The following is a 51,057-nucleotide window of genomic DNA, read 5'->3' as shown; positions in this document are numbered from 1 at the left end:
CATCCTCGGCCGCCCACATAGGACCAGGTCAGCCAGCATCCCCGCGACTACGCAATCGCCCTGGGTGGCCAGCGCGCGCCAGCAGCGACCCGCCGGCACACGTGAGACGACCGGCATACCGCTCATAACCCAGAGGTCGCAGGTTCAAATCCTGTCCCCGCTACCAGCAAAAACGGCCCCTCCAGAGATTCTCTGGAGGTGGCCGTCTCTACCTCGCTGGGCTACTCTACTGGGCTGCCTGGGACCTTGAGGGGACGGACGACGCGACTCCGGAGAGGCTATTTACACGCTTCCTCCGGTGGAGCCTGCTCGTCTTGCCGGCGCTTTGACGGCGACGGCGGTAGGCGACCCGCGCCCGGCCTTCCGGGGCGCTAGCGGCAAGTGTCGGCGCGTACGACGGTGTCGCACCAAGCGGGAAGGGTCGACGCGCCAGATTCGCCAGCCGCGCCGATCCCGACGCGTCTCGAACGTCCAGGGATGTGCCGTGCCGTGTAGCGAGAGACCGGAGCCATCCTGGCTCCACCAGATCGGCTGTACGTACGCGGTCACCGTGGCGCGTTCGCTGTCCTGATCCTCGGTGACGTACTCGGTGATCTCGAACTTGCTGGGCACGTCGGAGCGCTCCGCTTCGACACGGTACGCACGCCACTGGTCGAGCAACTCGTCACGACGCTTCGCCGGGAGCACCCGCGATACGCCCAGCTCTTCATCGGCCGAGAGTCCCGCCACGTCGACGGTGATCGCGGCCTCAGGGTCGGCCTCGCCACGACCAGCGATGTACGTCTCATACGCGAACCAGCCGACCGGGACGACTGCCACATCCGCGCAGAGCATCAACGACACGGCGAGCAGAACCAAGAGCCAGATGCGGCGCTTGCGCGGCGTGGGCGCCATGCCTAGCGACGATGACGGCGTGGAGCGTTCCATGATCGGGCAAGATATCGAGATCAGCGCCTGGCCTGCTCGCCTTATCGCTTGGCGACGGCCACGCGGTCTCAGTTCTGGTCTCGTTCGCGACAGGCTGGCGAGACTGTCACCCAAGTCACCCGTGTCACTCAACCGCCTCTGATCTGGGGAAACTCTTCTGATCATGGGTGACAGCAGGTCAGAGCGCCTCTGTCATAGACAGAGGTGGATTGAAGCGCTGACATCGCGGGTCAAGGGCCAGTGTGGTGCCCTTTTGTGTCCCACATGTGGACGTGTTGACCCCGCTTCCGGGCAGGTTCTCGACCTTGCTCGTGATCGGCAGTCGTCGTTCCGGAGTCAACACTGGCAGGCGGGTGGTGTTGCTGACAGTGTTTCGGAAGACCAGACAGGTCGAGCGAGCAGTGACACCCGGAGAAGGGGTACAAGACATGGCGACACGGCATGTGCGATGGGAGCGCTCCGGAGCCGACGAGCACGCCGCCGCATACGAGGAGGCGCGAGCGTCGCTGATGCTTGGTCAGCTGGTGCATGACCGGCGTGTCGAGCTCGGTCTTACGCAGACTGAGCTGGCGGAGCGTGCGGGCATGACGCGGCCCCAGCTTTCTCGCTTGGAGTCCGGGGGAGCTACGCCGACTGTGCCGCTATTGGCCCGTCTGGCTGCGGCATTGAACGCCGATCTCGATGTCGCGTTCCGCCCGCACAACCGCATCGCGGCTTGATCGTCGTCGCTATCCCCCGCTGTCCCGACTGGCTGTCTCACATGTGCGGCAGGAACCTTTGTGTCATCCGCGTTCGCGAAGCGGAAGTCCCAGAAAGCGTCGATAGGGAGACACCGGCTCCTATGCGCCCTCATGCCCGAAAGGCCTACGCGCGCCTGTGTGGCCGTCGACATCTTCTACCTGAGTGCGACCTTTCTCACCGATCGTGATCGTCGCCTTGGATGTGGACCATACGCCGGTCCAATGTGGTCACGTGGACTGAGTTCGGCCCGTACTCGGCGACAGGCAAGGCCGAAGCGCCTCCGCAGCCGCAGGCCTCGCTCGCCCGGTCGGCCGCTATCAGCAGCATGACCAGCCGGTATGTTGCATCTCGGTACAGCGGGTCGTGGCTCGGCGTATCGAAGAGCTTGAGCTGGGCGGTGGCCGATTAGATGTCTTCGGTCTCGGACGGTGTCCGACCCGAGCGGGTGCTGAGCCCGACCCGGGATTTCGACCTAGACCTGTATGAGAACCGGATCGCGTCCCGGCTCGTCGACCACCTCTGGCGGTTTCTGAACCAGCGCATCGCCGAGGTGCGGCAGATGGATGCGATGGTCGAGGACGTCAAGCGGATCGTAGACGACATCGCACACCGGCCGTGGTGGGCGCACGGGCACCTCTTCGACCTCCTCACAGGCTTCGCCGTCGACGACACCTGGCACACCCGGATGATGGAACGTCTCGCCGAACTGGAACGGCTCAGCCACGGGGTGACGAGCCTGCTGGGATCGCCGGTCCGGCGGGGCGTCAAGAGGCGGTCGGGTCAGCCCGTGCGTTACACCCGGATCGCCTGCTCCGCACGTGACGAAAAATAGAGCCGGACCGTTCTGCTGGTGGTGATAACCGTGGTTACTTGTCGGGCATGCGACATTTCTGGACCCTGATCGCCGCCGTTGTGATCGCACCGCTCAGCTGGCTGTTGCTGGCGTACGGGCAGGACCGGTCGATCCAGGCGTTCGCCAACGAGGAGGACAGAACTGGCGCCTTCGACAACGGTGACTTCGTCCGGCCGGTGGTGTGCCTCGCCGCGGCCGGGCTGCTGCTCGGCCTGCTCGCAACCCTCCGGTTCTCTCCTCTCGGTGCCACCGCGGCCGGCCTCTTCTACTCGGCCAGCTATCTGGCCCTGCTGGTCCAACAAGACACGGTCATGGACCTGCTGCCGAACAACGTCTCGCTGGCCGGTCGAGACGCGGATCCGGCTGCGCCTCTGCGTACCGGGATGACGATGGTGCTTGGAGCTCTGCTGCTCGTGGCGGTCGTCAGCGTAGGGCGGTGGCGGCGCTGGCCGGTCCGTGAGGACGCCGCGCCCGAGTCCGCTCTCACGGCGTTGCTGGGGAACCGCCCGCTGGGCGCCGAAGGGCTGGGCGAGGAGCAGCCCGACCCCTACGGCCCCGCCGGCGACGACGACTACGTACGGGGTGGTGGCGACTACGCCGGTGGCCCGCACAGGAGTTGGGAGACGGGCCACATACCGCACACGTGGCCGAGCAACCGCCGATGACCTGGCCGCGTGGCAGAATGGGGCCCGACCCCGCCAGCGTCGAGGAGGTGAGACCCATTTCGCCATTACAGGCCAGGTGCTCCCACCTCACCGTCGGGCAGTCCATCGCAGCGAGGTGAAGCCGGGAGTGCCCGTCGGCGCTCCGGAAGGTACCCGTTGTCAACTTCGCACCGATCGGCCATCGTCGCTCGGCTCCGCGCCGCCGGCTGTGTCTTCGCCGAAGACGAGGCTCACCTGCTCATGTCCACAGCCACTACACCTGCCGACCTCGTCGTGATGGTCGACCGGCGAGTCGCTGGCCTGCCTCTCGAACACGTCCTGGGCTGGGTGGACTTCCACGGCCTGCGGATAGCTGTCGAACCTGGAGTGTTCGTGCCGCGGCGGCGCACCGGGTTCCTCGCCAGGCAGGCGATCGCCCGCTGCCCGTCGCCGGCGGTTGTCGTCGACATGTGCTGCGGCTCGGGCGCGCTGGGTGCCGCGGTAGCCGCCGCTCGGAACGGCGGCGTCGAGCTGCACGCCGTCGACATCGAGCCGGTGGCGGTGCGGTGCGCGCGCCGCAACCTCGCCGCGGTCGGCGGGCGGGTGTATGAGGGCGACCTCTTCGCGCCGCTCCCCACCGAGCTGAAGAGCCGCGTCGACCTCCTGGTCGCCAACGTGCCTTACGTGCCGACCGAGGCGGTCGCGCTGCTGCCACCCGAGGCCCGCGTACACGAACCGCGGGTGGCGCTGGACGGCGGCCCCGACGGGTTGGGTGTGTTGCGGCGGGTGGCTCGAGCCGCTGGGGAGTGGCTGGCGCCGGGCGGTCACCTGCTGGTCGAGACCAGCGAACGTCAGGCGGCGCAGGCCCTGGAGGCGTTCAGGCAGGCGGGGCTCGCTCCGGAGGTTGCCAGCGACCCGGGATTGAACGCCACCGTCGTCGTCGGCGAAATGTGGCAACGCTCCCGTTGAACTGGCCGGCCAGGCGGCCCGTACCACCACGCGGCTCTGAGCCTACGGCTCGGGGGCGATCACGCTGCCCGCCGCGTCTCGCACCGTGATCGCCTCGACCGGGCAGGACTCAGCGGCCGCGCGCACCGCGTCGTCGGCGTCGATCGTGTCGTGTATCGGTGTGGATACGCCATTCACGAGCCGGAACGCCGCTGGCGCGGTGCCGGCGCAGATGCCCGCACCGATGCACGTGCCGCCGTCGACGGAGATTCGCCAATCGTCGCCTACCACGCCACCGGCATCCGCTTCAGCCCTCGCACCAGCATGCCGCTCTTCCAATGCAACTCCTCCTCGGGGACGGCGAACCGCAGGTCGGGAAAGCGCCGCACCAGCACGTCGACGGCAACCTGCAACTCCATGCGGGCGAGCTGTGCACCGACGCAGTGGTGGGCACCGTGGCCGAAACCGATGTGCGGATTGGTCGATCGTCCAAAGTCGAGCGAGTCGGGGTTGGGGAACACCTCTTCGTCGCGGTTGGCCGACGACAGCGACCCGATGACCGGCTCACCGGCGCGGACCAAAACACCGCCCAGCTCGACGTCTTCGGTGGCGTACCGGGCGAACGACGACGCCACACCGAGCGGCACGTATCGCAGCAGCTCTTCGACGGCGGCCGGCACCAGCTCGGGGTCGGCGCGCAGCTCGGCCAGCTTGTCGGGGTTGGTGAGCAGTACGTACGCGAAGTTCGGGATCTGCGTGACGGTGGTCTCGTGCCCGGCGGCGAGCAGGCCGGTGAGGAGGCGCACCAGCTCGTCTTCGGTGAGCCGGTCGTTGTCTTCGTCGCGGACCCGCACCAGCGCGCTGATGAGGTCGTCGGTGGGTTCGCGGCGGCGTGCGGCGATGAGACCTCGCATGTACGCGAACAGGTTCTGGATGTATCCGGCGATCTGCTCGACGGACAGCGACGTGGTGGAGACGACCGCTTCCGACCACACGTGGAACCGGTCCTGGTCTTCGACCGGCACACCCAGCAGCTCGCAGATGACCGTGATCGGCAGCGGTGTGGCGAAGCGCTCCACCAGGTCGGCGGGCGGGCCGGCGGCGATCATCCGGTCGACGAGCTCGTTGGCGACCTCCTGGGCGCGCGGGCGGAGCTGCTCGACGCGGCGCGCGGTGAACGCCTTTGCCACGAGGCGACGCAGGCGGGTGTGCTCGGGCGGATCCATCAGCAGGAGGCCGGCTTCGAGCTTTCGCGGGGAGATGCGCGGCTCGTCGCGGTCTGCGCTCGCGGCCCGGCTGAACCGCGCGTCGCCAAGCACCGTGCGGACGTCGGCGTAGCGCGTGGCCAGCCAAGCCTCTTCGCCGTACGGCATCCGCACGCGGGTGAGCGGCTCGCGCCGGCGAAGCTCAGCGTAGAACGGATCGAGGTTGAACCGGTCGGGTGGACTGAACGGGTAGGCGTGAACTACACGCTGGGTATCAGTCATGGACACCCATCGTACTCAATATTCGAATAGCTGGATGACCTTCAGAAGCGTCCACCGCCGGTACGTCGCGCCCGGCTGCCGCTGCCACCGAACCCGCCACCCCGGAAGCCGCCACCCGGCCGGCCGCCTCCGCCGGACATGATGCCGCCCAGCAGGATGCCGGTGAGCAGGTCACTGGTGCTTCCCGACGACCAACTGTGCACATCGGACTGTGCGGACCGGCCGGCGTCGGCGGCCAGTTGCTGGGCGCGTTGCGCGTCGGTGACCGCGGCCGCCGGGTCGGTGGTAGCGAGCGCTTCCGCGCGCACCAGGAGCCGCTGCGCTTCGGCGAGCGAGGCGCGCGCCTGGCTGGCCACCGCGCCGCGCCGCGTCGCGATGAAGCTGCCGGCCGCGGAGACCTCTGCGCGCGCCGCCGGCAGGGCGTGGTCGAGCATGGTGCGGGCCCGTGCGGCACGTTCGACGGCGTCGCGCTGCTCCGCGAGCGCGCGGTCCAGCGCCGCGTCGGCCTGTTCCAGCGCCCGTACGGCGGACAGCGGATCCATCGTCGGCTGGGTGAGCGCGGTACGCGTCGACGCGACCGCCTGCTGAGCAGCCGTCACCGCGACACCGGCGTTCGGCGGGGCGGCGGCGAGTTCCGACTCCACCTCCGTCAACAGCGTGTCGATGCCCGCCCGCGCAGTGTCCAGATCGGACCGTGCCTGTTCGACCGAGTTGATCAGCGTCTCCGCTTGGGCGACCGCCTCTTCGGCCGCCCGCAACGTGAGCGCCGCGCGCGGTGGGTCGGCGGTCTGGATCTCCGTCAGCGTGGTCCCGGCGAACTCGAGCCGCTCGCGTGCCTGCTCCGCGTTGCCCGACAGGCCGGCCACCACCGGCCCGGTGTACTTGCCCCGCAGCGCCTCGATGGTCGCACCCGTCGCCGGCAGCTTCCCCTCCGCGGCGGCCCGGCGCTCCGACAGTTCCTGGCGTTCCGGCTCGATGCGGGACTCCAGGCCGCGCAGCTCGTCGAACGCCTCCGACTCCGCGTCCAGCCGTTGATCGGCGGCCTCGCACCGCCGGATGATCTCTTCGAGTGCCGCGCGTCGGGCCGGCTCGTCGGGCTCGGGTGTCTCGTCGAGCGTCAGCCGCAGCCGGAACGCCTCGGCCACGTCCTGACGCGCGCTCTCCAGCGCCGCGGTGAACGAGGCCGTCGCCTCCGCACCGTACCGGCCGGTGGCGAGCGACAGCTCCTGCTCGCTGGCGCGCAGGTCGTTGTCCAATTCGACGAGCAACGCGTTGGCGCGGGCGGTCAGCTCGGCAGTGCTAACGGGCGGCGGCCCTGCTGGGGTGGCCCGCGTGCGGCGCTGGCGCGAGCGGAGCGTCAGCCACACGACGAGCCCGACGAGCACAGCGAGGATGCCGAGGCACACGACGCCGCCGAGGATGAAGCCCGCTCGGCTGCCGCTGCTGCCGCCGTCGGGATCGGGGTCGCCCGGCCTGATCACCGGTGCGGGCACCGGCTGGCCGGCGAGCACCGCGCGGTATCCGTCGGCGGCGCCGATCGCCGCACCGGCCCAGTCGTTTTCGCGCAGCGCCGGCTCGATCGCGACGGCGGCCACGCCGTCGAGCTGCGCGTCGGTCAGCGGGTAGGCGGCGTCGAACGCGTACGCGTAGGCCCGGTCGCCGGTGGCGACGGCGAGCACCGCGTCACGCCGGCCGAGGTCGCTGCGGGTCGCGGTCTCGTCGGCCCACTCCTGCGCCGGCGTACCGTCGAACGACTTCACGTAGACCACGAAGAGCTGGAGCCCGCTCGCGTCGCGCAGCCGGTCGAGGGCGGCGGTCACCTCCGGCTCGCGGCCGTCGAGCGCGCCCACCTCGTCGGTGACCTGCCCGTCGAGGCGCATGGGCGAGTCTGCTCGGGCGGGCGCCGCGACCGAGGCGACACCGATCAGCGACGCGAGAAGGACCGGCGCCCAGCGCGAGATCATCGGCACTGGTACAGGCTAGGCCTATCCGGCCCCGCGGTCAGCGCTCTTCGGGGCCGCCGAGCAGAGACGGGTCTTGGCGGATCAGGTCGGCAAGGCGCGCGGCCGCGCCGGCCGCACTGGGAGTGGCGTCGGTCGCGAGCGGCCACGCGGGCGGGCCGGGCAGCGCGGGCGGCTGTGCCGGCACCGGCGCCGTGGCGGAAACCGGGCCCTCGGCGGCCACCACCGTGGCCTCCACCACACCGTTCCGGCGGGCGATCCGGATCTCGGCGCTGACCTCGCCCTCTTCGCCGTACACGGTCACCGACAGCCCTGGATGGCGCTCGACGATGCGCCGCACCGCCTCGACCACCTCACCGATCGCGCCCGAGGAGCCGATGCCGTTTCCGTCGGAGGAGGCGGCGCCGGTCGGCGCGACGCGCTTGCGCAACTGATCGCGCCTGGCCAGCCGCTCCAGCGCGTCGTCCAGTCCACCTCTCACCCCGACAACCTCCTAGACGTGTTGGCTGCGGACGGCGTCAGCCAACGCGCGATCGAGCAGGACGAGCAGTGCATCGCGGACGGAAAGCTTGTTGCGGGCGTCGAACGCGACGATCGGAATCCTCTCATCGATGGCGAGAGCCCACCGTACCGCGTCCAGGTCGTGGGCAAGGCGTCCGTCGAACGCGTTGACGGCCACCACGAACGGCAGCTTGAGCCGCTCGAAGTAGTCCACGGCCGGGTAGCAGTCGTCGAGGCGCCCGCTGTCGACGACGACCAGCGCGCCCAGCGCGCCGTGCGCGAGGTCGTCCCACATGAAGCCGAAGCGCGACTGGCCGGGCGTACCGAACAGGTACAACTTGAGGCTGCGGTCGATGGTGACGCAGCCGAAGTCCATGGCGACGGTCGTGGTGGTCTTGCCGGTGGCCGGTCCGGGGTCGTCGATGCCGACGCCGGCCGAGGTCATCTCGGCCTCGGTGGTCAGCGGCGAGATCTCACTGATCGAACCCACGGTGGTGGTCTTGCCCACGCCGAAGCCGCCGGCGACCACGATCTTCACCGGGATGGGCGCGGAACCGGCCGGCACCGCCGGCTCAGGAGATGGCACGTAGTCCACGGATCACTCGCATGATGGTTTCGGGGTCGTATGGGCGCGCGGTGTCCCGCGCGTGTACGTCGAGGTAGCCGGCGGCGCGCAGGTCGCCGACCAGGATGCGGGTCACGCCAAGGTGCAGGCGGGCGCGGGCGGAGATCTCGGCGACCGAGACCGGCTCGGCGCACAGCGCGATGATGGTGCGCAGTTCGGGTGCGAGGTTCAGCACGGCGATCCCACCGCGCGCCGGACCGTCCGGCCGCGCGGTCACCTGAGTCTCCAGGCCGATGTCCGGGTCGACGCCGTCGACCCGGCCCGAGGTGAGCACGAAGGGCCGCAGCCCGCTGGGCGCCGCCTCGGCTGCGGGACCCAACCCGGAGTGGCTCAGGTATGGGCGGATACGGGCCGGCGCCGGCCCGTCCTCGGGCGACGACGGTCTCACGACTGAGCGGCGTTCTTAAGTTCGGCGATAAGGCGGGGGGTGAGCGCGCCGCCGGCCCGGCTGGCGAAGAGCGTCATCTCGTACGCGACGGTGCCGAGGCTGGCGGTGCGGTCGGCGATCACGCCGAGCACGGAGCCCGCGCTGATCGAGGTCACCAGCAGGTACCCGCCGGTCATGTCGATCACCACCCGATTGAGCCCGCCCAGCGAGTACCAGGTGGCGGCGCCGCCGGCGAGGCTCGTCATACCGGAGACCACAGCGGCGAGCCGCTCGGCGTTCGCCCGGTCGGCGATGTTCGACTTGGCCATCAGCAGGCCGTCGGAGGAGACCGCGATCGCCTCTCGTACGCCAGCCGTGCTGGACGTGAACGAGTCCAGGAGCCAGTTGAACGTCTGTGCCTCGGGGCTGAGCTGGAGAGAGCTGCTCATGGGTGCTGTGGTCCTTCCTGGAGGGCGCGCGCGACGCCCGACTCGAACTCCTCGATCAGGTCTCTGGCCGCCTCGGGATCGGGCGACCACTGATCGGGTAGCGCTTGCGCGGATCGGCTCGGTGGGAGCGACGCGGGGAGCGTTGCCCCTGGTACTCGGCGGGTCAAGGAGGGGCGTGGCCCCGGCTCCGGCTGCTCGATCACGGCAGGCTTCTCTGTCGTGTCCACATTGGCCGCTTGCGCTCGGCGTACTCCCGCCTCGAACTCTTCGACCAGCGCGCGGGCCGACGCGGCGGCTTCACCCGACGGCGCCGGGGGCGCCGCCGCTGGCGGCGCGATCGACACGCCTTCGGGCAACTGCGCGCCGGGCACGCGCTGGCGCAGGCCGGCGGGCAGGGACGGCGGCGTGGGGGAGGCGGCGCGAGCCGGCGCCTGGGCCGCCGCCGGCCCGCCAGGCGCGGGTGGGGCCGGGACGATGCCCGGCACCACGGGCACTGGCGGGACCGTGACTGGCCGCGGGGGAGCGGCTCCGGGCACGGGCGCGAGCGGAACCGCGACGGGCGGTGGCACCGCGGGCGCATTCACGGCGGTCGCAGCCGCGGCCGGAGGGGCCACGGGCGGTGCGGGAGGAAGTGCCGGCGCCGGCGGGGGGACCGACGCCGGGGTACGGGACGGCGCGAACGCGTTCCAGGAACGCCCCGAGCCGATGGTGCGGGTAGCGCGGTTGAGCGCGACCACGTTGAACGCTGGATCCTGGTCGTTGGTGGTCGCGACGATCGCGCGCGCCACGGCGCGGTCGAGCGGGGGACCCGCGGCTGCGGCTACGGGTGTGGGCGGCGACTCGACGGGCGGTGCCGGCGCGTGCAGCTGCCGCACCGGTGCCAGGCCGCGCGCGGGCTGCGGCGGCTTCGGCGGTGCGGGTGCCGCCATCGCCGGCGCCGGACGGTGTACGACGAGGTCGGGCCGGATGTCGACGGTGACCGTCACGCCGCCACCGGGGGTGTTGGTGAGCGCCACGCCGAGCCGGTGCTTGCGGGCCAGGCGGCCGACCACGAAGAGGCCGAGGACCTCGGTCGGTGCCAGGTCGAGCCGTTCGCGGTGCGCCAGCCGGTCGTTCTCCTCCGCCATCCGTTCCGGCGTCAGGCCGAGGCCGTGGTCGACGACCTGGAGCCGCAGGCCGTGGCCGATGGTGACGGCGGAGACGGTGACCCGGGTGTGCGGCGGCGAGAACACGGTGGCGTTCTCCATCACCTCGGCGAGCAGCAGGATGAGGTCGGCGGTGACCACGGGCGCGATCGCCGGCCCGTCCGGTACCTGCACGTCGACCCGGGTGAACTCCTCGATCTCACCGAGGGCGAGCCGGACCACGTCACCGAGCGGCAGCGGGCTGGTGAACTCGTCGGCGCCGCCACCGACACCGCCGAGCGGCTCGGCTGTGCCGGAGAGCACCACGAGGCTGCCCGCGTTCCGCCGGAGGCGGCTGGACACGTGGTCGAGCCGGTACAGCTGCTGGAGCCGCTGCGGATCGGTCTCCTGCTGCTCCAGCCGGTCGATGAGAGCGAGCTGGCGGCCGACCAGGTTCTGCGTACGGCGGCCGACGTGCCCGAACATCTGCGCCACGTTCCGGCGGCTGGAGACCTGCCGTTCGACGAGCCGGGCGGCGGTGAGCTGTACCCGGTCGAATGCGCGCGCCAGGTCGCCGATCTCGTCGTTGGACTGCACCTCGACCGGTTCGAGATGCACCGGTTCGGCGTCGTCGTGCGCGTCCTCGTCGGCGACCCGCCGCAGTTCTGTCTCGGCGACGGCGGCCACCCGGTCGGCCGATACGGTCAGCCGGCTCAGTGGCCGGGCCACGGCGCGGGCCACCGCGATGCTCATCAGCACGACCGCGATGAGTACCAGGATCGCCAGCGAGATGACGCCGTACGCGGTCGCGAGGACGGTCTGCTGCTGGGTGTTGACCAGGTTGGTTACGTCGGTGGCGATCTTTCGTTCGACGAACTGGCCCAGGGAGATGAACGACTCCAGCGACGGGAAGAGCGTCGCCAGGCTGAACCGCGACAGCGCCTTCGCGGGGTCGGCCACGGTGCCGTTGGCGAAGACCTCGCCGACACGCTGCCCGAGTGCCTGCTGCACGAGGCCGTACAGGGCGCCCTGTTCCGGTGTGGCGTACCCCTCGAAGCGGGACACGATGGCGTTCAGCGCGGCCGAGTTGGCCGCGAACGCCGTGACCGCGCCCACGTTGCCGCGCTCGCCCACCATAATGATCATGTACGTGGCACCAGCGGTGATCAGGTCGTTCATGCGGAGCACCGCGTCCAGCGCGACCACCTGCTGGCCTTCGGTGGTGTCCACGTCGACGCTGTCGATCAGCCGTAGCGCGTTGATGAGCCGGGTCGTGACCTTGCTGAACCCGGTCACCACCTCCGCCGGCCGCGCCGTGCCGGCCAGCACGGACGCGCGCACGGGATCCAGGTCGTCGACGAACTCGATCGCGGCGGAGAGCTCGTCCACGAGATCGTCGTGATCACCATGGTCGGCGCGCACGTCGGTGATCCGGTCGTGCACGGTGGTTGTCTGGAGCACCAGCTGGCTCTGATCGACGACGTCCAGCAGGTAGCCGACCGAGAGGAGCCGTTCCTTCTGGAGGTCACCGACGAGGGCGCCGACGTCACCGGCGAGGTTGACGGCGTGCGCCGTCTCGGCGGCGCGGCTGGCGAGCCCGACCCGGCCCACGACCAGCGGGACGGTCAGCGCGGCGACGAGCAGAAGGGGGATCGTGACGAGTACGGCGAGCTTGCCGCGGATGCGTAACCTACCGAGCAGCACCGGCTGGCTCCCACTCGGAAGGCACGGTCGTGGTGACGCCACCGAACGGTCTGCGGCGTCGCTTACGCGCGTCCGCGAGGGTGATCGCCATTGGTGCGACCGCTAGCAGTACGACCACGGCCAGGGTGCCGGCGGCCAACCAGCGGTCTGTCGTCAGACCGGAGATCCGGTCTTCGATCAGCAGGTCGAGCTCGGCGAGGATGGCACTTGACAGCTCGGTCGCGGCTGCCTGCACCTCCGCCCGTGCGGCGGTGAGCTGGTCGGCTCGCGGGAGATTGGTCCGTCCGGTCAGCGAGCCGGCCGAGTTGGCCAGCACGTCCATCCCGCGCCGGAAGCGGTCGAGGCGACTTAGCAGGTTGCCACCCATGGTCCGGCTGTCCGTACTGTCCACAGCGGACTGGAGGCCGTCGGCGAGGTCGCTGGCCGGGTCGAGTACGCCCTGCCTGGCGGCGGTCAGCTCGGCGATCGCCTGGGCGCGCTCGTCGGACGGCCGGCTGCCGGCGAGCACGACGAGGTCGGCGAACCGCCCCGCTGCCACCACCGATTCGGGGAGCTCTTCGGCGGCGCCGTCCTGCAGGAAGTAGGTGTCGCCCTCGGGGTCCCGGATGAGCTGCGAGTTCTCCCGGACCTTGCCGTACAGGGCGAGCAGCAGGTCGGTGGCCTCGCCGTACGCGGTGTAGAGATCCTCTTTGTCGGCGCTGGCGGCCGTGGGAAGCCCTTCGATCTTGGCCCGCAGCCCGGACCAGCGGTCGTGGGTGCGCAGGTCGTCGCCGAGGCGCGCGTCGACGGCGCTCGCCGCGTCCACCGCGCGGGCCAGCGCGCTCTGGTCGACCTCGCCGCCGGAGATGGCATCGGACTGCGCGTCCGTCAGCGCGGTCGTCACCTGGCTCAGAGTGGTGAGGTACTCGATGCCGTCGCGCTCCTTTGCGGCGAATGACAGCCGATCGGACTGTTCCTGCCACAACTGCCCGAAGAGAACTCCTACCGGTACGAGTACGGCGAGAGCGAGCAGTGAGCGCAGGAGCTGTGCCCGCACGGGCCCACTGGACGTGGGAGAGGTCATGGTCCACCCTCCGGCGGCAACGACGGGATTGATGGCGGGCCCCCAAAAGCTCAACGCGACCTCGGGTCGCGACGCCATCGTCGAGAACCTAAGGCGGCGTAGCCAATGGCGAAACAGCCAGTAATGACATGTTCGCGTTTGGGAGCGCTCTCAATACGATGCGTGATCGGATCGTTCCTGCTGGCCACGAGGAGCGGCTGATTTACACATCTTGCGGTGAAAAGTCGGAATGCGCATAATAAGTATGGACTCTTGCACAAGCTGAGTGTCCGGTCAGTTGCGCAAAACCGGCGGATGAGGCGTTACACCCGTGTCGCCATTTTGTGGGTGTCCGCCCGGCTGGCCGGGGCTCCTCCGATCGGCGGTGAGCTTGGCGGAGACCGCCTCAGCCTCACTGCGGTGCAGCTCCTCGAAGATCGTTAGCGCACCTCGCCATGCGGTACGGGCCGCGTCGTGGTCGCCTGTCGCGCGGTAGGTGTCGCCGAGGTGATCGAGCGTGTCGGCCTCGTAGTACCGGGCGCCGTACTCCCGAAACGTCGACAGCGCCCGCTCGTAGCACGCCACCGCCTCCTCGTACCGGCCGAGGTGGTGATGCGCGTATCCGAGGCTGTCCCAGGTGGTCGCCTCGTCGACCGGATCGCCGCTCTCCTGGAGCAGCGGCACCGCCTGCGAGCAGTTGTCGAGCGCCGCCTCGAAGTCGCCGACCAGCGCGCTGTACCAGCCGACCGAGTTGAACGCGTACGCCAGCCCGGCCCGATCATCGGTGCCTTCGAGCAGGTCGCGGCTCTGCCGGGCGTGTTCCAGCGCGTCGTAGTGCCGTCCCTGACGCTCCAGGGCCAGGCAAAGGCTCCGGTGACACCGAGCCTGCCCGGCGTCGTCGCCCAGCTCGCGGTACAGGGCGATGGCCAACCCGGCGTGCCGCTCGCTCTCCTCCCACCGGCCCGACCACGCGTAGGCGCCGACGAGCTGGCGGTGCATGCGCGCCAGCCAGCGGCGGTCACCCAGGCGCTGGGCCGCCTCCAGGCCGGTCCGCAGCATGCGTACCCGCTCCGGCCAGTGCGACCGCCGGTGGTGGAATTCGTCGAGCCGCCACGCGAGCTGGCAGGCGCGCTCGACAAAGCCCTGCTCCGCAGCGATATCCGCGGCCGCGATGAGCGCCGGGTGCTCGGCCGTGAACCACGCCATCGCTTCCGCGCGGCCGGCGAGGTCGTCGACCGTCACGTCGGCCGGGGGTGGCGGTGGCGGCTGATCCTCACACAGCGGGTCAACCAACATCGCGGCGGCGTACGCGGTGTGCGCGTAGTGATCGAGGAGGCGTGCCAGCGCCTCGGCGCCGTTGTCGGCGCGCGCCAGCTCGGCCGCGTACGCGCGGAGCAGGTCGTGGAACGCGAACCGGCCGGACGCGGTTTCGGTGATCAGGTGCGCCCGGACCAGCTCGACAAGGGCCCTGCGGGCGGCGGCCGGGCGCACGCCGGCCAGGCTGGCCGCCGTCGCGACGCCGAGGTCAGGCCCGGGATGCAGGCCGAGGAGGCGAAACAGCCGCGCGGTCTGCTCCGGGAGCATCTGGTACGACCATGAGAGCACCGTGCGCACGTCCGAGGCGGAGTCGCCGACGTCGAGCGCGTCGAGGCGGTCGGTGGCCCGGTCGAGCTCGGCCGCCAGGCGCGCGAGCGGCAGGTCGCTGTCGGTGGCCGCCCTGGCAGCCGCGATGGCCAGCGCCAGCGGGAGCCCGCTGCACCGCGCGACGATCTCCGCAACGGCCGCCGGCTCGGCCGCCACCCGGTCCGCGGAGAGGCGCCGGGCGATCAACTCGCGTGCCTCGCCGGCGGACATCAGGTGCAGGGGCACCGGCCGGGCGCCGTCGGTCGCCACCAGGCCGGTGAGGCGGTTGCGGCTCGTGATCACCACGACGCAGCCGGGCGAACCGGGCAGGAGCGGCCGGACCTGAGCGGCGTCGTGCGCGTTGTCGAGCAGTACGAGCACTCGCCTGGTGGCCAGAAGACTCCGGTACTGCGCGGTCTGCTCGCCGAGATCCGCCGGTACCTGCTTGGCTGGCACGCCCAGCGCGACGAGGAACCCGCGGACAGCGGCCGAGGGGTCCAGCGGCGCTCCCGCCGGGTCGAAGCCGCGCAGGTTGACGTAGAGCTGGCCGTCGGGAAACCGGTCGGCTACCCGGTGCGCCCAGTGCACGGCCAGGGTGGTCTTGCCAACGCCAGCCGTGCCGGACACCGCGGCGACGACGACGCCGGGCCCGTCCAGCAGCTTGTCCAGCTCGGCCAGCTGGTCGGAGCGGCCCGTGAAGCCGTACACGTCGGCGGGCAGCTGATGCGGCGCCGACGGCGAGGCGGCCCGGGGCGGCTCCGTGACCGCCCGGTCCCGGTCGGCCACCCGGTCGCGCGCGGTGGCCAGCGCGCCCTGCTCGGCCGGCGTGGCGCCGAGCAGCCGGACGAGCGTGTCGAACCGGCTGGTCGACGGGAGCACCTTGCCGGAGAAGTACCCGCCGATCACGCCGACCGACCAGCCCGTTTTGGCCGCGAGCTCCCGGTAGGTCAGCTCAGGCAGGCACCGCTCGTGCGCCTCCCGGCGGCGCAGATGCCGCAGTGCTCGCGCCAGGTCTTCGCGCGTCTCGATCTCCGTCAACGCCCCACCCATCGCCCAATCCCCGCCAAGAATAGAGATGCGTTGATGGAGTTTCGCTCGAAGCATCGTATGGCCGACAGAAGCTTGTCCGACCGTGTTCAGGGGTGTCCATTTTCGCCGGCGCGCCGGCCAGAAATTCGCGCGAGCTAGCGTTGGCCGGTGACCTCATTGTCAAATACGGTCCGCACCCTCGGTGAGCTGCGCGCGAGCGGCCACAAGCACCGCACCGTCAAGCAGGAGCTGCGCGAAAACCTGCTGGCCCGGATGCGCGACGGCGCGCCGCGATTCCCCGGCATCGTCGGGTACGACGGCACGGTGCTGCCCGAGGTCGAGCGGGCCCTGCTCGCCGGGCACGACCTGGTGCTGCTCGGCGAGCGCGGGCAGGGCAAGACCCGGGTCATCCGCTCGCTAGTGGAACTGCTCGACGAGTGGACGCCGGTGATCGCTGGCTCCGAGCTGAACGAGCACCCGTACCACCCGCTCACCCCGGCGTCCCGACGGCTGGTCGAAGAGCTGGGCGACGACGCGCCGGTGAGCTGGCTGCACCGCTCCATGCGGTACGGCGAGAAGCTCGCCACGCCAGACACCAGCGTCGGCGACCTGATCGGCGACGTCGACCCGATCCGGGTGGCACAGGGTCGCACCCTCGGCGACCCGGAAACCATCCACTTCGGACTCGTGCCGCGCACCAACCGGGGCATCTTCGCCGTCAACGAGCTGCCCGACCTCGCCGAGCGCATCCAGGTGTCGTTGCTCAACGTGCTGGAGGAGCGCGACATCCAGGTGCGCGGGTACCAGCTTCGACTGCCACTCGACCTGCTGCTCGTGGCGAGCGCCAACCCCGAGGACTACACCAACCGTGGCCGGATCATCACCCCGCTGAAAGACCGGTTCGGCGCGGAGATCCGCACCCACTATCCGCTCGAACTCGACCTGGAGCTGGCCCTGATCCGCCAGGAGGCGCACCTCGTCGCCGAGGTGCCCGAGCACGTCCTGGAGGTGGTGGCACGGTTCGCTCGCGCGGTCCGCGACTCGCCCTCGGTCGACGCCCGCTCCGGGGTTTCGGCGCGGTTCGCGATCGCGGCCGCCGAGACCGTGGCCGCCTCGGCACTGCGCCGCGCCGGCCTGCTCGGCGAGCGTGAACCGGTGGCGCGGGTGGGCGACGCCGCGTCCGTGGTGAGCACGCTGCGGGGCAAGGTCGAGTTCGAGAGCGGCGAGGAGGGGCGCGAGATCGAGGTCCTATCGCATCTCCTGCGTACCGCCAGCGCCGAGACGTTCCGCGCCCGGCTCGGCGGGCTCGACCTCTCCGGCTTCACCGACGTGGTCGCGGACGGCACGATCGTCGAGACCGGCGACCTGGTCGCGGCGGCCGACCTGTTGCACCAGGTGGGCACCGTGCCGGGTCTTGCCAAGGTGCTGGAGCGGCTGGGCTTCGACGACGCGCCCAACGCGGGGCAGGCGGCGGCCGGCGTCGAGTTCGTGCTGGAAGGCCTGCATCTGACCCGTCGGCTCTCCAAGGCCCTGACCGACGAGGGCCGCACTCTCTACGGTAGCCGCGAGTGAACCGGTACCGGTACGGCGCGTGGCGTGGCGGGCCCGATCCGCTCGCGCCGCCCTACGACGTGCGCGCCGCCGTAGACCGGGTCGGTTCCGAGGTGCTTGGCGGCGGCAGCCTGCGCGACGCGCTGCGCAACCTGCTCCGGCGCGGGCCCGACGGTGGCCGCGGCCTCGACGAACTGGCCGCCCGCGCCCGGCGGCTGCGCCGCGAGGCGATGCGCCGGGGCAATCTCGACGGTGCGGTCACCCGCTCCCAGGCGCTGCTCGACCAGGCCCTCGCCGCCGAGCGCGACGAGCTGTCCCGGCGCCCGGGCGACGAGGCCCGATTCGCCGAGGCGCGCCTCGACAACCTGCCCCGGTCGACCGCCCGGGCCGTCGAGGAGCTGTCCGAGTACGACTGGGCCAGCGACGAGGCCCGCGGCCTCTACCAGCAGATCCTCGACGGGCTGCGCGACGAGGTACTGGAGCAGCGCTTCGCCGGCCTCCGCGAAGGGCTCAGCGACCCGGCCGCCCAGCAGCGGATGGCCGAGATGCTCCACGACCTCAACGGCCTGCTCGACCGGCACGCCCGGGGCGAGGACACCACCGACACGTTCGCCGAGTTCATGCGGCGGCACGGCGACTTCTTCCCGGAAAAGCCGGCCACGGTCGACGAGCTGGTCGACGCGCTCGCCCGGCGGGCGGCGGCCGGCGAGCGGCTGATGCGTTCCCTGTCCCCGCAGCAGCAGGAGGAGCTGTCCCGGCTCATGGCGCAGGCGCTCGGCAACGCCGGCCTTGCCGGCGAGATGGCCCGCCTGACGGCAAACCTCCGCACGCTCCGCCCAGAGCTGGCCTGGGATCGGCGGGCTCAGGTCCGCGGCAAGGAGGGACTCGGGTACGGCGAGGCGGCCGGCGCCCTGGCGGAGATCGGTGACCTCGACGACCTGCTAGACCAGCTGGGCCAGGAACACCCGGGCGCCACTCTCGACGACGTCGACGTGGAGTCCGTCGAGCGCATCCTGGGCCGCGACGCGGCCAGCGATGTGCGCCGGCTCCAGGAACTGGAGCGGGAGCTGCGCCGGCAGGGCTGGGTGACCCGGGGCGCCGACGGGCTGACCCTGAGCCCGAAGGCGCTGCGCCGGCTCGGCGCCACGGCGCTGCGCACGGTGTTCGCCGACCTCTCCGGCCGCCGGCGCGGGGAGCACGACCTGCGCGACGCCGGGGCCGCGGGCGAGACCACCGGCGCGTCGCGGGCCTGGGCATACGGCGACGAGCAGCCCATCGACGTCGTGCGCACGGTCGGCAACGCGGTACGCCGCAGCGGGGGAGGCGTGCCGGTCGAGCTGACCGTCGACGACTTCGAGGTGATCGAGACCGAGCGGCGGGCATCAGCGGCCGTCGCGCTCTGCGTCGACCTGTCGTTCTCGATGGTCGCCGACGGCCGATGGGGGCCGATGAAGCAGACCGCGCTCGCGCTGTCGCACCTGGTCGCCACGAAGTTTCCGCAGGACGCGCTGCAGATCGTCGGCTTTGGCCGGTATGCCATGCCGCTGACCCCCACCGAGCTGGCCGCCGTCGACCCCGACTACGTGCAGGGCACCAACCTGCACCACGCGCTCATGTTGGCCGGACGGCACCTGCGCAAGCACTCCGGGTCTGAGCCGGTTGTGCTGGTGGTGACCGACGGCGAGCCGACCGCCCACCTTGAAGCCGAGGGCGAGGCGGTCTTCCACTGGCCGCCCCTGCGCGAGACGATCGAGGCCACGATCACCGAGGTCGACCACCTGACCCGGTACGGCGCCACGCTCAACCTCTTCATGCTTGGCGAGGACGAGGCGCTGCGGCGCTTCGTCGATGCCGTGGCGCGGCGCTCGGGCGGCAGGGTGTTCATGCCCGACGCGGAGGACCTGGGTCGATACGTGGTCTCGGACTACATCCGCGCGCGCCGCGGCCGGCAACGGTCGTGACGACCGGCTAGGCCGGGACGGTCACGGGGCTCGGGCGGTCGTCGCGGACGTATACGAGCAGGTCGCCGGTCTCGATCTTCGTGCTCTCGGGCGTGGACAGGGAGATGATCCGGCCCAGTCGCACCAGCGCGATGACCGGCTCGGCGACCTCGCGCGGCGAGCGCCCCACCTCGTCGCGGGTCGCCGAGCGCAGCGCCAGCGCCATGCCCGCACCAGGGGTCAGCAGGTCTTCCACCACGTCGATCAGCGGCGGCGCCGACGTGGAGAGGCCGAGCAGACGTCCGGCCGTCGCCGACGAGACGATCACCTGGTGCGCGCCGCTCTGCTTGAGCAGCGGGGCGTTCTCCGCCTCTCGGGCCGCCGCGATGATGCGCACCTTGCCGGCCGTGAGCTGCCGGGCGGTGAGCGTGACCAGTACCGATGCCTCATCGGTGTCGGTCGCGACAATGACCGACTTGGCGTCCTTGATGTGCGCGTCCATCAGTACCGATGCCTGGGTGGCCGATCCCTCGATGGCGACGAAGCCGTCAGCGGCAGCGCGCCGCACCGCCGCGCGGTCGGACTCGACCACCACGATGCGCCTGACGTCGAAGCCACTTTCCCGCAGTGCGCCCACGGCGCTGCGCCCCTTCGTCCCGTACCCACAGACGATGACGTGGTCCTTCAATATCCTTCTCCACCGTGAAAGGCGTGCGCTCGTGCGGTACTGCTCGGTCAGCACCTCCAGTGTGGTGCCGACCAGGATGATCAGGAACAGTACTCGCGCTGGCGTGACCACGAGGACGTTCACCAGCCGGGCCTGAGGCGTTACCGGCGTGATGTCGCCGTAGCCGGTCGTCGACAGCGACACCACCGTGTAGTAAAAGCAGTCGAGCAGGGACAAACCGCTCGGGTCGTCGCCGTCCCGGTACCCGTCGCGGTCGAGGTAGACCACGAAGACGATGAGGAACACCAGGGTCAGGGCCGCGAGCAGGCGCAGCGTGAGTGCCCGCAGCGGCCCGCGCTTGGTGCTGGGTAGGTGGATCACAAAAGTCCTCGTGCCGGCACGCTTACACCATAGTGGGCAAGGCATGTCCAGGGGCGCCGCTGGGTATCAACCGCCCATGGAGCACTTCACGATCGCGACCGTCGCCGAGCAGAACCCGGATTTCCGGCAGGTGCTGTGGACCGGAAAACACTCACAGCTTGTGATCATGACTATCCCGCCCGGCGGCGAGATCGGCGAGGAGGTCCACGACGACGTCGACCAGATCCTGACCTTCGTCAGCGGGGTCGGAGAGGCCCGTGTGGCCGGTAGGACCAAGAAGGTGGCGCAGGGCGACCTGGTGGCAGTGCCCGCCGGCACCAAGCACAACTTCGTCAACACCGGCCCGAACCCACTGGTCCTCTACACCGTCTACGGGCCGCCCGAGCACGCTCCCGACGCGGTGCACCACACCAAGGAAGAGGCCGACGCCCTGGAAGAGGCCGGCAAGGACGAGCCGCCGGCCAGCTAAGCGCCCGGGAGGAACAGGCAGAAGGGGTGCCCGGCGGGGTCGAGGTACACCCGGACGTCCTCCTGCGGCTGGTACTTCGCCAGCCGCGCCCCGCATGCCACCGCGTGCGCGCCCGCCGTCTCCAGGTCGTCGACGCGGATGTCGAGGTGCGCCATCATCTGCTGGTCGCCGGGACCGGCAGGCCACGCCGGCGGCACGTGGTCGGCCTCGGTCTGAAACGACAGCTTCGTCCCGCCGCCCGGCGGGATCAGCGTCGACCAGTCGTCAGCGTCGTCGCCGAAGGGCCAGCCGAGCAGCCGGTGGTAGAAGTCGGCGAGGTCGCGGGCCTTCGGCGCACCGAGCACGACGCCGGATAGCGTGAAGCTGGGCATAGTCATCTGCCTATCAGAGATTCGGTGAGTTCGCGCAGCCGCTTACGGAACTCTGGGTCGTACGCCTGGTCGAGCGCCCGCGCCTCCCGCTCGCCGTCGAAGTACCGACCGGTGACCGCGGTCAGCTCCGGATCCACGACCAGCCGCAGCGTGGCCCGCAGCCCCTTCTCAAGCGTGTCGATCTCGCCCCAGCCGGCCTCGCGCACCATCGTGGTCGGCATCAGCGAGGCGGGATGCAGGCAGTTAGCCGTTATCAGCGTGCCGGCCAGCTCCTCGGCAAGGTCGAAGGTGTGGGCGATCAGTGCCAGCTTCGACCGGCGGTACGCCTCGACGCCGTCGTAGCCGCGTTCCAGCATCGGGTCGGCGAGGTCGAACGGGCGCTGGCCGACGGACGCCACGTTGACGATCCGGGCCGGCGTGTCGCGCACCATGCGGGGCAGCAACTGCCTGGTCAGCAGGTACGGGGCCAGGTAGTTGACGGCGAGCCGCAGCTCGTACCCGTCGGCGGACAGTTCGCGGTCGGCGCCGGGCGCGCCAAAGCCGACGCCCGCGTTGTTGACCAGCACGTCGAGCCCGTCCGGCACGGCGTCGGCCAGCCGGCGCACCTCTGCCAGCGATGAAAGGTCGGCCAGGATCGGCGTGGCGCCGGTCCGCGCGGCGACATCGGCCAGGCGTGCCGCGTTTCGCCCGTGCACGATGAGGTGGTGGCCCTGCTCGGCGAGCGCCGTCGCCAGCGCGCGCCCCAATCCGTCCGAAGCCCCCGTGATGAAGATCAAAGCCATGGACCCAACGCTATCCGGGCGGCCGCGGTTTGCCGCCTACCGGCGGCCGGCGCCGGCTGGCCACAACACCTTCACCGGCAGGCCGCGTTCCTCCGCGAGCGACACAACGTGAGCGGTGTCCCCAAGGCCTTTCGTCGGTTGCCCATCCCAGACGGCGAAAAGCAGGGTCGATCGGTTCAACATGTACCTGCTGGCCGCGACGTAGGCCGGCCGCCCGGAGTGCCGTGCACGCAAAATCCGCACTCTGCTGGCCTGCTCCAACAGCAGGTCGAAGGTCTGGCTCTCTTCGGTAGTGACGATTCGCCGGCGATAGTCGCGTGCCGGCAGTACAACCTCGAACGTGCCGCCCAGCGCGACCACCGCGCGGGCGAAGATCTGGTCGGCGCCGCGCGCCAGGCACGTGATGCCGTGCGGCCTCTCCAAGGCGTACTCGCGCAACGCCTCGACCACCGCGTCGAAGATCAGTTGCTCTGAGGCTTCGCTCAGGTGGACGTGTCCGGTGATACCGATCGACACCATCCGCTCTCCTCAGATCCGGACCAGCTGGAAACCAGCGTCCGAGAGAATCAGAGGGACTTCTCGTACCGCGTCATGGTTGCGTTCCCGGATGTCTGGGGGGAGCGTGCTCCAGTCGCAGAGCGCAGGATGCACCTTGCGCGCGTCATCGCGGGGTTCGCCGTACCGCCACCCGGCCGCCAGGCGATCGAGGCACCATCGTTCGTGCTCCATCATCGCCAGCCGTTCGATCTCACTCTCGCTCATGCTTCCCTCCCCTCCTGACTCACGCATCCGCGGCACGAGCACGTAGCCGATCGCTCTCAATTTCCTGCCGATGTCCTCCGCTTGTGCCCGGTTGGTCTGCCGCAACTCGAAAGGCAACCGTTCCCACGAAACGGTCGCCGAGCTGGAGCTGTCGGTGTCGCCGCGTGAGTAGCGCGCGACCAGGTAACGGTCGTGAATGACGCGGGCCAGCCGCTCCACGAGATCCTCGGCGATCATCACCGGATCGCAGGCTGCGCGCAGGACTCCGTAGACGCGGAGCCGAGCCGGGCCGTCGTCGAGTAGTTGGCTGGCAAGGCCGCCGTCATCGGAGAAATCCGCGAGTTGGTCCAACCTCACCACCACGCAGTTCTTCCGTCGGCGCCAGTACCGGTCAGCCGTCAGCGCGGCCTTGAGCGCGCGTTCTTCGTTCTCGTAGCAGATGTAGGCGCGGTCGGGCGTCTCGTCGAGTTCGGTGGCCAGGATGTCCACCAGGTCGGCGTCGTATGCGTCGAGTTGGCAGGAGCGTCGAAGAAAGGGGTAGCGATGGCTGAGATTCGCGAGCGTCTCGGTGGCGTTTCTCGCCACGATCGCGATGCGTAGGCCGGTTCTTGGATCCGGGGCGAGCCTTCGTCGCCAATGTCGGGTCGCCTCCACGACGAGGGCTTGTCCAAACGGTGTCGTACCAGCGACCAGAATGTACTGCCGTGGCCTGATTTCCGGCTCAAGTGGATCTTCGAGAAAGACCTTGCGGGCTGCCAGGTCGTCGACGTTGAAGAAGTCGAGTCGGGCCCCGGGCGGGTTCGGCAGTCCGAGGTACCTCGCCTGCAGCGTCAAGCAAAGGTCTGGATCCGGCACATGCGTGTATATCGGCAGCGACGGCCCATGGAGACGGCGCTCGCGGCCAGCGGCCAAGCCGATGGCGATATTGGTCGCGCTCTCGTGCGAGCAGGCGTACAGAGCGGTGGCTCGGTTCAGCCCCGCGGCGTTCAGGGTGCTCGCGTCGCGAGCGTCGCCAACCACGGTCAACGGATACGACGGGCTCGGCGAGACGGCGATGGCCTGTGCTCGTACGTGCACGACTCGCCGTCCTGAAGCGTGAAGCCGGCGGGAGAGGATCCCGGCCAACGACGTGTCACCACACACGATGACGTGGCCCCGGGCGCGCCTGGCCCGAAGGCGACGCAATTCCATGGCGAAGAGCAGCCGCGCGGCCTCCATGAGAGCCGTGATGGTGGCCAGCGGTGCGGTGTAGCGGGCGATCTCTAGGGAGACGGGGTACGGGCCGGCTTGTTGCAGCGGGTCAGAGCCGAGGACGAAGAGCTGCATGTCGTAATACAGGAGGTCAATCGGCCGGCTGCCGTATTGATCCGAGTCGCTGAGGAACACGTCGAGCCCTAGATAACCGAGCACCAGGGACGCGATGGCCGTCACCGTGATTCCGAGCCTGAGCGCGCCGACGGTGGGACGATGCTGCATTGGGTCGTTCGGCTGAGCCACGGCGACGCTCCGGGTCGCATCCGATAGCGGGGCGTGATGATGACATTATGCAACGCAACAGGCATGATCTGTAATCACCGTGCCTGCTATTCCCGATCGGCGGCACTTGGGTGCTTTGGCGCGGCCGGGCCAGTGGTACTCCAATGACCAATGCGATAGAATCCCGCGCGACACGCCCAAGTTTCCTTGAAGTCATGTCGCGTGTCCCCTAGCCTCAAGCGGCGCCATATCAAAGGTCCCTGGACTCGCGGCGTGAACACTTATCATGTTTGCGCTTACTTAAGAGGGCCCGCGTGGATGCAACGGTTGACGACAACCAGCATGAGCTGGTTGATCTGAGTGGCCTCAGTCTGTCTGACTTATCCAGGCTGGGCGGTTCAGTCGTCGCTAATTCCGTGCGCCGGATCTTGGAAGACGTTGACCGGCCGCAGGACGCGGTCGCCGGTTGGAATTCGGCCATGTAGCGGTGCCACTGGTACGAGGTCACGATCGTCGGCGTACGCCGTTCCGTGAGTTCGTACTCAAGCTCCACGCGCGGTGCAACTTGGCCTGCGACTACTGCTACATGTACGAGATGGCCGACACGGCTTGGCGAGGGGTTAACTCGACCATGTCGGACCGCGTCCTGGATCAGGTATGCCGGCGGATCGCAGAGCATGTCGACGGTGCAAGCCGGTCTGTTCGCGTCGTGCTGCACGGCGGGGAGCCGATGATGGTCGGCGTGGCCGCTCTTGTGAGCGCAGCCGACCGGGTGCGCGCCGCCGTCGCGCCACTGACCATAGTGGACGTTACGATCCAGACCAACGGGGTCCTGCTTGACGATCATGCGATCGATCGCTTGTGCCAGGCCGGCATCAGGATCGGCGTTAGCCTGGACGGAGACCGTCAGGCGAACGACCGGCATCGACGGTACGCCAACGGCCGTAGTTCCTACGACGCGGTCGACCGGGCTCTTCGCTCGTTGAGTCTTCGGCCGGACCATTTCGCGGGTATCCTCGGTGTCGTGGATCTCGACAACGATCCAGTATCCACATTCGACAATCTGATCCAGTATCACCCGCCCGCCATCGACTTCCTGCTTCCGCATGGAAACTGGACGAGCCCCCCGCCGAGATGGTCGCCACCAGGGGAAACGCCCTATGGCGACTGGTTGGTCGCGGCCTTCGATCGGTGGTACGACGCGCCGGTACAGGAAACGCGTGTCCGCTTTTTCGAAGAGGTGATCAGCCTCGCGCTAGGTGGCGCGAGCCGCCTTGAGACGATCGGCATCAGCCCCGTGGCGACCGTCGTAGTGGACGTTGACGGCGCATACGAGCAGATCGACACCCTGCGGTCCACGTACCCCGGCGCTGTCGACACCGGCATGAACGTCTTTGCCCACAGCCTCGACGAGTTGTTGGGGCATCCCGCGATCCTCGACCGTCAGATTGGTCTGGAAGCACTTTCCGATGATTGTCTGGCCTGTCCGCTGCACCGGATATGCGGTGGCGGCTACTATCCGCACCGGTACCGTGCAGAGACGGGCTTCCGTAATCCATCGGTCTACTGCGCCGACCTTGGTCGCCTCATACGTCATGTGGTTCCTCGCGTCCGCGCTGACCTTGCTGTACTCAAAGGACGACTCGAAGATGGAACTCCTGACGCCGGAAACGACGCATCGCCTCGGTAGCGGCGAGTTCGCGGCCCTTGCGAGCGGACTCGGTGACGGCCAGGTCGTGGCCCAACTTCGCTCCGCACAGGTGAGCAGGCGAATGTTGATGCTCGGAGAGTTGATGGCCGACGCGCGATTCGGGCGAGGGGGCGAGTACCTCGCCGTGCTTGTGGAGGCCGAGCGTCAGGCTCCGGTGGCCGTGCGTCAACTCCTCCTCCAGCCGCACGTCGGCGCGTGGTTGATGGTCACATTGCGTGCGATCCGCAGCGAATCCAGACCCGCGGGGCGCCTGGAGGCATGCCTCGACCACATGGCCGGTGTCACGCTCATGGCGGCCATGGCGGCGGGAATCGATGTGAAGCTCGATGTCGGGGTGCGGGACGGCGGCGTCACACTGCCCGGGCTCGGGCGTGCGATTCTGGGCGACTCGCGCACCGCCAGCCTGGAGCACATTGGCGGGCGCACTCAGGTAGGCACCGTCGTCGTACCAGAGCACATCGAGCACAGCGTGGACGGTTGGCAAGCGGTGCGCCGTGTGGGATGTGTCGCAGGCGATCTGCGCATTGAGCTTGCCATGGACGACGTCGATCCATTTCGGGACTGTCACAGGTTGGGTGCCGAAGGCCGGCTGGATGACGAGGACATCCGCCACTGGCAACGATTGTTGGACGAGGCATGGCCCATCCTGGTGGAACACCACCGGCCGTACGCCGAAGCGATCGCCGCGGGCCTGACGACGATCGTTCCGCTACACAGCGACGGGCCGGATCATGGCATGAACGTCACGAGCATGGAGGCGTTCGGGGCGGTGTCTCTGACGTCGCCCGCCAACGGTCGTGCGCTGGCGCTGGGGTTGCTTCACGAGTTTCAGCACGCGAAGCTCGGCGGGCTGCTCGACATCGTGCCGCTCTACGAGAGGGACGACCGGCCGCGGTACTACGCGCCCTGGCGCGACGATCCCCGTCCACTGGGTGCGTTGCTACAGGGCGCCTATGCCTTTCACGGTGTCGTCGACTTCTGGCGGGTGCAGCGGCATCTGCTCACCGAAGGTCCTGGCCAGCTCGCTCAGGTCGAGTTCGTGCGGTGGAGAGATCGCGTTTGGCGGACACTCGACATTCTCGAGGCGTCAGGGCGCTTCACGTCGCGGGGTTTGGACTTCCTCGCCGGAATGCGTGCCGCGCAGTCGCCCTGGCAGCAGGAAGCGGCCGACGCCGTGACCGTGGCAATGGCCACCGAAGCCGCCGACGACCACAGGGTTGGCTGGCAACTGCGGAACCGGCGCCCGGAGATGTCCGCGGTGCGACGGTTGGCGTCTGTCTGGCAAGCCGACCTGCCCTGCCCTCACGACTCCGTGCGGACGGAGACGGTGGGTGCCGCCGAACGGATGCTGACGCGCAGTACCCGCCTTGATCTGGCTCGCATGCGGATCGTCGAGCCCGCGCGGTTTGCCGCGCTGTCAGCGGGCGTGGAGGCGATGCCTGGCGACATCGCGCTGGCAGGTGGCGACCTGCACGCGGCGCGGCTGGCGTACGCGGCTGAGATCGTGGCGACCGATCACCTGGACGCGTGGATCGGAATCGCCCTCGCGTGCCAGCGTGACGCCAGCGGACCCCGGCTGCGCTTCCCCGAGCTGTGCATGGCGGTCTATCGCCAACTCGGGTTCATCGGCGACACGCCAGTGGACCCTCTGGAGCTGGCAAGGTGGCTGGAGTCGGTGGATTGCGTGGCGGTCTGACGGTCAGGTTTTGACGGTCAGGTCGGTGGCGGCTCTAGGTCGCAGCTTAGGCGGCGACCTTCCCGCACCGCGATCGTATTGGGATGCTGCTCGCCCAGCACGCGATCGTAGGTGTCCAGCACCCCAGCCAGCAGTTCGCGCGCCGAAACCGCATCGCCGTCGGCCCGGCGACTGGCGACGAGGTTGCTCGCCGCTGCCAGTGTGTCTGGGTGCTCAGGTCCGAGAACCCGCGTGAACTCCGCGTACGCGCGCTCGTCGATCGCCCGGGCGTCGGCATAGTTGCCCAACTCATAGTGGTCGTTGCCGTGGTTGAGCAGGGCGGCGAGCGTGTATGGGTGCTCGTGTCCCACCGTTGCCATGAAGCGATTGATCACATCGGTCGTGATGCTGTGTGCGCCCGCGGCGTCACCGGTCTTGCGCGTGAAGATGGCCAGATTGTTGGCATAGGCCAACGTGGCGAAGTGGTTCTCGCCGCCGGTCTGGCGGGAGAGATCGACGATGGGGGTGGCCCGTCGCCGCGCATTTCGGTCGTGGCCAAGAGCCGCTTCGTCACAGGCTAGGTTCATGCCGCAGGCCAGGGTATCGGGGTGATGCGGGCCGAACAGCCTCTGCGATCCCTCCAGCGTTTCGACGCTCAACGCGTGTGCCCGTTCGAACTCGCCCAGCTTGCGTAGCGTCACAGCGAGGTTCTTCGCCGTCCGGAGTGTTTCCGGGTGCTCTTCGCCGAGCACTCGACGGTGCCGTTCCAAGGCCGTCTCCAGGACGCGGCGAGACTCTCGCAGGTCACCCGTGTCGCGCAGGTCTCGCCCGTAGTTGCTGGCGGAGTACAACGTGTACGGATGCTGATCGCCGTGTACGGCGCGGCGGAGACGGAGGATCCGTTCCTGAAGCCGCAGCGCGCCCTGCAGGTTGCCGATGAGCCGGAGGGAGATGGCGAGGTTGTGTCCAGCGATGAGAGTGCGAGGGTAGTCGTCGCCGAAGGTTTCCCGCCACCGCGCCTCGATCGCCTCGTCAAGCCTGTGCGCCTCGTGCAACTCGCCGCGAGCGCGCAGGTCGGCGGCGAGATTGCCGCCCGCCATCAACGTGTATGGGTGCTCTTCACCGACGACGCGACCGAGACGAGCATAGAGGTCCTGGTCGATCTCGTAGGCAGGCGCGTAGTTCGCCTGGAGGCGGAGGGCGGTGGCCAGGTTGAAGCGCATCATGAGGGTGAGGGGGTCATCCGCGCCGAATGTCTCCTCCCACTTCTCGATGGCCTGTTCGGCTAGGAACTGGCTGGTCGGGTAGTCGTAGCTCTTCCACATGTAGCGGCAGAGGTCGTACGCCAGTTGCCGGACATCGGGTAGATCCGAGTCGAGCGCCTTCGAGGGCAGGAGGTGGGGCCAGAGCTCGGCGTAGACGGGCCAGTTTTCGGGCTCGTCGGGCCCATCCGGGTTGGCCGCCGCGAGGATCTCGTGGACGTGTTTGCGGTTCTCCTCACGCTCCTCGGGAGTGAGTCGGGCGCGGATGACGGCCTGCATGAGGCGGTGCAGTTGGATACTCTGCCCACCCTCCTCGCTCCGGTCGGTGGCCCGGCGCTGTGATCCGACAGCCAGCCTGCCCGTGTCAACGCGTGCGAGCGCGTACCGGCTGATTTCCCTGATGGCTTTGGCCATCAGCATTCGCTCTCGCAACGAGGGGTCGTATGGGAGAAGCATGCTGATGAACCGATCGCTGTAGAGCAGGGAGATCGGAATCGGTTCAGAGGCGAAGAACGCGCACACCTCCAGCAACTTGGCGGACGCAGGGCTCCGCTGGCGCAGGCTTTCCAGAGAGAGCAGCCACGGCTGGGCCGCGCTCTGCTGGTAGTCGGACGGCAGGTCCTCCTCCAGCATCCGGAGTGGTTGGGTTTCGAGCAGTTCGAGGTAGTGGGACACGGGCATCGCTGTCGCGGCCAACCAGGCACCTGCCTGCTCGATTGCGAGCGGAAGGTCGCCCAGCCGCTCCGCGACCGTCTCCGCGTCGGCGGTGGGAAGGTTGGGAATCCGGCGCTGGAGAAGGGCGACGCTCTCCTCGCGCCCGAATACGCCGATGTCCACCATCTGAGCCACGCGCGCCCAGGCGTTGTCCCGCGTGGTGACAAGGACGTGTCCGTGGCCCTGAGGCACATACTCGCGAAGTTCGTCAGGATCGTCAGCGTTGTCGAAGATGACCAGCCAGCGCCGGTACGGGACACCCTGGCGTAGCGCTTCCAGGGCGGACTGGATCCGTTCGGTAACGCTTTCACCCGCACGCCGGCCGAGCGCGTCCGCCAGGTTGGACAGGGAGGCGCGGACAAGGCTGGTCTGCTGAGCCGAGACCCACCAGACGATGTCGTAGTCCGCCTTGAAGCGATGGGCGTACTCCAGAGCGATCTGGGTCTTTCCCACACCGCCCAGTCCGTGGAGTGCCTGAGGAGCCACCGAGGAGCCGGACGCGGCCATCCGGTTGCGCAATGCCTCCAGCGCGCGCCGCCGACCGGTGAACGTGCCGTTGCGCTGCGGGACACTCCACAGCGGGGGTTCCGTGGCGGGGAATCGACGCCGCGGAGCCTCTGGTTCTGTCAGCGTCGCGGATCGCGGATACACGGGCTGCTGGAGCGCCTCGCGCACGACGTCGATGGCTCGTTGTTCGGGTAGTCCGCTGAGGTCGATTGGTACGAACTCGTCGAAGGGAGCCTCCAACCGCACGTTGTCGAGACGGAGCGGAACTATGAACGGACGACTGCCGACAGGCTCGTGAGCCGCGAGCGTCTTCCATGTCGTCGCGGACTTCACCGATAGGACGTAGTCCTCACTGAGCAGCACGATCGCGCGGCTTGTGTCGCTCAGGAAGCTCGGCGGATCGCCGCCGGGCTCGGGGAAGGGCTGGGAGTCGATCTCGCGCATGCTCGCCCTGAGGCCTGCGTCATTCGCCTCCCCGGCGATCCACTCCGCCCACATTCTGTCGACGGCCGCGTAGCTGATGAAGATGTCCAGTGTGCCGGCGGTGCGGCGACGCTCGAACGCCGCCAGCCAGCGCCGGCGCACCCGTTCTTCGATCGGGTCGACCTCCTGAACCTGGCTGCTGGAGATGATCCGGGTCAGCCGTTCATACGCGGCAAGGAGCGATCCCTCCTGGTGTGACCGGTCGCCGAATGGAGCGAGTATCTCCTCGTAGGCGTAGAAGGACTTGTAGGGGATCTCGATGTCACCCCAGTACCGGTTGACCTCCTCGTGATCCCGGCCCAGGAAGGGCGCGAAGTGCTGCCGGGCGTGGTCACGGCCGGCGTCCAGTTTGACCTGTTCGGCGTCCTCGACGCGCATGGGCACCGGGAGTATCCGTACCGGCCGATCGGCGCGCTGCCGCGCGATGGAATGAGCGATGGCGATCGCGCCGTCGATGCTCTGCGCGTTCATGGTGAAGCAGTCCACGACGGCGTCTGGAAGCAACACGGTGCAGATGCCCGCGGCGTCGCTCACTCCGGTGCGGCTGTCGATGAGTATGTAGTCGTAGTTGGCGCGCATGTTACGGGCCAAGGCCTCCAGAAAGGCGTTCCCGGCCAGGCGCTCGTAGAACGCCGTCCAGTCGAAGGTGCGCACGGCCTCGGTATAGGAGCTGTCCTGCTGGCCGGCTGGCAGCAACTCGATGAATCCCTTGTCCCGGAAGGACCATTCGACGGGTACGACGTACGACAGGACGTCGGCGTGGGTCTCCAGCCACTGCGTCGTCTCGGTGTCGTGTACCGGGCGCATCATCGCCTCGGCGTGACTGCGGATCATGTCGATGACGCCGGCGGAGGCGCGTAGGTCCTTGTCTGTCAGGAAGGGATGGAAGTACTTGTGTAGGCCGGGCGACTCCAGGTCCCAGTCGACGACGAGCACGCGCAGGCCGTTGCTGGCAAGAATCCACGCGACGTTGGCCATGGCCATTGTGCGCCCGGTGCCGCCCTTGTACGAGTAGAAGGTGATGATGGTGCCGCCGGCGGGTGGAGCGTCGGCAGGCGAGGCGGTTGTGCGAGCGGTCACGGCCGGGCCTCCTCGGGTGTGTGGGTGTGGACCTCGCCGTCTCGTCATGGATGGTCGAGCATGGGCCGCTCGATGTGGAAGGTGGTCACGGGCTGGCGCCGGACGTCGCCGCTGGCGAAGACCCGGTTCATAGCTACCTCGAGCGCGGCCTGCAGGTCCCGCGCGAAGTCGTGGTAGGTGGCGATTCCCCAGCGGGACAGGTCGTCGGCCGGCGCAAGGTGCCCCGCTGTCGCCAGCCAGGTCTCTGACAGCGCCGGCCAGTGGGCGCGGGTCTCGTGGTCGCCGTCAGGCACGGGCGCCAGCACCACGGTGGTGGGGTTTCGTGGCGCGCCGGGACGGCCTCCGTACGCCGTGAGCAGGTTAAGTGGGCCGAGCAGCCGCGTGATCCAGGCGTCAACCAGTAGCACGACGATGTGGTTCTGCTGACTGGCGATGGCCGCCCGCTCGCCCAACTCCTCCAGGTCTGCCACCCGCGTGAGGAAGTTTCGGCTAGCCGCGATGCTGATCGCGTAGTCACTTATCGGATCGGGCCACGAGGGGTGGTAGGGCGCCCAGTCTCGCCGCCGGTAGCCGTAGGTAGCCAGTTCCGCGCGGATCGCCGTGGCCTCGTCGCGCGTCGGCGCGGCGACGACGAAGTGGACCGTCGTCGCGTCGATCAGTTCGTCGGCGGGGATTCCGTTGATGAGCGCCGGCGTCTGGTGGAAGACGTTCGGAACGGATTCCAGGTCGGAGTACGTGACACCCGTGGGAATGGCATGTTGGTCGGCGGCGTCGACGATCTGGCTGGCCAGGTTGAAGAGAAATTCCTTGTACGCGTCTTCGTGGCGTTTTAGCCGCATCATCTGTCGCAGGCATGTGTCGTCTTCTTGGTCTGCGAACTGGATGCGAAGTGCAACCGGGTGCATCTTGCCGCGTGGAACCGGCACCCAGAACAGCGGCTTCAGCAGCGATGGATCTACGCCAGTCGCTCGCTCGTACCGCATCGATCGTTCGGCGAAGATCTGCCATTCCTGGCCGCAGTGCTGGCTGAGGAAGTAACGGGGTGACATCAGAGCGATGAAGGATCGGCACGTCGAGAGGGCATCGACCAGTCGTCGTGACCACCGCGTGCCCGCGCTCATCTCGGCGTCGATGAAACCGACCTCAGCGTCGCGGGGAAGGCCGGCGAGAACTCGCACCTCGATACTCAGGTCGGTGTAGAACTTGCGAACAAGATCATCTTCGTTTCCCCGCGCATAGCTGATGAAAAAGTAGAGCACCGCACCTCCGACCCAGGACGCGGATTCGCATCTGCCGTCGGGTTGGCAGAATCGATCACGAACCGCGCCGGCGAAGCGCTCCGTCAGCGAGACGCTTAAAGGGAGTATAGGGGGAGGTGTCGGCGCTGAAAGGCTTCGAGAAAACAATCATCATGCCACTTGTAATGACTGCGATCTCTTTGGTGATCAATTAGTCTCTGGATCGATCATCCCGTAGTGGTCGTTATGCCGGCCGCGCACGTGGCGCCGGGCTCCATCGTCGCGGTCTGCCGGAACTGCCGGATGAACTCGTCGATCCGGTCGTCGTCGGCGCTGTCCACGGCGAGCTGGTAACCCCATGCCTGCAAGGAGATCGGCGAGCTCTGGCCGGGGTACGGGCTCATCATCATGTACGCCTGCCCGCGCACCTTCGCGGCGAGGCTCTCCACATCGGAGGCTCCGAGGCCGGGCTTGTGCGTGATCCACACGGCGCCGTGTTCGAGGCTGTGCACGGCGTTTCCGTCCACGATGGGCGCGGTATACACGTCGCCGACACAGTTCTGCCAGTCGCCGAAGTGCGGGCCGCCGGCGGGCGGCGTCATCGGGTACGTGATCGGGCTGGTGATGTGGCTCTGGGAGAGCGCGGCGGGGCTCGTTTTGCGGTAGTTGATCAGGTCCTCGATCTCGGCGCCTGAGCTGGAGCCGTTGCCGGCCTCGCCGGAGTCGTCGTACTCCCGGTAGAGCAGGAAGCCGCCGATACCACAGGCGGAGAGCATGACCACCGCGACGACGCCGGCCACGAGCAAGCCGATCAGAAGGCCGTTGCGGCTTTTCGGAGGTGCGGCGGGGGGTGGGGGCGGCGGTGACGGCGGGGGATAGGCCACAACACATATGATGCCCTGTTCACTGACACTGTACGATGCGGGCGTGTCGTCAGCTCTGCCACCGGTCGGTGAGCGCATCCGTGAGGCGCGGCTGCGCGGCGGCATGAGCCTGCGCGGGCTGGCCCGCGCGGTGGGTGTGTCCGCCAGCCTGATCTCCCAGATCGAGACCGGGAAGAGCCGGCCCTCGGTCAGCACGCTGTACTCGATCACCAAGGCGCTCGGCATCTCCGTGGAGGACGTGTTCGACGCGGCGGACGAGTCGCCGCCTCCGCTGTCCACGCCGGCGGCGCTCGCCCAGACGGTGATGCACCGGATCGGGCCGATCGTGCGGCCGGCGAAGAGGGAGATCCTGCAGCTCGACTCGGGTGTGACGTGGGAGCGGCTCGGCCACCTGCCGGGCACGCATGTCGACTTCCTGCTGGTTACGTACGCGCCGGGCGGCACGTCGTCGAGCGGCACCGCGCTGATGCGGCACTCCGGTGTCGAGTACGGCTATCTGGTCGAGGGCGAGTTGACGCTGACGCTGGGCTTCGAGGAGCACCGGCTGGGCCCGGGTGACGCGGTGTCGTTCCCGTCGAGCACGCCGCACCGGTACCGCAACGACGGCGTCGTGCCCGCTGTTGGTGTCTGGTTTGTCCAAGAAGACGGACCGTTAAGTAATACTTGACACACGTCCTTGACGTGTCGTTGACTGGTGTCCTCCGTCACAGGAGGTCGCGATGGCAATTCGTACGTTCGGGACCAACGCCGTCGACTGGGAAGAGCGCGTCGATCTCGACCGGCTGCGCACCGAGCGCCTGACCCGCTTGAAGGCCCATCTGGAAGCGTCCGAGTTGGGCGCGCTACTGACCTTCGACTTCGCCAACATCCGATACATGACGTCGACCCACATCGGCACGTGGGCGATGGACAAGCTCATCCGGTTCGCCGTGCTGCCACGCGGCGGCGAGCCGGTCATCTGGGACTTCGGCTCGGCTGCGCGGCACCATCAGCTCTACAACCCGTGGCTCGACGGCACCAACCGCGCCCGCGCCGGCATCTCCACGCTGCGCGGTGCCTTCCACCCCGACGCTGGGATCGCCGCCGACGTGGCCACCAAGGTCGCCGCCGTCCTGCGAGAGCACGGCCTCGCCGATGCCCCGGTGGGCGTCGACCTCATCGAGATGCCGATCCTCTCGGCGCTCCAGACCGAGGGCCTGACCGTCGTGGATGGACAGCAGGTCTTCCTGGAGGCGCGGCGCATCAAGACCCGCGACGAGATCAGCCTGCTCGCGCAGGCGTGCGCGATGGTCGACGCCGCCTACGAGGAGCTGTACGAGTTCCTGCGCCCCGGAGTACGCGAGAACGAGTGCGTCGGGCTGGTCAGCAAGGTGCTCTACGACCTCGGCAGCGAGTACGTCGAAGGCGTCAACGCCATCTCGGGCGAGCGCTGCGCGCCCCATCCGCACGTATACAGCGACCGGCTGCTTCGCCCCGGCGACCCGGCGTTCTTCGACATCCTGCACAGCCACCTCGGCTACCGCACCTGTTACTACCGGTGCTTCGCGGTGGGCAGCGCCTCGCCGGCCATGCGCGACGCGTACGTGCGCTGCCGGGAGTACATGGACCGGGCCATCGCGCTCGTGAAGCCGGGCGCCACCACCGCCGACATCGTGTCCGTCTGGCCGCGCGCGGAGGAGTTCGGCTTCCCCGACGAGATGGCCGCGTTCGCCCTCCAGTACGGCCACGGGGTTGGGCTTTCCATCTGGGAAAAGCCGGTGTTCAGCCGGCTGGTGTCGCTGGACCACCCGGAGGTGCTCGAAGAGGGCATGGTCTTCGCGCTGGAGACGTACTGGCCAGCCGGCGACGGGTACTCCGCGGCGCGCATCGAGGAGGAGGTCGTGGTGACCGCCGACGGCTGCGAGCTGATCACCAAGTTCCCCGCCGAGGAGCTGCTGATCGCCGGGCGCCGGTACTTCGCGGCCGGTGGTCCACTCAAGACGGTCCGGCACGCGCAGTCGCATCTCAATAGTCCGAATGGAGCCGCTCAATGACTCCGGAGGAACTGCTCGACGCGTACGAGGAGATGGCGCTGATCCGGCGCACGGAGAAGGCCGCGCACGACCTCTTCCTGGCGGGTTTCGTCAAAGGCACCACGCACCTGGCCGCCGGCCATGAGGCGATCGCGGTGGGCGCCAGCGCCGCACTCCGCCCCGACGACTACGTCTTCGCCACATACCGCGGTCACCACCACGCGATGGCGCGTGGCGCCACACCGGAGGAGTGCCTGGCTGAGCTGATGAGCAAGGCCACCGGGCTGTGCCAGGCCAAGGGTGGCTCGATGCACCTGACCAAGGCGTCCACCGGCATGCTCGGCTCGTACGCGATCGTCGGCGCGCACCTGCCGATGGCGGCGGGCGCGGCGTGGTCCGCTAAGCTGCGCGGCTCGGGCCAGGTGGCGGTCGCGTTCTTCGGCGACGGTGCGACCAACATCGGCGCCTTCCACGAGGCGCTCAACCTCGCCGCCGTGTGGCAGCTGCCGGCGCTGTTCGTCTGCGAGAACAACCTCTACATGGAATACACGCCGATCGCAGACGTGACGGCGGTGCCCAACCCGGCGGCGGACCGGGCGGCCGGATACGGGATGCCGGGCGAGGTGATCGACGGCAACGACGTGACGGTGGTGCACGAGGCGGTGGCGCGCGCGGCCGAGCGGGCCCGCAAGGGCGACGGTCCGTCGCTGATCGAGGCACAGACGTACCGCCACTTTGGACACAGCCGCTCCGACCCGGCCAAGTACCGCCCGGCGGAAGAGGTCGAGCGGTGGCTCAAACACGACCCGCTCGACGTGGCCAGGGCTCAGCTGGAGGCTGGCGGGGTAGCACCGGAAACCATCGCGGAGCGCGACCGGCGTGCGGCGCAGGTCGTGGAGGAGGCCGTGGCCGCCGCGAAGAACGCGCCGGAGCCGAGCCGGGAGCTGGCGTTCACCGACGTGTGGGCGGACGGGAGCGCGACGTGGCGGACGTGATCAGCTATCGCGAGGCGGTCGCCGAGGGCATCGCGCGGGAGATGCGCCGAGACTCCACAGTGGTCTGTCTCGGCGAGGACATCGGCGCGGCCGAGGGCGTCTTCAAGACCACGGTGGGGCTGTTCACCGAGTTCGGGCCGCAGCGGGTCTGGGACACCCCGATCTCCGAGCAGGCCATCGTGGGCGCCGCGATGGGCGCCGCGATGACCGGGATGCGGCCGGTCGCCGAGATCATGTTCAGTGACTTCCTGGCCTGCTGCTGGGACTACCTGGCCAACGAGATACCGAAGGCGCGGTACATGACCGGCGGGCAGGTGACCGTGCCGCTCGTCATCCGCACGGCCAACGGCGGCGGGCTGGGCTTCGGCGCGCAGCACTCGCAGGCGGTGGAGAACTGGGCGTTGGCGGTGCCCGGACTGAAGATCGCCGCGCCGTCGACGCCCGCCGACGTGATCGGCCTGATGGCGTCGGCCATCCGCAGCGACGACCCGGTGGTCTTCTTCGAGCACAAGGCGTTGCTCGCCGGCTCCGGACCGCGCCCGCCCGACGACCACGTGGTCGAGCTGGGCAGGGCGGCGGTGGCACGCGAGGGCATCGACATCACGGTCGTCGCGCTCGCCTCGACCGTGTCCGTGGCGCTGAAGGCCGCCGAACAGCTCGAGAGTGAGGGCATCTCGGTCGAGGTGATCGACCTGCGCTGCCTGATACCGCTCGACATGCGCACCGTCCTGTCCTCCGTGGAGCGCACCTCCCACCTCCTGGTGGTGGAGGAGAACCCGTATCAGGGCGGCTGGGGCGGCACCGTCGTCTCGGTCGTCGCCGATGAAGGCTTCGAACTGCTGGACGCCCCGATCAAGCGCGTCGCCGGGGCGTGCGTGCCGCTGCCGTTCGCCGACGCGCTCGAGGCCGAGGTGATCCCGACCGTCGACAAGGTCACCGAGGCGGTACGCCGGCTTTCCGCTTACTAGTAGGAGGCACTGCCATGCCCGACCGAATTCTCCTTCGTGGCGGCCACATACTCACCATGGACCCGACCCTCGGCGAGATCCCCGAGGGCGACATCCTCATCGAGGACGACCGGATCGCCGCCGTCGACCGGCATATCGACGCCGACGCCGAAGTGGTCGACGCGTCCGGCCGGATCGTGATTCCGGGCTTCGTCGACACCCACCGGCACACGTGGGAGGCCGCGATCCGCGGCTGCGCGCCGAACGCCACACTGGACGACTACTTCGTGGAGGTGCTCGACACGTTCGCGCCGGTGTACCGGCCGGAGGACGTGTACGCCAGCAACCTCGCCGGCTCCCTCGAATGCCTGAACGCCGGCATCACCACGCTCGTCGACTGGTCGCACATCAACAACACGCCGGAGCACCCCGACGCGGCCGTACGCGGGCTGCAGGAGGCCGGCATCCGGGCGCAGTACGCGTACGGAAGCGCCAACCTCGCGCTCGCCGACTACTGGTTCGAGAGCAAGATCGTGATACCGAAGGACGACGTGAGGCGGGTGCGCGACACCTACTTCTCGTCTTCGGACGGGCTGCTCACGATGGCGGTAGCCACCCGCGGCCCGGGGTTCTGTGTCGACGACGTGGTGAAGGCCGAGTGGGAGATGGCCCGCGAGTTGGGGCTGCCGATCACCGTGCACGTCGGTATGGGACGGCTGGCCGGTCGGTTCGGCATGATCAAGATGCTCGACGCGATGAACATGCTCGGCTCCGACACGACCTACATCCACTGCTGCTACTTCAGCGACGAGGAGTGGCAACTCGTCGCCGACAGCGGCGGCACCATCTCCATCGCGCCACAGGTCGAGGTCCAGATGGGACACGGCTGGCCACCGGTGGTCAAGTCCATGGAGTACGGCCTGCGCCCCAGCCTGTCGATCGACGTGGTGACCACCGTGCCCGGCGACATGTTCACGCAGATGCGCAGCGCGTTCGGCGTCGAGCGGGTCCGGGCGCTGGCGGCCTTCTGGGAGCGCAACGAACCCGCCGAAGGACTGCTCACGGCCGCGCAGATGCTGGAGATGGCGACGCTCAACGGGGCGCACGTCGTCGGGCTGGAAGACCGGATCGGATCGCTGACGCCCGGCAGGCAGGCCGACATCGTGCTCATCGACACCAACGCCATCAACGTGACACCCGTGCACGACGCGGTCACCGCGGTGACGCTCTGCGCCGACGTCTCCAACGTGGAGTCGGTGCTCGTGGCCGGCAAGTTCCGTAAGCGCGACGGCAAGCTGCTCGCCGACGTCGGCAGGGCGCGTGGCCTCGTCGAGAACTCCCGCGACCACCTGCTCTCCGCCGTCGCCGCCCGCAAGCAGGCGGCGTGAGCGAGGCAGGTGGCGCGGCGGCGCCTGGACAGAGCGAACCAGGAGGCACAGCATGAGTTCGCGGCACATCGTGCGCCGGGCGTCCGAGGCGGCCTTCGCCAAGGTGGGCGACGGATACGCGCGCTGGTCCATCGTGGACGAATCGGTGCCGGGTGCGGTACACACCGGGTTCGGGATCTGCACCCTGGCGCCGGGAGGCTCGGTGCCGACCCACGTCAACTGGTTCGAGGAGAGCGTGTACATGCTGTCCGGTTCAGCGGTGCTCGACACCTCCGACGGCGCGTACCTGCTCGGCGAGGGCGACTACGGGGTCGTGGCGACCGGTGTGCCGCACGGGTGGCGCAACGCCGGCGCGGAGCCCGCCCGGTGGGCGCGGATGCAGGCACCGCAGCCGCGCGAGCGCTTCGACGGCGACACCGTCGTGGTGCCGCCGTTGCGGCACGGGCCGGTGCGACCCGTTGATCCACGGGACCCGCGCAACCGCTCCTTCGGGCACATCTCGCCGGCACACATGGAGCCGGGCAAGCAGAGCCAGGACCTGCTCGCCGTGTCCGCCAGCATGCGCACCGCGCTGCTCGTCTACAGCGGCATCACGGTGAAGATGATGGTCGACAGCGACCTCGGCGCCGAACTGTCCACCATGTTCATGGTGCAGTACGAGCCCGACGGTGTCGCCGGGCCGCACGACCACCCGTTCGAGGAGACGTACCTGATCCTTGAGGGCGCGACGGACGCCACGTTCGACGGCACCAGGTACCGGCTGGAGCCGGGAGACGTGGCGTTCGCCGGGGTGGGCTGTGTGCATTCGTTCACCAACGCGGGTGAAGGGCCGGTGCGCTGGCTGGAAACTCAGGCGCCGCAGCCGCCGTCCCGCCATTCCTACCGTTTCGCCCGCGACTGGACCTACCTGCGGGAGACTGTGGACCGGGAGGCCCCATGAGTGTGGTGGTTGTCGGCGGTACCTCCGGCATCGGGCTGGAGGTGGCGCGCCATTTCGCCGGCGCCGGCGACGACGTCGTGCTCACCGGCAGGGACGCCGGCCGCGCCGAGGAGATAGCCAAAAAGATCGGTGCCCGAGCCGCCGCTCTCGAGCTGGCGGAGCCCGAAAGCATCGCCGCGTCGCTCGCCGGTGTCGAGCGCGTGGACCACCTTGTGCTCGCGGCGATCGACCGCGACCACAACACGGCGGCCGACTACGCGATCGACCGCGCGGTGCGGCTCGTGACGCTCAAGCTGGTCGGGTACACCGAGGTGGTGCACGCGCTGCTGCCGAAGATGCGCCCAGACAGCTCGATCGTGCTCTTCGGCGGGCAGGCTCTGCGGCGCCCCTACCCGGGCTCCACGACGGTGTCCACAGTGAACGGCGGTATCACCGGCCTCGTGCACACGCTCGCCTGCGAGCTGGCGCCGATCCGCGTCAACGGCATCCACCCCGGCATCGTCGGCGACAGCCCGTACTGGACCGGAAAGCCGCTCGACGCCGTCGTCTCCCGTACACCGACCGGCCGGCTCCCCACGATGGCCGATATCCGCGATGCGGTCGTCTTCCTGCTGCGAAACTCGTCGGTGAACGGCGTCAACCTGCCCGTAGACGGTGGATGGTTGCTGAAATGAAGGTGGCGATCGTCGGCGCTGGCCGCATGGGCGGGGCCATGGCCGCCCGGCTCCAGCAGGCCGGCACCGACGTGGTGGTCTACAACCGCACCCGCGAAAAGGCCGAGGCCCTCGGCGGCGCGGTCGCCGATACCGCCCGCGAGGCGGCCGCGTCGGCCGACGCCGTACTCGTGTCGCTGGCCGACGACGCGGCGGTGCTGCACGCGTACAGCGGACCCGACGGCATCGCGGCCGGGCTCCACGGAGGCAGCGTCGTGGTGGAGACCAGCACCCTCGACCCGGAGACGGTGCACCGGCTGGCCGAACTCGTCGGGGAGCGCGGCGCCGCGCTGCTCGACGGGCCGGTGTCGGGCAGCGTGTCACTGGTCGAGCAGGGCAAGCTGACGTTCCTGGTGGGCGGGCCGGAGGATGCTCTCACCCAGGTGCGGCCCGTGCTCGACCTGCTCGCCGCGCAGGTTTTCCACGTCGGACCGCTCGGCTCCGGTGCGGCGGTCAAGCTCGCGGTCAACACGGTCCTGCTGGCGATCAACCAGGCGCTCGCCGAGGCGCTGGTGCTCGCCGAGCGGGCCGGGGTGCCCCGCGAGACCACGTACGAGGTGCTGGTGCACAGCGCGATCGCGTCACCGTTCGTGGTTTACAAGCGGGCGGCCTTCGAGCGTCCCGACGAGACCCCGGTCGCGTTCAGCCTCGACCTGGTGGCCAAGGATCTGGGGCTGATAGGCCAGCTCGCTGAGCGGGTGGGCGCGGTGATGCCCCAGGCGGCCGCCAATCGTGCGGCGGTGCTGGCCGCGCTCGACGCCGGCATGGGCTCCCGCGACATGGCCGCGATGGCGCACTGGCTGTCCAACGGAATGTCTAGCGGATCCTGAGCCAGGTGCGAGACCGCTTGCCCGGCGTGTAGGGCGAGTCGAGCCGCTTCGCTACCACGCCACCGAGGCCCTGCTCGCGGCTCGCTTGCCGGACGGCGTCGCCGCCCCCCTCGAAGTGGGGCGGTGTCTGCCAGTACCGTCCGGCCAGGTCGAGCGCCGTCAGCAGCTCGCGGCGTTCGGTGTACGGCAGGTCCACTGTCGACCGGCCCTCCATCCAGAGCACGTCGAGCAGCAGGTACTGCACCGGCGTTCGGGCCACCAGCCGCCGGGCCGCCGCGGCGTCGCTGACCCGGGAGCGCGGGTGCAGTGCCGCCGCGCTAACCCGGCCGTTGCCGTCGAACGCCACGATCATGCCGTCCAGGACGCAGTCCGTGGGAGCCAGCGTCTCGGCCAGCTCGCGCAGTTCCGGGTACGACTCGGTGACGTCGGTGTCCTCACTGGACAGCAGCCGCAGCCGGCCGCCGGAGACGTACCCGACCGCCCGTACACCCGGCCACTCCAGCTCGTACCCCCACGCCTCGTCGTCGGCCGGCAGCCGCGTCGCCGGCACCGGTCGCATCGGCCGCACCGTGTCGGGCATCGGGCTCCACCCGGGCTCGGGCGGGTCCATCCGGTGGATCATCCAGTTCTTGCCGTCGGTGCGGAAGAGCACGTACCGGCCGGAGACCCGTTCACCGTCCAGCACGACGATCACTTCGCCGTCGCGCCACTTCTCCGTGACGTAGGTGCCCCGGTCGAAGATGGTCATCCGGCCACCGCCGTACTCGCCGGCCGGGATCTCGCCGTGGAAGTCGGCGTACTCCATCGGGTGGTCCTCGGTCTGTACGGCGAGGTTGTTGCGGGCCGGATCGCGCGGTATGCCGCGCGGCACCGCCCACGAGACCAGCACGCCGTCGCGCTCCAGACGCAGGTCCCAGTGCAGCCGCCGGGCGTGGTGCTGCTGGATCACGAACGTCCGGTCGTCGCTGCCCGCGGGGGTTTTGGCGGGCACCGGCTCGGGTGTGCGGCGCGCGTCCCTCTTACGCCGGTACTCGTCCAGGCGGTCGGCCATACCCCTATTGTGCGGAGGTTTCCAAAACCCGCAGCGCGGCTTCCACCGTTGGGGGTACGGGCCGGCGGTGGCGGAGCGCCCATGGCAGGTCCGCCAGCGCGTACCGCAGCCCCGTCCGGCCGTCCCGTGTGGAGAGCGCCCGGGATGCCGCCCGCACCGCGCGCCCGATTGGTCGGCGCAGCCACGTGGTGAGCAGCGCGTTGTGGGTCTCCAGTTGGCGTCGCCCACCCGGATCACGCCCGTCCGGCACGGGCAGGTGCCGCACCGTCAGCGAGGGCACGTACGCCAGACCCCAGCCGGCGGTCGCCAGGTCCATCGCGAGGAGCGCCTCCTCCCCGTACACGTGCAATCTGGGCTGGAAACCACCGACCGCGAGGAACGCGTCTCGCCGATGCGGCCGGCCGCGCCGAGGGCGTCGTCGAGCCAGTAGGAGACACGGAGGCTGGGTTACCCAGCCTCCGTGCTCCCTATCTCGTGATCATGCTGTTCAGGTGGTGCAGGCGGCGCCGTTCAAGGTCCAGCCTGTCGGGGCCTGGTTGGTGCCGCCGTGCGTGCCCTGGAAGCCGAACGACGTGTTCGCGCCGGGCGCGAGCGTGCCGTTGTAGGACGCGTTGCGGGCCGTCACCGACGAGCCGCTCTGCGAGACGGTCGCGTTCCAGGCGTTGGTGATCTGCTGTCCACTGGGGAGGGTGAAGCCGAGCGTCCAGCCGTTGATCGTGCCGGAGCCGGTGTTGGTGACCGTGACGCTGCCGGTGAAGCCGTTGTTCCACGAGTTGGCGGTGTATGCGACCCGGCAGGCGCCCGAGCCGCCCGGCGGCGGCGTGGTGACGGGCGGGCTGGTGTTCGGGGTGGTGGGCGGGGTGCCCTGGTTGACCGCGGCGGAGAACGAGTTGACCCCGAGGCCGACGCCGCCGTTCCAGGGCTCGAAGCCCGCCTGGATGCTGGTCAGGTACCAGGAGTTGGTGATCATGCCGCGGTTGCGCGTGTCGTTGATGAAGTCCAGGACGCTGAAGCTCCAACTGCTGATCGCGGACGGCGCCACGTATGAGATCACGTTGTTGGAGCCGTTGCTGCCGCGCCAGACCTCCCATGTCCGACCACCGACCGTGGCGTTGCCGACGACGGAGCCAATCGGCTGGATCGGGCCCTGGCGGTTGAACCAGATCATGATTTCTACCTGGTTGACGCCGTCGCGCCGGGGCGTCGGGTCGAGCCAGATGTCATACGAGGCGTTGTAGGTGCCGCCTGTGTACGCGTAGTTGATGCTGCTGGTGGCGCTGCTGATCTGGCTGACCTGCAGCGGCAGGTTGGTGCCCGGCGAGCAGTTCGTGTAGTGGCAGCCCAGGAAGACCGACGGGTAAGACAGCGGAGCGCCGTTGGTGGCGGCGCTGCCCTGCTGGCTCACGATCGAGAAGCCGTTGTCGGTGACATTGATGCACTGCTCGGCGCTGGAACCCCAGCGGTTGTTCTGGACCACATAGCGGCCCTGGATCGTGGTGGAGCCGAACTGCTCACAGATGCGGACGTCGGCCTGTGCCGGGCCGGCGGCCACGACGACGGCGACTGAGCCCGTGAGGAACAGGCCGGCCGCCACGAGCGCGCGGATCGAGCGTCTCATGGGTGCTCCTAGTGACATTGGTGGGAGGACGGGAGCGCTCCCATGAGATTAAGACATATTCACGCCTATGAAAACATGCTGCGCGCGGCGCGAATTTGGGTCATCGCGCGGCCGAGGGCGCCGGTGATGCGCTCCTCGCTGTCCGGCGCCACCCGGGGCACGGGGACGGACACGCTGATCGCGTCGGTGGGTGGGTCGGTCAGCGGCACCGCCATCGCGAAGCACACGATGCCTTCGGTGTTCTCCTCGCGGTCGACGGCGTAGCCGCGTTCCTTCGACTTTTCGAGTTCGGCTTCGAGGGCGTCCGGGTCGGTGATCGTGTTCGCGGTCAAGCGATGGAGTTCTAGGCCCGCCACGGCGTCCGGCCGGTGCGCCAGGAGCGCCTTGCCGAGAGCAGTCGCGTGTGCGGGCAGACGGCGCCCTATCGCGCTGTAGAGCCGCAGCCGGTGCGCCGACTCCCGCTTGGCCAGGTAGACCACGTTGGGGCCGTCGAGCCGGCCCAGGTGCACCGCCTCGCCGAACTGCCGCGACAGGTCGTCGAGCACCGACGACACCAGGCCGACCGCGTCGTCCGCGTCGAGGTACGCGGCTCCGACCTCGAGTGCGCGTACGCCGAGCCCGAAGCGGGTCCCGGTGGGATCGGTCTCGACCCAGCGGCGGCGGGCCATCGTCCGCAGGATGCCGTGCAGGCTGCTCTTGGGGATATCGAGGGCGCGGGAGAGCTCGACCAGCGAGCGGCGTTCGCGCGACGCGGCGAGGGCTTCGAGCACCTCCAGGGTCCGGTCGGCCGACTTCACGGGGGGTTGGACGGCGGTCATGGCTTACATTATGGTCATGTACGTGACCAGCGTTCACGATACTGAACAAGCGATCGGACAGAACCGCCTGCTGCCGGTGGTGGTGCTGCAGAGCGCGGCCGACGCGGAGCCGCTCGCAGCTGCCCTTACCGCCGGTGGGCTACGCAGCGTTGAGGTGACCTTCCGGACCGACGCCGCCGCCGAGGCTATCCGGATCATGGCGGAAAACCCCGAGCTCCTCGTTGGGGCGGGCACGGTTCTCACCCCGGCCCAGGTCGACGCGGCTGTCGCGGCGGGTGCGAAGTTCGTGGTGAGCCCCGGGTTCAGCCCGCGCGTGGTGAACTACTGCCAGGAGCTGGGCATACCGGTCTATCCCGGCGCGGCTACCGCTACCGAGATCCAGATGGCGCTCGACGCCGGCCTGGAAATCGTCAAGTTCTTCCCCGCGGAGCAGGTTGGCGGCGCCAAGATGATCAAGGCGCTGGCGGCACCGTTCCGGAACGTGCGGTTCATCCCGACCGGTGGCGTCAACACTGCCAACCTGCCCGACTACCTCGCGCTGCCCGTGGTCTTCGCGGTCGGCGGCACCTGGATGGTGGCGCCCGACCTGCTCGCCGCCGGCAAGTGGGACGAGGTCACCCGCCTGACGGCTTCCGCTGTCGCACTGACCAAGGGGGAGCTATGACGCTCGCGATCCGCCCGGCCGGCGACTGCCGGTACGACCTGGTGTCGCTCGGCGAGGTCATGCTCCGGCTCGACCCGGGCGAGGGGCGCGTGCGCACCGCGCGCAACTTCCGGGCCTGGGAAGGCGGCGGCGAGTACAACGTGGCCCGTGGGCTGCGGCGCTGCTTCGGCCTGCGCACCGCCGTCGTGACCGCGTTCGCGGACAACGAGGTCGGACGGCTGCTCGAAGACCTGATCCTCCAGGGCGGCGTCGACACGTCCTTTGTGAAGTGGGTCGGATACGACGGCATCGGGCGCACCGTGCGCAACGGGCTCAACTTCACCGAGCGCGGCTTCGGCGTGCGTGGCGCCGTCGGCACGTCCGACCGCGGCCACACCGCCGCGAGCCAGCTCCGCCCCGACGACGTCGACTGGGACCACCTTTTCGGCACGCTCGGCGCCCGTTGGCTGCACACGGGCGGCATCTACGCCGCGCTGTCCGAGACCACGCCCGACGTCATCGAGGCCGCCATGGTCGCGGCGCGCCGGCACGGCACGCTCATCTCGTACGACCTGAACTACCGGCCCAGCCTGTGGAAGGCGATCGGAGGCAAGGAGCGAGCGCAGGAGGTCAACCGGCGGCTCGCCCGGTACGTCGACGTGATGATCGGCAACGAGGAGGACTTCACGGCCTCGCTGGGCTTCGAGGTGCCCGACACCGACGAGTCACTGTCCGAACTGGAAGTTGCCAACTTCCGCCGGATGATTGAGGAAGTCACGAAGGAGTATTCGAACTTCAAGGTGGTTGCCACGACGCTGCGAACCGTGCGCAGCGCCACCGTCAACGACTGGGGCGCGATCGCGTGGGCCGATGGCGTCTTCGCCGAAGCGACTCATCGGCCAAATCTGGAGATTCTGGACCGAGTCGGCGGCGGCGACAGCTTCGCGTCCGGCCTCGTCTACGGGCTGCTGACGTTTGGAGATCTGGCGAAAGCGGTTGAATACGGCGCTGCGCACGGCGCGCTCGCGATGACGACGCCCGGCGACACGTCCATGGCGAACCTCAAAGAGGTCGAGGCGCTCGTCAAGGGAGCTGGCGCACGCGTACAACGGTGACCATAAGGCTACTGTTAGACGCGATTGGGGCCTACCCTTGGCCGGTCGCTCCGAGTAGTCTCGTGGCTTCGACGCGTGTTGCCCTCACCCCTGAGCGGGGGTTCGAAACCTCCGGAGGCCCTACGCCATGCTCCGTACCACCCTGCGGATTCTGGTCGTCGGCGCAGGCATTGCCGGCCTGTCGGTGGCCCGTGCGCTGCGGCTGGCGGGCTTCCGTCCAGAGGTTATCGACAAGCTGCCCGCGTCCACTGTGGCCGGCGCCGGCATCTACCTGCCCGGTAATGCCGCCCGGGCGCTGCGCGAGCTCGACCTGGAGGCGCCGCTCCGGCCGTGCGGCGAGGTGGTCGACCGGCAGCGATTCCTCGACGCGCGCGGCCGGCCGCTGTGCGAGGTCGACCTCACCGACCTGTGGCAGGGCGTCGGCGAGTGCCGCGTGCTGCCCAGAGCCGACCTGCACCAGGTCATGCTCAGCGGAGCCGGCGGCGAGGTGCGCCACGAGACCGAGGTGAAAGGGCTGGAGATCGTCGACGGTTCGGCCAAGGTCGAGTTCGGTGACGGATCCAGCGCCGAGTACGACCTGGTGGTCGGCGCCGACGGCCGGCGTTCACTGATACGCACGCTCGCCGCGCTCGGCGCGGGCGCTCGCCCGGTCGGTCAGATCATGTACCGCAGCGTGGTCACCGGCGGCCCGAAGCTCGCCGGCTGGACGGCCGTACTGGGCAAGCGCTCCCTGTTCACGATCATGCCGATGGGTTCCGGCCGGCTCTTCTGCCAGGCGGAGGAGCCCGGCACGGGGGCACCCGCCGACCCGTTGGCCCGGCTCCGCGAGGTCTTCGGGAGCCTCGGCGGCCCAGTGCCCGCCGTGCTCGAGGCCGTCGAGCGGGTCCAGGTCGCGGTCACCGACGAGGTGGAGATCAGCTCGTGGTCGCGGCCGCCCGTCGTGCTCGTCGGCGACGCCGCCCACGCCACCTCCCCGACGCTCGCGCAGGGTGGGGCCATGGCCTTCGAAGACGCCGTGGTGTTCGCGGCCGAGCTGCGCAAAGCCGGGAGCGTGGCCGAGGCGCTCCGCGCGTACGAGCAGCGGCGGCGCCCGCGTACCGAATGGGTGCTCGCCCGCACCCGCGACCGCGACAAGCTGCGCGACGTGGCCCCCGCGCTGCGCGATCCCCTGCTCCGCCGGCGCGGCGCCCGGATCTTCGCCGACCACTACCGGAGCCTGGTCGAGCCCTACTAACCCCCGTAGTGGGTGGGTCGGTGGGGAGGACTATTCTGCGTCGAAGCAGACCAGATCAAGAGCGAGCACCTCGGAGGCCACGCGTGACCACCGTCGCACCGAAGCCGATCGTGACGCGGCCATGGCCGGTCCACGAGCCGGTCAAGGGCTCCGCCATCGCGCGCCTGCTTCGGACCACGGACGCGAAGCAGATCGGGCTCATGTACCTGGTCACATCGTTCGTGTTCTTCATGGTCGGCGGCCTGATGGCGCTGATCATGCGCGCTGAGCTGGCTCGTCCGGGCCTCCAGTTCCTCTCCCCGGAGCAGTACAACCAGCTATTCACGATGCACGGCACGATCATGCTGCTGTTCTTCGCGACGCCGATCGTGTTCGCATTCGCGAACTACATCGTGCCGCTGCAGATCGGCGCGCCAGACGTGTCGTTCCCGCGGCTCAACTCCTTCGCGTACTGGCTGTACGCCTTCGGTGGCACCCTCGCCATGGGCGGCTTCCTGACGCCGAACGGCGCGGCCGACTTCGGCTGGTTCGCCTACTCGCCGCTGAGCGACGTGGTGCACTCGCCGGGCGTCGGCGCCAACATGTGGATCGTCGGCCTGGCCATCTCCGGTCTGGGCACCATCCTCGGTGGTGTCAACATGATCACCACGATCCTGACGCTCCGCGCGCCGGGCATGACCATGTTCCGGATGCCGATCTTCACGTGGAACATCCTGGTCACCAGCCTCCTGGTGATCCTGGTCTTCCCGCTGCTGGCCGCCGCGCTCTTCGCGCTGGCCGCCGACCGCATCCTCGGCGCCCACGTCTACGACCCGGCCACCGGCGGGCCCCTGCTCTGGCAGCACCTCTTCTGGTTCTTCGGCCACCCCGAGGTGTACATCGTCGCGCTGCCGTTCTTCGGCATCATCAGCGAGGTCATCCCGGTCTTCAGCCGCAAGCCGATCTTCGGATACAAGGGCCTGGTCGGCGCCACGATCGCGATCGCGGCCCTGTCGATGAGCGTGTGGGCGCACCACATGTTCGCCACCGGCCAGGTGCTGCTGCCGTTCTTCAGCTTCCTGAGCTTCCTCATCGCCGTGCCGACCGGCATGAAGTTCTTCAACTGGATCGGCACGATGTGGCGCGGCCAGATCACGTTCGAGACGCCGATGCTCTTCTCCATCGGCTTCCTGGTGACGTTCCTCTTCGGTGGCCTGTCCGGCGTGCTGCTGGCCAGCCCGCCGCTCGACTTCCACGTCTCCGACTCGTACTTCGTGGTCGCCCACTTCCACTACGTGCTCTTCGGCACGATCGTCTTCGCGGTCTTCGCGGGCATCTACTTCTGGTTCCCGAAGATGACCGGTCGCATGCTCGACGACCGGCTCGGCAAGGTGCACTTCTGGCTCACGTTCCTTGGCTTCCACACCACGTTCCTGGTGCAGCACTGGCTGGGCAACGAGGGCTTCCCGCGCCGGTACGCCGACTACCTGCCCGGCGATGGCTTCACCACGCTCAACACGATCTCCACGATCGGGTCGTTCGTGCTCGGCGCCTCGACGCTGCCGTTCCTCTTCAACGTGTGGAAGTCGTACAAGGCCGGCCAGGTGGTCGACGTCGACGATCCGTGGGGCCACGGCAACTCGCTCGAGTGGGCCACGAGCTGCCCGCCGCCGCTGCGTAACTTCGACAGGATGCCGCGCATCCGTTCGGAGCGCCCGGCGTTCGACGTGAAGTACCCGCACCTCGCCGCCGGCCAGTCGCTCGCCGGCCCGCCGGAGGGTGGCGCCAAGCCGCTCACCAGCGAGTCTCGCGGAGGCGCCTCCTACGAGGAAGACACCTCCACCGAGATCGACCGCTAGACGATCCATTTCAGAAGGAGCGCGGGCCGTGGGCCCGCGCTCCTTCTGTCGAATCAAGGGTTCTGACCCAAGCGCTATCGCGAGGTCCAGCGCCCACAGGCCCTACGCCCCTTGAAGGCTCACCCCCGCCGCTCGCAACTCGCCGCGGGCAGCCTCGGCCGTCGCGGGGGTCACGCCAGCGGTGAGGTCGAGCAACACCGTGGTGGCGAACCCCTCCCGCGCCGCGTCCAGCGCCGTCGCCTTCACACAGTAGTCGGTGGCGATACCCACCACGTCGACCTCGGTGACGTCGCGGGCACGCAGCCAGTCGGCAAGGCCGGCGCCGTCGCGGTCATGGCCTTCGAATCCCGAGTACGCGGGCGCGTGCTCGCCCTTGTGAAACACCGCCTCGATCTGGTCGGTGGCCAGCGCGGGATGGAAATCCGCCCCTGGCGTACCCACGACGCAGTGCGCCGGCCACGAGTCGACGAAGTCCGGCGGGTTGCCGAAGTGCGAGCCCGGGTCGACGTGGTAGTCCTTCGTGGCGACCACGTGATCCCAGGAGCCCGCGGCGAGCGCGGCGGAGATCCCCGCTGCCACGCCGCCCCCGCCCTCGACAGCGAGGGAACCCCCCTCACAAAAGTCGTTCTGCACATCCACAATGATCAGCGCCCGCCCCACCGATACCTCCCACTCGCTCCTTAGCCCGTTCTAACACACCCCACCACCCCACCCACTCCTCCACACCCCACCCCGCGCGGCCGCCCCCGGGCCCGCGCCCCCGGCCGTCGCCGCCCCCCGGTCGCCCGCGCGCCCCGGCGCCCGCGCGCCGCGCCCTCTTGCCGCCGATCAAGGCAAACGCACGTGGTTGGATCTCATTTCCACGTGCGTTTGCCCTGAGACGAAACTCGGCCCAGCCACGTGTGCGGCAGCGTCCCGGCGGAGCCGGGACTTCGGG

46 protein-coding genes are annotated in these 51,057 nt (G+C 69.2%); 22 read left to right on the top strand and 24 right to left on the bottom strand.

All coding sequences use genetic code 11. The features are described 5' to 3' along the window. Positions 1–282: 282 nt before the first annotated feature. The gene (locus V6V89_RS30225; RefSeq protein WP_334622893.1) at positions 283–894 is read right to left on the bottom strand and encodes a hypothetical protein; all 612 of its coding nucleotides are present in this window, start codon (positions 892–894) and stop codon (positions 283–285) included. A gap of 461 nt (positions 895–1,355) precedes the next feature. Here V6V89_RS30225 and V6V89_RS30220 point away from each other — a divergent pair, with 461 nt between their 5' ends. The 4 genes from V6V89_RS30220 (at position 1,356) to V6V89_RS30205 (ending at position 4,134) form a co-directional block, all read left to right on the top strand. Further along, positions 1,356–1,646, top strand: a complete 291-nt coding sequence (locus tag V6V89_RS30220) for a helix-turn-helix domain-containing protein (RefSeq protein WP_334622892.1) — start codon at positions 1,356–1,358, stop codon at positions 1,644–1,646. A 431-nt stretch (positions 1,647–2,077) separates the two neighbouring features. Next, entirely contained in the window at positions 2,078–2,500 is a 423-nt protein-coding gene (locus V6V89_RS30215; protein WP_334622891.1) for a hypothetical protein, read from the top strand. A gap of 47 nt (positions 2,501–2,547) precedes the next feature. Next, a complete protein-coding gene (locus tag V6V89_RS30210; RefSeq protein ID WP_334622890.1) occupies positions 2,548–3,186 on the top strand; it encodes a hypothetical protein in 639 nt (212 codons plus the stop codon). A 156-nt stretch (positions 3,187–3,342) separates the two neighbouring features. Further along, positions 3,343–4,134, top strand: coding sequence for a putative protein N(5)-glutamine methyltransferase (locus V6V89_RS30205; protein ID WP_334622889.1), 792 nt, complete (start codon positions 3,343–3,345; stop codon positions 4,132–4,134). A 42-nt stretch (positions 4,135–4,176) separates the two neighbouring features. Here the strand turns inward: V6V89_RS30205 and V6V89_RS30200 are convergent, their stop codons facing one another. The 10 genes from V6V89_RS30200 to V6V89_RS30155 all read right to left on the bottom strand — a co-directional run bounded on the left by V6V89_RS30200 (position 4,177) and on the right by V6V89_RS30155 (position 16,046). After that, positions 4,177–4,404 (bottom strand): ferredoxin, encoded by a 228-nt coding sequence (locus V6V89_RS30200; RefSeq protein WP_334622887.1) that lies wholly within the window; start codon positions 4,402–4,404, stop codon positions 4,177–4,179. Continuing rightward, positions 4,398–5,600: a cytochrome P450 gene (locus V6V89_RS30195; protein ID WP_334622886.1), complete on the bottom strand. Its 1,203-nt coding sequence runs from the start codon at positions 5,598–5,600 to the stop codon at positions 4,398–4,400. The genes V6V89_RS30200 and V6V89_RS30195 overlap by 7 nt, the downstream gene beginning before the upstream one ends. A 41-nt stretch (positions 5,601–5,641) precedes the next feature. Continuing rightward, positions 5,642–7,564: a TPM domain-containing protein gene (locus V6V89_RS30190; protein ID WP_334622894.1), complete on the bottom strand. Its 1,923-nt coding sequence runs from the start codon at positions 7,562–7,564 to the stop codon at positions 5,642–5,644. A 37-nt stretch (positions 7,565–7,601) separates the two neighbouring features. Further along, positions 7,602–8,042, bottom strand: a complete 441-nt coding sequence (locus V6V89_RS30185; RefSeq protein ID WP_334622885.1) for a hypothetical protein — start codon at positions 8,040–8,042, stop codon at positions 7,602–7,604. A gap of 12 nt (positions 8,043–8,054) precedes the next feature. Continuing rightward, complete coding sequence (locus V6V89_RS30180; protein WP_334622884.1) at positions 8,055–8,657, bottom strand: GTP-binding protein; 603 nt, start codon at positions 8,655–8,657, stop codon at positions 8,055–8,057. Further along, positions 8,635–9,075, bottom strand: coding sequence for a DUF742 domain-containing protein (locus V6V89_RS30175; RefSeq protein ID WP_334622883.1), 441 nt, complete (start codon positions 9,073–9,075; stop codon positions 8,635–8,637). The genes V6V89_RS30180 and V6V89_RS30175 overlap by 23 nt, the downstream gene beginning before the upstream one ends. Beyond that, the gene (locus tag V6V89_RS30170; protein ID WP_265249352.1) at positions 9,072–9,503 is read right to left on the bottom strand and encodes a roadblock/LC7 domain-containing protein; all 432 of its coding nucleotides are present in this window, start codon (positions 9,501–9,503) and stop codon (positions 9,072–9,074) included. Before V6V89_RS30170 ends, V6V89_RS30175 begins: the two co-directional genes overlap by 4 nt. Further along, positions 9,500–12,331: a sensor histidine kinase gene (locus V6V89_RS30165; RefSeq protein ID WP_334622882.1), complete on the bottom strand. Its 2,832-nt coding sequence runs from the start codon at positions 12,329–12,331 to the stop codon at positions 9,500–9,502. The genes V6V89_RS30170 and V6V89_RS30165 overlap by 4 nt, the downstream gene beginning before the upstream one ends. Then, positions 12,318–13,394, bottom strand: a complete 1,077-nt coding sequence (locus tag V6V89_RS30160; RefSeq protein WP_334622881.1) for a hypothetical protein — start codon at positions 13,392–13,394, stop codon at positions 12,318–12,320. Before V6V89_RS30160 ends, V6V89_RS30165 begins: the two co-directional genes overlap by 14 nt. Before the next feature lie 273 nt (positions 13,395–13,667). Then, entirely contained in the window at positions 13,668–16,046 is a 2,379-nt protein-coding gene (locus V6V89_RS30155) for a tetratricopeptide repeat protein (RefSeq protein WP_334622880.1), read from the bottom strand. Between the two features lie 147 nt (positions 16,047–16,193). On the opposite strand from V6V89_RS30155, the gene V6V89_RS30150 reads away from it, so the two are divergent. Both V6V89_RS30150 and V6V89_RS30145 read left to right on the top strand, forming a co-directional pair. Next, complete coding sequence (locus V6V89_RS30150) at positions 16,194–17,597, top strand: sigma 54-interacting transcriptional regulator (RefSeq protein ID WP_334622879.1); 1,404 nt, start codon at positions 16,194–16,196, stop codon at positions 17,595–17,597. Continuing rightward, the gene (locus tag V6V89_RS30145; protein ID WP_334622878.1) at positions 17,594–19,537 is read left to right on the top strand and encodes a vWA domain-containing protein; all 1,944 of its coding nucleotides are present in this window, start codon (positions 17,594–17,596) and stop codon (positions 19,535–19,537) included. The genes V6V89_RS30150 and V6V89_RS30145 overlap by 4 nt, the downstream gene beginning before the upstream one ends. 7 nt (positions 19,538–19,544) lie before the next feature. On the opposite strand, the gene V6V89_RS30140 is transcribed toward V6V89_RS30145, so the two are convergent. Further along, on the bottom strand, positions 19,545–20,564 hold the full coding sequence (locus V6V89_RS30140) for a potassium channel family protein (protein WP_334622877.1): 1,020 nt from the start codon (positions 20,562–20,564) through the stop codon (positions 19,545–19,547). Between the two features lie 76 nt (positions 20,565–20,640). On the opposite strand from V6V89_RS30140, the gene V6V89_RS30135 reads away from it, so the two are divergent. Further along, positions 20,641–21,033, top strand: a complete 393-nt coding sequence (locus tag V6V89_RS30135; protein WP_334622876.1) for a cupin domain-containing protein — start codon at positions 20,641–20,643, stop codon at positions 21,031–21,033. Here the strand turns inward: V6V89_RS30135 and V6V89_RS30130 are convergent. Genes V6V89_RS30130 through V6V89_RS30115 form a run of 4 tightly spaced genes read right to left on the bottom strand, consistent with a single transcriptional unit; the run spans position 21,030 to position 24,445 of the window. Then, positions 21,030–21,410 (bottom strand): VOC family protein, encoded by a 381-nt coding sequence (locus V6V89_RS30130; RefSeq protein WP_334622875.1) that lies wholly within the window; start codon positions 21,408–21,410, stop codon positions 21,030–21,032. The two genes, V6V89_RS30135 and V6V89_RS30130, sit on opposite strands and share 4 nt — an antisense overlap. Beyond that, the gene (locus tag V6V89_RS30125; protein WP_334622874.1) at positions 21,407–22,186 is read right to left on the bottom strand and encodes an SDR family NAD(P)-dependent oxidoreductase; all 780 of its coding nucleotides are present in this window, start codon (positions 22,184–22,186) and stop codon (positions 21,407–21,409) included. The genes V6V89_RS30130 and V6V89_RS30125 overlap by 4 nt, the downstream gene beginning before the upstream one ends. Positions 22,187–22,222: 36 nt before the next feature. Then, entirely contained in the window at positions 22,223–22,705 is a 483-nt protein-coding gene (locus tag V6V89_RS30120) for a hypothetical protein (protein ID WP_334622873.1), read from the bottom strand. Between the two features lie 9 nt (positions 22,706–22,714). Continuing rightward, positions 22,715–24,445 carry a RyR domain-containing protein gene (locus V6V89_RS30115; RefSeq protein WP_334622872.1) on the bottom strand — a complete coding sequence of 577 codons (1,731 nt, stop codon included), beginning with the start codon at positions 24,443–24,445 and terminating at the stop codon, positions 22,715–22,717. 293 nt (positions 24,446–24,738) lie between these two features. On the opposite strand from V6V89_RS30115, the gene fxsA reads away from it, so the two are divergent. Genes fxsA through V6V89_RS30105 form a run of 3 tightly spaced genes read left to right on the top strand, consistent with a single transcriptional unit; the run spans position 24,739 to position 27,831 of the window. Further along, complete coding sequence (gene fxsA, locus V6V89_RS41885; protein WP_442935249.1) at positions 24,739–24,909, top strand: FxSxx-COOH cyclophane-containing RiPP peptide; 171 nt, start codon at positions 24,739–24,741, stop codon at positions 24,907–24,909. Between the two features lie 2 nt (positions 24,910–24,911). Further along, on the top strand, positions 24,912–26,114 hold the full coding sequence (locus V6V89_RS30110; RefSeq protein WP_334622871.1) for an FxsB family cyclophane-forming radical SAM/SPASM peptide maturase: 1,203 nt from the start codon (positions 24,912–24,914) through the stop codon (positions 26,112–26,114). Further along, entirely contained in the window at positions 26,074–27,831 is a 1,758-nt protein-coding gene (locus V6V89_RS30105; protein WP_334622870.1) for an HEXXH motif domain-containing protein, read from the top strand. The genes V6V89_RS30110 and V6V89_RS30105 overlap by 41 nt, the downstream gene beginning before the upstream one ends. Before the next feature lie 17 nt (positions 27,832–27,848). On the opposite strand, the gene fxsT is transcribed toward V6V89_RS30105, so the two are convergent. From fxsT to V6V89_RS30090, 3 genes are read right to left on the bottom strand one after another with little or no spacing between them, the layout of a single operon-like run. Beyond that, on the bottom strand, positions 27,849–31,856 hold the full coding sequence (gene fxsT / locus V6V89_RS30100) for an FxSxx-COOH system tetratricopeptide repeat protein (protein ID WP_334622868.1): 4,008 nt from the start codon (positions 31,854–31,856) through the stop codon (positions 27,849–27,851). Positions 31,857–31,900: 44 nt separating this feature from the next. Further along, positions 31,901–33,262: a TIR-like protein FxsC gene (locus tag V6V89_RS30095; RefSeq protein WP_334622867.1), complete on the bottom strand. Its 1,362-nt coding sequence runs from the start codon at positions 33,260–33,262 to the stop codon at positions 31,901–31,903. Between the two features lie 59 nt (positions 33,263–33,321). Beyond that, positions 33,322–33,978, bottom strand: coding sequence for a DUF3105 domain-containing protein (locus tag V6V89_RS30090; protein ID WP_334622866.1), 657 nt, complete (start codon positions 33,976–33,978; stop codon positions 33,322–33,324). A 43-nt stretch (positions 33,979–34,021) separates the two neighbouring features. On the opposite strand from V6V89_RS30090, the gene V6V89_RS30085 reads away from it, so the two are divergent. Genes V6V89_RS30085 through V6V89_RS30050 form a run of 8 tightly spaced genes read left to right on the top strand, consistent with a single transcriptional unit; the run spans position 34,022 to position 41,803 of the window. Next, positions 34,022–34,645 (top strand): helix-turn-helix domain-containing protein, encoded by a 624-nt coding sequence (locus tag V6V89_RS30085; RefSeq protein WP_334622865.1) that lies wholly within the window; start codon positions 34,022–34,024, stop codon positions 34,643–34,645. A 52-nt stretch (positions 34,646–34,697) separates the two neighbouring features. Continuing rightward, on the top strand, positions 34,698–36,011 hold the full coding sequence (locus V6V89_RS30080) for a M24 family metallopeptidase (RefSeq protein ID WP_334622864.1): 1,314 nt from the start codon (positions 34,698–34,700) through the stop codon (positions 36,009–36,011). Next, positions 36,008–36,985 (top strand): thiamine pyrophosphate-dependent dehydrogenase E1 component subunit alpha, encoded by a 978-nt coding sequence (locus V6V89_RS30075; RefSeq protein WP_334622863.1) that lies wholly within the window; start codon positions 36,008–36,010, stop codon positions 36,983–36,985. Before V6V89_RS30080 ends, V6V89_RS30075 begins: the two co-directional genes overlap by 4 nt. Then, positions 36,973–37,953: an alpha-ketoacid dehydrogenase subunit beta gene (locus V6V89_RS30070; protein ID WP_334622862.1), complete on the top strand. Its 981-nt coding sequence runs from the start codon at positions 36,973–36,975 to the stop codon at positions 37,951–37,953. Before V6V89_RS30075 ends, V6V89_RS30070 begins: the two co-directional genes overlap by 13 nt. Before the next feature lie 14 nt (positions 37,954–37,967). After that, on the top strand, positions 37,968–39,320 hold the full coding sequence (locus tag V6V89_RS30065; protein WP_334622860.1) for an amidohydrolase family protein: 1,353 nt from the start codon (positions 37,968–37,970) through the stop codon (positions 39,318–39,320). A gap of 52 nt (positions 39,321–39,372) precedes the next feature. Continuing rightward, entirely contained in the window at positions 39,373–40,260 is an 888-nt protein-coding gene (locus V6V89_RS30060; RefSeq protein WP_334622859.1) for a cupin domain-containing protein, read from the top strand. After that, positions 40,257–40,934: an SDR family NAD(P)-dependent oxidoreductase gene (locus V6V89_RS30055; protein WP_334622858.1), complete on the top strand. Its 678-nt coding sequence runs from the start codon at positions 40,257–40,259 to the stop codon at positions 40,932–40,934. Before V6V89_RS30060 ends, V6V89_RS30055 begins: the two co-directional genes overlap by 4 nt. Next, positions 40,931–41,803 carry an NAD(P)-dependent oxidoreductase gene (locus V6V89_RS30050; protein ID WP_334622857.1) on the top strand — a complete coding sequence of 291 codons (873 nt, stop codon included), beginning with the start codon at positions 40,931–40,933 and terminating at the stop codon, positions 41,801–41,803. The genes V6V89_RS30055 and V6V89_RS30050 overlap by 4 nt, the downstream gene beginning before the upstream one ends. Here V6V89_RS30050 and V6V89_RS30045 read toward each other — a convergent pair. The 4 genes from V6V89_RS30045 to V6V89_RS30030 form a co-directional block, all read right to left on the bottom strand. Next, the gene (locus tag V6V89_RS30045) at positions 41,790–42,854 is read right to left on the bottom strand and encodes a DNA polymerase ligase N-terminal domain-containing protein (protein ID WP_334622856.1); all 1,065 of its coding nucleotides are present in this window, start codon (positions 42,852–42,854) and stop codon (positions 41,790–41,792) included. The genes V6V89_RS30050 and V6V89_RS30045 overlap by 14 nt on opposite strands. Before the next feature lie 4 nt (positions 42,855–42,858). Then, on the bottom strand, positions 42,859–43,170 hold the full coding sequence (locus V6V89_RS30040; RefSeq protein ID WP_334622855.1) for a hypothetical protein: 312 nt from the start codon (positions 43,168–43,170) through the stop codon (positions 42,859–42,861). Between the two features lie 171 nt (positions 43,171–43,341). After that, on the bottom strand, positions 43,342–44,472 hold the full coding sequence (locus tag V6V89_RS30035) for a GH12 family glycosyl hydrolase domain-containing protein (protein WP_334622854.1): 1,131 nt from the start codon (positions 44,470–44,472) through the stop codon (positions 43,342–43,344). 65 nt (positions 44,473–44,537) lie between these two features. After that, a complete protein-coding gene (locus tag V6V89_RS30030; RefSeq protein ID WP_334622853.1) occupies positions 44,538–45,290 on the bottom strand; it encodes an IclR family transcriptional regulator in 753 nt (250 codons plus the stop codon). A 22-nt stretch (positions 45,291–45,312) separates the two neighbouring features. Between V6V89_RS30030 and eda the strand changes: the two genes are divergently transcribed. The 4 genes from eda (at position 45,313) to ctaD (ending at position 50,120) form a co-directional block, all read left to right on the top strand. Then, entirely contained in the window at positions 45,313–45,954 is a 642-nt protein-coding gene (gene eda / locus V6V89_RS30025) for a bifunctional 4-hydroxy-2-oxoglutarate aldolase/2-dehydro-3-deoxy-phosphogluconate aldolase (RefSeq protein WP_334622852.1), read from the top strand. Continuing rightward, on the top strand, positions 45,951–47,048 hold the full coding sequence (locus V6V89_RS30020; RefSeq protein WP_334622850.1) for a sugar kinase: 1,098 nt from the start codon (positions 45,951–45,953) through the stop codon (positions 47,046–47,048). Before eda ends, V6V89_RS30020 begins: the two co-directional genes overlap by 4 nt. A gap of 127 nt (positions 47,049–47,175) precedes the next feature. Next, complete coding sequence (locus V6V89_RS30015; RefSeq protein ID WP_334622849.1) at positions 47,176–48,282, top strand: FAD-dependent oxidoreductase; 1,107 nt, start codon at positions 47,176–47,178, stop codon at positions 48,280–48,282. 83 nt (positions 48,283–48,365) lie between these two features. Further along, positions 48,366–50,120 (top strand): aa3-type cytochrome oxidase subunit I, encoded by a 1,755-nt coding sequence (gene ctaD / locus V6V89_RS30010; RefSeq protein ID WP_334622848.1) that lies wholly within the window; start codon positions 48,366–48,368, stop codon positions 50,118–50,120. 102 nt (positions 50,121–50,222) lie between these two features. Here ctaD and V6V89_RS30005 read toward each other — a convergent pair whose 3' ends face one another. Then, a complete protein-coding gene (locus tag V6V89_RS30005) occupies positions 50,223–50,780 on the bottom strand; it encodes an isochorismatase family protein (protein WP_334622847.1) in 558 nt (185 codons plus the stop codon). Positions 50,781–51,057: the final 277 nt, after the last annotated feature.

The sequence above is a fragment of the Micromonospora sp. CPCC 206061 genome, assembly GCF_036906915.1.
Classification (GTDB): Bacteria; Actinomycetota; Actinomycetes; order Mycobacteriales; family Micromonosporaceae; genus Phytohabitans.
Note: the sequence above shows the minus strand (reverse complement) of the source record. Positions and strands in the feature narration are given on the sequence as shown.

Excerpts from the sequence above, each read along its gene's own strand:
- V6V89_RS30075 (WP_334622863.1), top strand. The coding sequence starts at position 36,008 with ATGACTCCGGAGGAACTGCTCGACGCGTACGAGGAGATGGCGCTGATC.
- V6V89_RS30215 (WP_334622891.1), top strand. The coding sequence starts at position 2,078 with ATGTCTTCGGTCTCGGACGGTGTCCGACCCGAGCGGGTGCTGAGCCCG.
- V6V89_RS30195 (WP_334622886.1), bottom strand. The coding sequence starts at position 5,600 with ATGACTGATACCCAGCGTGTAGTTCACGCCTACCCGTTCAGTCCACCC.
- V6V89_RS30015 (WP_334622849.1), top strand. The coding sequence starts at position 47,176 with ATGCTCCGTACCACCCTGCGGATTCTGGTCGTCGGCGCAGGCATTGCC.
- V6V89_RS30080 (WP_334622864.1), top strand. The coding sequence starts at position 34,698 with ATGGCAATTCGTACGTTCGGGACCAACGCCGTCGACTGGGAAGAGCGC.
- V6V89_RS30105 (WP_334622870.1), top strand. The coding sequence starts at position 26,074 with ATGGAACTCCTGACGCCGGAAACGACGCATCGCCTCGGTAGCGGCGAG.
- V6V89_RS30225 (WP_334622893.1), bottom strand. The coding sequence starts at position 894 with ATGGCGCCCACGCCGCGCAAGCGCCGCATCTGGCTCTTGGTTCTGCTC.
- V6V89_RS30120 (WP_334622873.1), bottom strand. The coding sequence starts at position 22,705 with ATGGTGTCGATCGGTATCACCGGACACGTCCACCTGAGCGAAGCCTCA.
- V6V89_RS30130 (WP_334622875.1), bottom strand. The coding sequence starts at position 21,410 with ATGACTATGCCCAGCTTCACGCTATCCGGCGTCGTGCTCGGTGCGCCG.
- V6V89_RS30190 (WP_334622894.1), bottom strand. The coding sequence starts at position 7,564 with ATGATCTCGCGCTGGGCGCCGGTCCTTCTCGCGTCGCTGATCGGTGTC.
- V6V89_RS30060 (WP_334622859.1), top strand. The coding sequence starts at position 39,373 with ATGAGTTCGCGGCACATCGTGCGCCGGGCGTCCGAGGCGGCCTTCGCC.
- V6V89_RS30220 (WP_334622892.1), top strand. The coding sequence starts at position 1,356 with ATGGCGACACGGCATGTGCGATGGGAGCGCTCCGGAGCCGACGAGCAC.
- V6V89_RS30125 (WP_334622874.1), bottom strand. The coding sequence starts at position 22,186 with ATGGCTTTGATCTTCATCACGGGGGCTTCGGACGGATTGGGGCGCGCG.
- V6V89_RS30160 (WP_334622881.1), bottom strand. The coding sequence starts at position 13,394 with ATGACCTCTCCCACGTCCAGTGGGCCCGTGCGGGCACAGCTCCTGCGC.
- V6V89_RS30210 (WP_334622890.1), top strand. The coding sequence starts at position 2,548 with ATGCGACATTTCTGGACCCTGATCGCCGCCGTTGTGATCGCACCGCTC.
- V6V89_RS30040 (WP_334622855.1), bottom strand. The coding sequence starts at position 43,170 with ATGGACCTGGCGACCGCCGGCTGGGGTCTGGCGTACGTGCCCTCGCTG.
- V6V89_RS30155 (WP_334622880.1), bottom strand. The coding sequence starts at position 16,046 with ATGGGTGGGGCGTTGACGGAGATCGAGACGCGCGAAGACCTGGCGCGA.
- V6V89_RS30050 (WP_334622857.1), top strand. The coding sequence starts at position 40,931 with ATGAAGGTGGCGATCGTCGGCGCTGGCCGCATGGGCGGGGCCATGGCC.
- V6V89_RS30170 (WP_265249352.1), bottom strand. The coding sequence starts at position 9,503 with ATGAGCAGCTCTCTCCAGCTCAGCCCCGAGGCACAGACGTTCAACTGG.
- V6V89_RS30055 (WP_334622858.1), top strand. The coding sequence starts at position 40,257 with ATGAGTGTGGTGGTTGTCGGCGGTACCTCCGGCATCGGGCTGGAGGTG.
- V6V89_RS30030 (WP_334622853.1), bottom strand. The coding sequence starts at position 45,290 with ATGACCGCCGTCCAACCCCCCGTGAAGTCGGCCGACCGGACCCTGGAG.
- V6V89_RS30035 (WP_334622854.1), bottom strand. The coding sequence starts at position 44,472 with ATGAGACGCTCGATCCGCGCGCTCGTGGCGGCCGGCCTGTTCCTCACG.
- V6V89_RS30065 (WP_334622860.1), top strand. The coding sequence starts at position 37,968 with ATGCCCGACCGAATTCTCCTTCGTGGCGGCCACATACTCACCATGGAC.
- V6V89_RS30020 (WP_334622850.1), top strand. The coding sequence starts at position 45,951 with ATGACGCTCGCGATCCGCCCGGCCGGCGACTGCCGGTACGACCTGGTG.
- V6V89_RS30045 (WP_334622856.1), bottom strand. The coding sequence starts at position 42,854 with ATGGCCGACCGCCTGGACGAGTACCGGCGTAAGAGGGACGCGCGCCGC.
- V6V89_RS30135 (WP_334622876.1), top strand. The coding sequence starts at position 20,641 with ATGGAGCACTTCACGATCGCGACCGTCGCCGAGCAGAACCCGGATTTC.